The sequence below is a fragment of the Croceicoccus estronivorus genome (assembly GCF_001625325.1).
In the GTDB taxonomy this organism is placed as follows: domain Bacteria; phylum Pseudomonadota; class Alphaproteobacteria; order Sphingomonadales; family Sphingomonadaceae; genus Caenibius; species Caenibius estronivorus.
The window spans coordinates 1-56549 of record NZ_JRQQ01000013.1; the positions used below are offsets into that span (position 1 = coordinate 1).

The following is a 56549-nucleotide window of genomic DNA, read 5'->3' on the forward strand; positions in this document are numbered from 1 at the left end:
TCTGCCGCGCGAATATCTCCTCACGCAGCTTGTCCCAACCCTGATTGAACTTACCCTTGTAACGGTCGATATACTCTTGGGGCACCTGGATCGGCGCGTGGATTGCGCCGGTTGCAAGGTAGAGGAAAAACGGCTTGTCGGGCGTTACCGACTTCTGGGCCCTGATCCACTGGATCGAGTGATCGACCAGATCGTCGGTCAGGTGATAGTCCTTGCCTTCAGGGCGTAAGATCGGGGTAGTGCCATCATAGAGAGTGGGATCGAACTGGTCGGTCTCACCGCCCTGGAAACCGTAGAATTTCTCAAACCCTTCGCCGGTCGGCCAGCGGTCGAACGGCCCGCTTTGTGAGACTTCCCAATCGGGGGTCTGGTGCCATTTGCCGAATGCAGCCGTGCTGTAACCGTTCTCCCGCAGGATCTCGGCGATCGTGGCCGTGTCCTTCGCATGGAAACCCGAATAGCCAGGGCGTGAATCCGCTACGTTCATGACGGCGCCGATGCCCGTTGCATGCGGATTGCGCCCGGTCAGCAACGAAGCCCGGGTAGGTGAACAGATCGCGGTGGTGTGGAAACGATTGTAGCGCAGCCCCTCATTGGCCAGTTCGTCCAGAGCACGTGTTACTGCGGGCCCGCCGAAAGTGGATGCTGCACCGAAGCCCACATCGTCGAGCAGAACCAGAACGACATTGGGGGCACCCGCCGGTGCATGCCGTTGATAAGCGGCAGAAGGCGAGGGAGCGGGATCTTGCGCCAGGGCGCTGGATGTCATGCCGAACGACATCGCTCCAGCCGAAGCTGCCATGGCGAGCCATCCGGCCGTTTTGCGAAACCCGTTCCTTGTCATCCCTGATCCCTTCATTTTCTCATGGAGCAACACGCTCCTGTAATATACAGTATCGTACCATGCAGGTGTGATTTCGCAACCCGTGGCTTGGTTGGCCATGCAGATTTCCGTCGACCGCAGGCGGGCAGAATTGCAATGGTTCTGAGGCCTTGCTGAGCACGGCCGCACCAATTTTCGTGGGGTCTCGCCGTCGAAGAAACTGCCGGATGGCGCGAGGCTTTCCCTTGTGTACGGCATTGGTCTATGGCGTCCCGGAGCGGGATGCCTTGTTGAAAGGATGGATATTGCAAACCGAAACCGATCTTGCAGGCATGACGAAGATCGCAGGCGGAACCTTCACCATGGGATCGGAGCGATTCTATCCGGAGGAAGCCCCGCTGCGGAAAGTGCGCGTCGATACGTTCTGGATTGACGAAACCCCTGTCACCAATCGTGAATTTGCACGCTTCGTCGAAGCGACCGGTTACAAGACATTCGCTGAAACGGCACCGGACCCGGCAGACTATCCCGGGATGGACCCATCGCTGGCCAAGGCCGGATCACTGGTGTTCTTCAGGACCCCGACTCCGGTCGATACGAACGATTTTTCCCAATGGTGGAGATTCATGCCCGGTGCCGACTGGCGTCATCCGATTGGCCCGGACAGTTCGCTCGAAGGGCTGGAGGACCATCCGGTTGTCCATGTGGTTCATGAAGATGCGATGGCCTATGCCAAGTGGGCGGGCAAGTCGCTGCCAACGGAGGCTGAATTCGAATTCGCGGCGCGCGGCGGGTTGGAAGGCGCCGAATATGCCTGGGGCGATGAACTGGCCCCTGATGGTGCGATGCTGGCCAATTACTGGCAGGGGCTGTTCCCGTTTGCGAACCAAATGCTGGACGGATGGGAACGGACATCGCCGGTGCGCACCTATCCGGCCAATGGCTATGGCCTGTATGACATGATCGGCAATGTCTGGGAATGGACCGACGACTGGTATGGCCAGCCAGTGGTTGAGAAGAAAGCCAAGGGTGCCTGCTGCGTGGCCGAAAATCCGCGGGGCGGCCGGCCGCGTGACAGTTTTGATCCCTGCACCCCGGCGGTTCCGATCCCGCGCAAGGTGTTGAAGGGTGGTTCGCACTTGTGTGCGCCCAACTATTGCCAGCGTTATCGACCGGCGGCGCGACACCCGCAGCCGTTGGATACTTCGACCAGCCATGTCGGCTTTCGTTGCGTGGTACGCGATGCGGGCTAGAAAGGGCGGGGTGCGCAGTATCCCCAAGCTGGTTGCGCAGGATGACCAGTTGCACAGCATGGCGGCCCATGAGCCGGAGGCAATCCGGCGTCCATCGCTAGGATGGGCGTTGCTGGAGCCTGCACGCTTCGCCGCCGAACTGGGGCTGTTGGCGCTGACCGGGCCACTTCTTGCGACGTCGCCACGTGGTGACGGGCACCCGGTGATGGTCTTGCCCGGTTTTGCCGCGACGGATCATGGAACCATGCTGTTGCGCGAGTTTCTTTCGCTGATCGGGTATGAAGTGTTTCCCTGGAATCTGGGCTGGAACCTCGATCAGCACAGTGCGGGCGAAAATGGCGAATATGTCGCGCAGCGGATCGATGCGATTGCGGATCAGACCGGGCGCAAGGTCAGCCTTGTCGGATGGAGCCTGGGGGGAGTCATCGCACGCGAAGCGGCCCGGCGCGATTCGTCGCCGCTGCGGCAGGTCATTACTCTGGCGGGGCCGTTCGCGGGTAACCCGAGTGCGACCAGTTTGGCGATTCTCTATGAGATGATCACCGGGAACCGGCTTTCCAGTCCGGAACATCGGGAGCGTTATCGTTGCGGCCACCGGCCTCTGGCCGTGCCGTCCAGCGCGATTTTCAGCAAGAGCGACGGAGTCGTCGCATGGCAGAATTGCGTCAGCGAAACGGACGCGATCACTGAGAATATCGAGGTTTATTCAAGCCATAGCGGATTTTCGGTCAATCCTGCGGTGTTCTATGCTGTGGCGGACAGGCTGGCCCAGCCGGAGCAGGGATGGAGCAAGTTCGTTCCTTCGGGCCCCTACAGACATTTCTTTCCCGAAATGGGCTCCGCCCAGGGAAATTGATTCGTCTCAATGTCGGGTGGGGGCTGCTTTGCTCTAACCCCACCTATGTGGCCTTATTACCCCGATCTGCTGGACATGCCGGTGCCTCGTTACACCAGCTACCCGACCGCAGCCGAGTTCCGGGACGATGTCGGGCCGAGAGATTATGCCGAGGCGCTCAATGGCGCTTCCGGCGATATCTCACTGTACGTCCACATTCCATTCTGTGAATCGATCTGCTGGTATTGCGCCTGCAACACGGGGGCGGCCAATCGCCGGCAGCGGCTGGCCACTTATCTCGATTCATTGCATCACGAAATCGCATTGGTCGCGGCGCATTTGCCACGCGATGCGCGGGTCAGGCGGGTCGCTTTCGGCGGGGGGAGCCCCAACGCTATTTCTCCGGTCGATTTTGTCCGCTTGTTCAGCGAACTGGTCCTGCATTTTTCCCTGGAAAGCCCGGAGGTGTCGATTGAACTCGACCCACGGACTCTGTCCCCGGAATGGGGGAGCGTGATCGCGGGAATCGGCGCGACTCATGCCAGCATGGGCGTGCAGACTTTTGCCCCGCACCTGCAAAAAGCGATTGGCAGAATCCAGCCATTGGAGGCGATCCAGCGCAGTGTGGCGTTGTTGCGGGATGCGGGTATTACCTCACTCAATTTCGATCTCATGTATGGCCTGCCGGGGCAGTCGGACGCTGATCTGGAAGAGACCTTGCGGATTGCGAGCGCGATGGGGGCAAACCGTATCGCATTGTTCGGCTACGCCCATGTACCGCATCTAATCGCGCGGCAACGCCGGATCGACGGCAGTGCTCTTCCGAGCAAGGAAGAGCGCTTTATGATGGCGCAGAGTGGCTATCGCCAATTGACCGATGAAGGATACGATCCGATCGGGTTCGATCATTTTGCCTTGCCCGGCGATCCCTTGGCGCAAGCAGCGGTGAGCGGCAGGCTGCATCGCAATTTCCAGGGATTTACCGACGATGCGGCACCGGTGCTGATCGGTCTGGGTGCATCCGCCATCGGAAACTTTCCCGACCTTCTGGTTCAGAATGAGAAGAACAGTGGCCGTTACCGGATGATGTTGTCGCAGGATATTCTCCCGGCGGCCTTGGGCGTCTACCGTTCGGAGGAGGATCAGCGGCGCGGGCAAGTGATCGAGGCGCTGCTATGTCATGGCCGGGCAAGCATGGAACCGGACCTTGCCAGGCAGAGTGTTCCTGCGCTCGAACCCTATTTGCGTAAGGAGTTGTGCGCTTTTGCGGGCAACGAATTGACGATCCTGCCGGAAGGATTGCCTTATGCGCGCAGTATTGCCTCGCAGTTCGATCCCTATCGCCAACATTCCCCCCGTCGTTTCAGTTCGGCGATCTGACGAATTCGCGAGCATCGCCGGCACCTCGACAATCGGCGGAAGGGTGATTGCGATGTAGCCCGATTTACGACATGGCATGACCATGGTTTGGCGGTTCTGGGTCGATAGGGGCGGCACTTTCACCGATGTGGTGGCCCAAGAAGAAGGTGGCGCGCTCCACCGGATGAAATTGTTGTCGGAGGATCCGGGCCGATACGATGACGCCGCATTGGAAGCGATGCGGCGGATCACCGGGGCGGGCGAGGGACCGCTACCACCGGCGGAACTGCGGCTCGGAACCACGGTGGCCACGAATGCACTGCTGGAGCGCAAGGGCGAACCCGTACTGCTTGCGATAACTGCTGGGCTTGGCGATGCATTGCGGATCGCAACGCAGGATCGCCCTGACCTGTTTGCTCGCCAGATTATCCTGCCCGAACCGCTTTACGCCGATGTGGCTGAAATAGCGGAGCGGATCGGGGCCGATGGTAACGTGGTTCGTCCGCTGGATCGGGAACAGGCGGCATCGGCATTGCAGGCCGCCTACGACCGGGGCCTGCGGGCTGTTGCGATCGTTTTGATGCATGGCTACCGCCACACGGAACACGAGCAACGGCTGGCCGAAATGGCGCGCCGGATCGGCTTCACCCAGATCTCTACCAGTCATGAAGTGGCTTCGTTGATCAAATTGGTCGCACGGGGGCAGACTTGCGTGGCGGACGCCTACCTTTCGCCCGTTCTGCAACGCTATGTCCGGGGTCTGGAAGCCGGGTTGGGTGATGCTGTCGATGCGCTCTACATGCAATCGAACGGCGGCCTGACGGCAGGCGAGGCATTCCATGGCAAGGACGCCATTCTATCCGGACCGGCAGGCGGTATCGTAGGGATGGCGGCAACCGCGCGTGAGGCCGGTTTCGATCACGTGATCGGCTTCGACATGGGCGGGACTTCCACGGACGTGTCCCACTATGCGGGCATGTTTGAGCGTGACAACGAAGTCCAGGTCGCGGGAACTCGCATCAGGGCTCCGATGATGCGGATCAATACAGTGGCGGCGGGTGGTGGCTCGATCTGCCGTTTCGATGGGGTACGCTTCCTTGTCGGCCCGGAATCTGCCGGGGCTCAGCCGGGGCCGGCCTGCTACCGCAAGGGCGGCCCGCTGACAGTGACCGACTGCAACCTTCTTCTGGGCAAACTCCAGCCTGACCATTTCCCGCATGTGTTCGGCCAGAACGGGGACGAGCCTCTCGACCTCCGTGCGGCTGAGAGCCGAATGGATGCCATTCTGCGCGAAGTGGAGGCGGCAACCGGTCAGTGCTTCACCCGAGAGGCGGCGGCGGAGGGCTTTCTGCAAATTGCCGTCGCCAACATGGCCAATGCGATCAAGGCGATTTCCCTCAGGCGCGGGCATGACGTTACACGAGCCGCTCTGGTCTCTTTCGGAGGAGCAGGGGGGCAGCATGCCTGCCGGGTGGCGGATGCTCTGAGCATCGAAACAGTCGTCTGCCATCCCCTGGCAAGCCTGCTTTCGGCATATGGAATGGGGCTGGCTCAGCGCAGCCTCGTGCGGGAAACGACACTGCGCCTGCCACTGGATGAAGGGCATTGGGACGAAATCAGCGAAGAAGTCGAATGGCTGGGCAGGGAAGTGCAGGATGATCTGTCCGTACAATGTGGGGAAGGTGCCCGGCTGAGCCGCAATGCGGCGCTGCTCCTGCGACCGGAGGGAAGTGAGAGCGGGATCGAGGTGCCGTTCACTTCAATGCACGAGATGCAGTCCAAATTCGCGGCGCTGTGGCAGGCCCGGTTCGGCTTTACCGCAGAAGGACGGATCATTGCCGAAATGCTGCGGATGGAAGCGGTTGCCGATGAGAACCGTGCCGCAACGTCCCGCGTGAATTTGCCGGCGAAGTCAGCTGCGCCGGAGAGGGCGGTCACTCTATTTTCGGGTGGTGAGTTTCGAGAAGCTCCACTCCTTGGGCGCGAAACATTGGCGGAAGGCTTTTCGACGCTTGGGCCGGCCCTGATTGTCGATGATGTTTCAACCATCGTCGTCGAACCGGATTGGCAGGTCCGCGTGGATGCCATCGGCAACCTGATCCTCAGCCGTATCGCGAACGAAAAGTCGGGAAAAGCAGCCAGCACGGAAATGGACCCGGTACGGCTCGAAATCATGGGGGCCCTGTTCATGGCCGTGGCGGAGGAGATGGGCGCTACGCTTCAGCACAGTGCAAGTTCGGTGAACATCCGCGAACGGCTCGATTTCTCCTGCGCCATATTCGATCAGAGCGGCAATCTGGTCGCCAACGCGCCGCACATGCCTGTTCACCTCGGTTCCATGGGGGAGAGTGTGCGGACCATTCTTGCCCGCCGGGGTGATGGGCGGGACAGGCGCGGTATTCGCCATGGCGATGTCTATGCGTTGAATGCGCCTTATGATGGCGGAACGCACTTGCCCGATATTACGGTGATCATGCCGGTATTTGCGGATGAGACAGAGCGGGAGCCGGCATGGTTTGTGGCGGCACGTGGGCATCATGCGGATATCGGTGGGATCGCGCCGGGATCCATGCCCGCGAACAGCCGCACCGTGGGCGAAGAAGGCGTGCTGATCGAGAATTTCCTGCTGGTCGAACAGGGGCGCCTGCGCGAGCCTGAATTGCGGGATCTGCTGGCGTCAGGCGCTTGGCCAGCGAGGAATCCCGACCGCAATCTGGACGATTTGAGGGCCCAGATCGCGGCTTGCGCCAAGGGTGCCGCAGAACTGCGCCGTATCGCTGCGGAACAGGGGCGCCCGGTGGTCGATGCCTATATGGGGCATGTGCAGGACGCGGCGGAAGAGGCGGTTCGCGCATTGCTCGGGCGGCTCACGGATGGAACATTCAGTTGTCCGATGGACAATGGCGCAGAGGTCGTCGCAGCGATCCGGATCGACCATGCGGCGAGAGAGGCGGTGATCGACTTTACCGGTACCAGCGCCCAGCTCGCGGACAATTTCAACGCACCCCTGCCGGTGGTGCGGGCGGCTGTCCTCTATGTCGTGAGGACTCTGGTCGACGATGCGGTGCCCATGAACGAGGGATGCCTTCGCCCCCTGCGCATCGTGGTGCCGGACGGCTCCATGCTTCATCCCCACGCTCCTGCCGCTGTGGTGGCGGGCAATGTCGAAACCAGCCAGATCGTAACCGATGCATTGTTCGGTGCTTTGGGGGCATTGGCCGCTTCGCAGGGGACGATGAACAACTTCACTTTCGGTAACGAACGCCATCAATATTACGAGACGATCGCGGGCGGTTCCGGTGCGGGACCGGGCTTCGCGGGGGCCGATGCAGTGCAGACGCATATGACCAACAGCCGGCTGACCGATCCCGAAGTGCTGGAAAGCGCCTTTCCCGTGCGGTTGGAGCGTTTTGCCATCCGGCGCGGTTCGGGCGGGCCAGGGCGATGGCGCGGAGGCGATGGCGTTATTCGCGCGATCCGCTTCCTTGAGCCGATGACAGCCGATATTCTTTCAGGCCGACGCGTGGTCACGCCTTTCGGCCTTGACGGAGGAGGCGATGGTGCGCCGGGTATCAATCGTCTGGAACGTGAAAATGGCAAGGTCGAGATCCTTGCGTCGTCCGCGACGGTTGAGGCTCAGCCGGGCGACCTGATGATGATCGAAACACCAGGCGGCGGCGGGTACGGCACGAAGCGTTGATATTCCCGGCTTGTGGATCGAGCGAAGGGCGCCCACCTTGCAGGGCCCGAGGCAAGCCATTTGCTGGGTAAAGGAGTTGCCATGTATATTGCGATGAACCGATTTCAGGTCATGCGGGGTCACGAGGACGCATTCGAAAAGGTCTGGACCTCGCGCGATACCTTTCTTGCCGGTGTACCGGGTTTTGTGGAGTTCCACCTCCTGCGCGGTCCGGAGGCAGAAGACCACACCCTGTTTGCCTCTCACACCGTCTGGCGCTCGCGCGAGGATTTCGAGGCGTGGACCAGGTCCGAGGCGTTTCGCATGGCACATCGCGGTGCGGGTGAGAACAAACCGCTCTATCTCGGCCATCCGCGGTTCGAAGGGTTCGAAGTGGTGCAGACAGTGGCTCCGGCACAGGCTGCAACCTGATAGCGGGAAGAGTCGGCCGGACTATCCGGTGAAGCCGGGGCCAAGCAGCATGAGCAACCGGACATCGATGGCTTTTCCATCCTTGCGTTGATCGGCCACGAAGCGGGAAAGCTCTGACAATGGCACGCGGTGGGGTACGATATTTTCGTCGTCCACCCCTCCTCCGTCTCCGACTTTTTCCAGGCCACTGGCCCGGATCAAATGGAAGCTCTCGCTGACCATGCCGGGCGAGGAGTAGAACTCACCGCAGTCCTCCAGCTTGGCCGCGCGGTAGCCAGTCTCTTCTTCAAGTTCGCGTCCGGCAGCGGCAAGTGCATCTTCGCCATCGAAGGCATCATGGTCGCCGATCAGACCTGCCGGCAATTCAATGCAGAAGCGGCCGAGCGGCACACGGTATTGTTCGACGAGAATGACGTGATCGTCTTCCACCGCCAGGATCACAGCTGCCCGGATTCCGCGTGAACGCGACACGTATTCCCAACGGCCCTTGGTCTTTGCGGTAATGAAGCGGCCTTCCCAGACGACATTCTCGGGGGCGTCGGCATCGCGATGGTTCATATTTCGATCAATCTGTCCGGCAATTCGTTTACATCTTCGGCGTCGGAGGGAAAATGCGCGGCCAGAACGGCCCCGACGCGTTCCACGGCAGCCGACATCCCTTCTGCAACCCTGTCTTGCTTCAGTTCGGTGAGCATCGCCGCCATGGCATCGCCCCATACGGCAGGGTCGACCCTGCTGGCGATTGCCTCGTCCGCAATAATTTCAGCGCGATGTTCGCGCATGGAAAGGTAAATCAGGATACCGGTGCGGCCATGGGTCCGCCGTTCCGCTCCGATGCGGAAGGCCGCCAAGGCCCGATCATGTACCCGTGCATCTTTGATCTGCCCTGGGACGAGAGCAAACTTCAGCGGTTGCCACAGTTGCAGCAACCAGACAGCGGCGAATTTCACGATCCCAAGCGCCGCCGCGAGAGCGAATGCGTGAGCCGCTGTCCATTCGCTGTTCCAGCGGCCACTTATCAGTTCAAGCTTGGACAGGAAAAAGCTAGGCCACAGGGAAACGACCGTTAGTGCCGTGAAAGCCGCGAATGCGGCCCAGGCCAAGGCAATATCGCCATAACCGTCGGAACGATCGGTAAGGATCGTCACGATTTCGCCTGAAGTGTTCTCTTCCGCCTTGGAGACCGCTTCGCTGATGCGCTGGCGACCGGCATCGTTGAGCGGAGATGATGTGTTGTGCATCGTCATCCCTTACCAGCGTCCGCTCGCGCCGCCGCCGCCGAAGCTGCCGCCACCACCGGAAAATCCACCGCCAAAGCCGCCTGAGCTGCGACCGCCGGAAAACCCGCCGGGAAACAGGATTACCGGCCCGGCACCGCGCCTGCGGCGACCGCCGCCGCGAATGATCGGCAGGACGAAGAAGAAGAAAATGAACCCAAGCCAGATCAGCAGGCCGAAGGGAAAGGGGCCCTCCTGACGGCGCTCATCGGCCTTGGCCGCAATCTGCCGGGCCTCTTCTTCCGGCAGGGTCAGCTGCTTGATGATCGCATCGGTCCCGGCGACAATCCCGCCCGGCATGTCACCGGCTTTGAAGCGAGGCAGGATGTCGTTGTTGATGATGAGGAACGACATACCGTCCGTGAGCACCGGTTCCAGACCATACCCGACCTCGATCCGCACCTGGCGGTCGGAAGGTGCGACGATCAGCAGGGCACCGTCATTGCGCTCCTTGCTGCCGATGCCCCAGTGCCTGCCGAGGCGATAGCCGTAGTCCGAAATTTCGTAGCCTTGCAGACTGGGGATCGTTGCGACAACCAGTTGGCGTTGGGACTGCTGTCCCAGCGCTTCCAGCTTGGCAGTCAGTTGCGCCTCCACATCGGGAGGGATGACGTTCGCCGCATCGACCACACGTCCGGTGAGCGGGGGAAATTCCTGCGCGACAGCCAGCCCGGGCCAGGCCAGAGCCACTAGCAGCACGAGCATGGTACGCCGGAACACGGCGATTACAGGAGGGGCGTTGCTCAAATCTTCCCTTCAAGGCTGGGTGCGACTTCGGCGCCTGGTGTTGCCGCCTGATAGGGGACCATCGGCTTTGCGCCGTAGATCAGCTTGGCGGCTATGATCGCGGGAAAGGTGCGGACTGTGGTATTATAGTTCTGCACGGCCTGATTGTAATCACGAATGGCGATGCGGACCCGGTTTTCCTGCCCTTCCAGCTGACTTTGCAGCATCTGGTAATTGGTGATGCTCTTGAGCTCGGGATAGCGCTCCACATTGACGAGCAGGCGCCCAAACCCGGCCAGCGACTGGGAGAATTGCTCCTGCGCCGCCTGGAACTGGGCCATCTTGGCCGGATCGGTGAGATCGTCAGCCGATATCTGGATGCTGGTGGCCTTGGCACGTGCTTCGATCACACCGGTCAGGATGCCCTTTTCCTGCTCGGCAGCGCCCTTGGCCACGGCGGCGAGATTGGGAACAAGATTGGCACGTTCCTGAAATGCGGCCTGTACGTCCGCCCAGCGGGCCTTGGCGTTTTCTTCCGCCGTGGGCACGGAATTGATGCCGCAGGCAGCCAGGGCGAAAGCCGTGAAGGCAACGAGGATGTTTCGGAGAAGCGACACAGGGCGTGACATGGACGGGATTCCTCTCGTTAGGCGCGCGGCTTCCCGCGTGGTGTTGCGAAGATAGCGAGCCGTGTGCCCGGCGCAAGGTGAGGATGGGCCGATAGCCCCGATAGCTTGAGATGTCCCGACGTTGGTGGCAGGGTCTTTGCCTGGATCGTTGGAGGAACAGGAGAAAGCATGCTCAAGGAATTCAGGGAGTTCATCGCCAAAGGCAATGTCCTCGACCTGGCTGTGGCCGTGATCATCGGTGGGGCGTTCAGTTCGATCGTCAAGTCGCTGACGGATAACGTGATCATGCCGATCGTCGGTGCGATCTTCGGTGGAGCCGATTTCTCCAACTATTTCATTCTGCTCAGCACGCCGGACGGTTACGAGGGATCGCTGACCGATTTCGCCGCCCTGCAGGAAGCGGGTGCGGTCATGATCGGATACGGCGCCTTTGTTACCGCCGTGATCAATTTCGTGATTCTTGCCTTCATCATTTTCCTGATGGTCCGGACTGCCAACAGAATGATGAAAAAGCAGGAAGAAGCAGCTCCGCCGCCGCCTGCCGGGCCAAGCGAGATCGATTTGCTGATCGAGATCCGCGACGCGTTGAAGAAGTAATCCGCAGTCACTTCACATTAAGCCGGCATTCCCTATATAGGGCGTGCCGGTTTCGATCGGCTATGACGATAAATTGCGGCGTGCAATAGGCACAGCGGACCCGGGGGCAGTACCCGGCGGCTCCACCACCTCTCCTGATTGTCACGGGGGAAATGTTGGGGCCGAACCAGGATCGACGTGTGTTGAAAGACGTTGTTTTCGTCCGGGCTGAGTAACCCGTTAAAGGCTCAAAACTCACAAGTGCCAATGACAATGAAGCACTCGCTCTCGCTGCGTAATTTTAAGGCCTAACGGCCTGACCTTACAAAGCTAAAGCGCGGTTGGACCCACCGGGCAACAGAAGCGGATTCCGGGGGCCCGGGGGTGCCTAGCAACAGAAACCCCCACCCTCCCTTCATATGGATGCAAAGGGCAGGTGCCCGGTAATGGCCGTTCGTAACGGGGCAGGGCCTGCGTGGGTGTGAACGAGCGGCGCGTGTGACCGGGTCAGGCCTCGCTTTCGGCCTCGCGCAATCGCTTCTCATGTTTGAGGCAGTCGAGGATCTTACCCCCGGCCATGAAAACCGCTCCGGTGCAGGCGAGAAACAGCGCTTTGCCGCCCCAGCCCGGATATTGGCCAAGATAGACGATTCCTCGTTCGCATGCGCCCAAGGCAAGCGCGTAGATGATCAGGAAGGCTTCCAATCGCGTCTTGATGATGAACAGCCTGCCGATCTTCCGAACCATGGTTACCTCTCGTTAGGCATGTTGCCCAGCAACGATCATGCCAGTCGCCAATCGCCGCGCAAAGTCTTGGTTAACACGAAATCAACTGTAAGTTATCCCGACGCTTCGGCATGTCTCCGCATATCGTGGAGCTACAGTTTCACCCTTGCCCTGCGGGGCGCGATGGGCCATAGGCGCGACGCTTCTTCCCCGGGGCATGTCTTGACTTCGTACCGGTCTTTCCATGACTGGTCTCAATGCTATGTCGAAGGGGTATTTCCATGAACGAACGGATCGAACACGCGGGACTGAAGGTCGATGCGGGGCTTGCTGCATTCGTTGAACAGGCCGTGCTGCCACCGCTGGGTCTCGATGCGGAGAGTTTCTGGCAAGGGCTGGCCTCGATCTGCGAACATTTCGTTCCGCGCAATTGTGATCTGCTGGCAAAGCGGGATGCGCTGCAGGCCCAACTCGATGCCTGGCATATGGAGCGGGCCGGGCAACCGCATGATGCCGCAGGTTACAAGGCGTTCCTTGCCGAGATTGGTTATCTTGTTCCGGAACCGGAAGACTTCGTCATCGGTACGCAGAATGTCGATCCGGAAATCGCTACCATGGCGGGACCGCAGCTGGTGGTGCCGGTTCTAAACGAACGATTTGCACTCAACGCGGCCAATGCCCGTTGGGGCAGCCTCTACGATGCCTTCTACGGTACGGATGCGCTCGATGCCCCGGCGGCGAAGCCGGGTGGCTATGATCCGGAACGCGGTGCTGCGGTCATCAAGCGGGTCCGCCGTTTCCTGAATGAAACCATTCCCGGCTGGGAAGCGGCTTTGACAGGAGGTGAATGCCCGCACGCGTTCGCCACGCGTGACGGTAATCCAGCCAATGGCGTCATGTTCACCAATAACGGTCTGCATATCGAATTGGTGATTGATCGCGAAAACCCGATCGGTGCGACGGACCCCTTGGGCATTGCCGACGTGATCATGGAATCCGCGCTGACCACCATTATCGACATGGAGGATTCGGTCGCGGCGGTCGATGGTGAAGACAAGCGCCATGCCTATGCGAACTGGCTGGGGCTGATGCGGGGCGATTTGTCGGCCAGTTTCGACAAGGGCGGCCGGACCATCACGCGCGAACTGGAAGCTGACCGCGAATGGATCGCGGCCTCAGGTTCCAAGTTCACCTTGCCCGGTCGCAGCCTGTTGTTCGTGCGTAATGTCGGGCACCTGATGACCAGCCCCGCGATCCTGTTGCCCGACGGTTCGGAAATTCCGGAAGGGATCATGGATGCGGTCATGACCAGCACGATCGCGAAGCACGATCTCGACGGTCTGGGTCGTTATAGTAACAGCCGTGAGGGCAGCATCTACATTGTGAAGCCCAAGATGCATGGCCCGGAAGAGGCCGCATTCACGAACGACCTGTTCGATGCGGTCGAGGATATGCTGGGCCTTGCCCGCCACACGATCAAGGTTGGCGTGATGGACGAGGAACGGCGCACCAGTGCCAATCTCGCGGCATGTATCCGGGCAGTTAAGGACCGGATCGTATTCATCAACACCGGTTTCCTCGATCGGACCGGTGATGAAATCCACACGTCGATGCGGGCCGGCCCGATGATCCGCAAGGGCGCGATCAAGAATTCAGTGTGGATCGACGCCTATGAAAAACGCAATGTCGCCATCGGTTTGAAGCATGGCTTGTCCGGCAAGGCGCAGATCGGCAAGGGTATGTGGTCCGCACCCGACCGGATGGCCGATATGCTGGACCAGAAAATCGGCCATCCGATGACGGGCGCCAACACCGCATGGGTACCGTCCCCTACGGCAGCGACCCTGCATGCGCTTCATTACCACAAGGTCGATGTCTTTGACCGGCAAGGCGAAGTTGCAAAGGGCGGTATTCCACCGATCGAGGCGTTGCTGACCATCCCGTTGGCCGAAGGCACCAATTGGTCGGAAGAGGAAGTGCGCGAAGAGCTCGACAACAACGCGCAGGGATTGCTCGGTTACGTCGTGCGCTGGATCGATCAGGGCGTGGGTTGCTCCAAAGTGCCTGACATCAACGATGTCGGGCTGATGGAAGACCGCGCGACTTTGCGCATCTCCAGTCAGCACATGGCAAACTGGCTGCTGCACGGCGTCTGCACGAAAGAGCAGGTCATGGACTCGCTGCACCGTATGGCGGCCAAGGTCGATGCGCAGAATGCCGGTGATCCGCTCTATGAGCCGATGGCAGGCAATTGGGATGGCAGCATGGCGTTCCAGGCCGCATGTGATCTGGTGTTTAAGGGTGTCGAGCAGCCCAGCGGTTACACGGAACCGTTGCTGCACGCCTGGCGGCGCAAGAAGAAAGCTGCGGCAGCCTAGCTCAGAGCTTTTGCCACTGCCACGAATTCCGCAACGCTCAGCGTCTCGGCACGGCGTTGCGGATCGATCCCCAGGCGTTCGAGCGCGTCGACTGCATTGGGTAACCCCTTGAGGCTTTGTCGCAGCATCTTGCGGCGTTGCCCGAAAGCGGCTTCCGTCACGCGTTCCAGAATACGGGCAGAGACCCCTTCCGGCATGGGCGCGGGGGTAACGTGAATGATCGCGCTCATGACTTTGGGTGGCGGCGTGAAGGCGCTGCGATGGACTTTCATGGCCAGCTTTGCAGTCGATCGCCACTGGGCCAGCACGGACAATCGCCCATAGGCGGAACTGCCAGGCTGGGCAGCGATGCGCTGAGCAACTTCCTGCTGGAACATCAGGGTCAGGGATGACCACTGTGGCGGCCAGCTTTCGCCGGATAGCCAACCGGTGAACAGCGCCGTGCCGACATTATAGGGCAGGTTCGCCACAATGGCATAAGGCTCGTCGAACAGGCTTGCCGGGTCGATTGCCATTGCATCGCCTTCGATCACCTTCAACTGGCCGGGAAATGCCTCTCCCAATTCGGCAAGTGCGGGCAGGCAACGTCGATCCATTTCGATGGCTGACACGCGGGCGCCAGCCCGCAGCAGCGCGCGCGTAAGCCCCCCTGGTCCCGGCCCGATTTCCAGCACTGGCTTGCCCTTCAGAGAGCCGGGTATGGCCGCGATACGATCAAGCAATTGTTCGTCGAGGAGGAAGTTCTGGCCGAGCGCTTTTGACGCCGACAGACCGTGCCGGGCGATCACTTCGCGGATGGGGGGCAATGCAGACACTATTCGCTGTGCCCCTGCCGACGGAAGGCGGCTTCACCAGCCAAACGAATTGCGGCAATCAATGCGCCCGGATCGGCCTGTTTGCGGCCGGCGATGGCGAAAGCGGTGCCGTGGTCGGGCGAGGTACGTACGATCGGCAATCCCAGTGTCATGTTGACGCCGTTGTCGAAGTCGAGCGCCTTGAGCGGGATCAGGGCCTGATCGTGATACATGCAGATGGCCACATCGAATGTCTCGCGGGCATGGGGAGCAAACAACGAGTCCGCCGGGTGGGGCCCGGTCGCGTCAATGCCCTCATCGCGCAAGGCAGCGATAGCAGGGGCGACAATCAGCCCTTCCTCGTCACCGAAGCGGCCTTCTTCCCCGGCATGAGGATTAAGCGCACAGATCGCCAGCCGCGGCTGTGCGATGCCGAGATCCCTGCGCAATCCCTCTGCTGTAATCCGCGCGCGATTGCGGATCAGATCGACGGAAAGGAGGCCGGGGACATCGGCAAGTGCGCAATGAACGGTTAGCGGAACAGTCCTGAGCCTTGGTCCGGCAAGCAGCATCACGGCATCCTGTGCGGCGATGTTGCAGGCTGCGGCTACGAATTCGGTCTGACCGGGATAATGGAAACCCACTTCCGCCAACCGGGCCTTGGCGATGGGCCCGGTCATTATGCCCGATGCGAAACCGTTGATGGCAAGTTCGGTCGCACGCGTCAGAGAAAACAGGGCGAGGCGGGCACCATCTGTGCTGGGCTGGCCAGGGCGATATTCGGTGTCTTCCTCACCCAGGACGGGCAGGGCGTGAGGGAATACCGCAATGGCTTCGGCTGGATCGGTAATCTGCTGTATGGGCACTGCAAGCCCGCGGGTTTTGGCCGCGGCTGCGAGCAGGCCTGCGCCGCCGACGGCAAAATAGCCAGGCAAGGCTTCTTTATCCCGCCGGACCCATGCCTCACACACCAATTCCGGCCCGACGCCGGCGGGATCGCCTAGCGAAACCGCAAGCGCGGGGCCGTTCATACGCCTAGTTGTATTCGATTACCGCGTCGCGGCGCAGATCGCGCAGATAACGCTGCGCACGCTTGTTGACGCGTTCATCTTCGATCTGGGTCATCAGATCATCGAAACTGGGCCCATCGTTGGTAGCCGCTTCGTCGCGGCCGCACAGCATGAGTACGCTCACGCCCTCCTTGGCCGAACCGAACGGCGGGGTCGTCTCGCCCACCTGCAGCGACAGCATCAGTTGCTGCAACGGTGCGGGCAGGTCACGGATGCGTACGTTATCGTTGGTCACGATCGAAGCACCCAGAGCATCGGCTGCACTGTCAGCATCGCCACACCCCTTGATCCGCTTCACACCTTCGGCGAACGAAGCAGCCTTCTTCTGTGCGTCCTGCTCGCTCGTACTTGCGGGGAAGGCGAGCGAGATCTGCTTGAGGCTGAGAAGGGCATCGCGCGGGTCGGCCATGAGGACCTGCCGCTTGTCGATCAGATAGATGATGGAAAAGCCGCCAGGGACTTCTACCGGCCCGACGAGCTGGCCGCGGTCCATGTCACGTGCAACGGTAGCCAGTTCTGTGGGAAGCTGTGCAAGCCGGACCCATCCCAGATCGCCACCGACAGCGGCGGTCGATGCTTCCGAAAACTGACGGGCATAGGCAACGAAGCTGCCTCCCTGGCTCAGTTGTTCCACGATTCGCTTGGCGTTTTCGAAAACGGAGGCCCTGTTTGCCGAATTGGCGGACAGGTAGATTTCGCCAATGCGATATTCGCTTGTCCCGCGTGAAGCCTTGAGCCGCGCGAGCAGCTCGTTCACTTCCTCTTCCGAGACGTTCACGTAAGGTTGAACATTGCGGCGCAGCAGGCGCTGCCAAGCCAGTTCGCCTTCGATCTGGCGCTTGAGCGATGTTGGCGAAGAACCGATCCGCCCGAGGTATTCGTCCATCGCCTGCGTGTTCTGGCCAAAATTCTGAGCGGCGACGCGAGCATAGGTCTGCTCGATCTCTGCCGGATCGACCTGAATTTCCTGAGCCTTGGCTTCCTGGATTTCGAGCGTTTCGTCGATCAGGTTCCGGAGAACCTGCAGGCGCAGCCGCTCCGTTTCCTCGGGGCTCATCGGTTGGGTGTTCGCTGCAAGCACGAGCGCAAGCCGTTGATCGATATCCGTCCCGGTGATGATGTCGCCATTCACGCGCACTGCGGCGCGGCGCACGTTCGGGTCGTTCTCGCCGAAAATCTTGAGATCCTGCGGAATGCTGAGCGCGCTTGTCGTCTCTTCATCGGAATCCTGCGCGTGTGCTATGCCGACGCTGGAAAGCAATACGGCGAAAGCAGCGCAAAAGGCCACACGCCGGGAGGGGGTCTTACGCTGGGTTTTCATTACCACTCGTGCATTCCTGTTATCGGCGCCATTCCGGCGTCATCCCAATCATTCGGGGCCAATCGTCCGGAGGCCTTGCCGCCAGCAGGCTTAACCGAAGCTGAGTTGCGCCGATAGCGTGTTTGCAACGCCCTGCCAACGCCTGCGCGAAATCGCGGGGCTCCAACCTATTGAACACCGATATTGCGCAGGGCGAAATAGACCTGGAAACGATTGCCGGCCCGAGCGTCGCCGGTATCGACATAGTCATGCCGCCAGGTCAGGCCGAATTCCATACACTCGTCCTGGTAGGCAATGCCGACGCGGGTGCGCAGGGGTTCGAAGCCGTCGGACTGGGCTGTCGGATCTTCCTTGCGGTCCGTCAGATTGATCACGCCCGAGCCGAATATCGACCAGTAGTCGGCAATGGCGATGCGACCCGCAACCCGCAGTTCCTCGCGGTCCTGCAAATCTTCGAGATCCTGGATATTGCGGTTGAGCCTGAGATAGCTGACTTCAGCGTAAGTCTTGCGTGTGCCGACGGCGGCGGCAACTTCATTGCGCCGTATGCCGAAGTTGTCCTTGTCGAGCCGGAACCTGTGCGTGAGCGTCAGGAATTCGCGGAAACGGATCTCTGTGCGTCCGACATAGTCGGAGAAGCGCCCGCTCAACCCGGTGCCTTCCGGCAGGATTTCCGCTTCGTTGGTCAGGCGATAGGATTGGCCGATTGTCGTCTTGATCCGCCAGCCCGGCCGGTCGAGTTGCCAGTCGAACCCGTAGGTGAAGCGAACCCCGTCCTCCACCCGGTCATAACCTGGGAAGCGGTTGAGCGCGAAAAGGTTGCTGTCCTCCAGATCGATCGCGCGCGCATCCTCGTTAGGCACGTCGAGATTGCGAACCTTGGGAGAGGCGACAAGCTGAATGCGCGGCGTGAAAACCTGCGTGCCGCCGAACGCCGGGCCCAGGAAAGGCCATTTCACGTCGATCGCGCCAATTGCGATGCCGCGGGTTTGCCAGCCCGGAAGGCCTCTGTAGATGGAAGTGTCGGTAAGGTCGTTGTCGCTCGAATGATAGGCATCGCCGCGTGCAAGCGCGGTCAGACTGATCACTTGCCCCATGCCGGTGATCCGTCGGAGATCCCACCGCGCGAGAGCGAAAGCACGCTGGGTATCCTGTCCGGAAGTGCGGCTGATCGCGAGGCTGTTGACCTGCAGTTCGACCTTTCCGCCGAGCAAGGGCGGGGTCAGGCGATGACGATATTCGAGAATGGGCAGGGCGATAGGCACCTGCCCTTGGTCGTCACCGGTGCGCAGCGTTTGCGTGGCCCAGCCGGAAAGCGAAAAGTAAGTGTTTTCGCCGATCCGTTCCAGGTCGACTGTCGAGCGCAAGCGGTCGTCGCGACTTATGTCGTAACGGCGCAGAAATGTGCGGTCGCTTGCGACGCGGGCGGAATAAGTCAGGCTCCAGTTGGGATCGAACTGGAACCGGCCATTGCCTTCGAGATAACCGCGCCAATCCTTCTCCGGCACAGTGTTGGACAACGGAATACGTTCGCTGCGGGTCGCGTATCCGGTGAACTGGTAGGCACCGTTATCCCACAGGGCCCGATAGCGGACTTTCCCCATCGGCGGTGCTTCGGAAAAAGCATACGCGGTCAGTTCGAGATCACGATTGTCGGACAACCGCGCGTAATAGCTCGCCGAGAGTTCGAGCCCATTATTGCGCGATACGGAAATGCCCGGAATCATGAGGCCGGATCGCGCCCTGCCATCGGTATTGACCGCCAGACCGGGCAAAGGCACCAGCGGCATCCCGAATACTTCCAGTCGTGCGCCGTAAAAGCGAACGCGCTTCTCGTCCGGGTCATAGACCACACGATTGGCAATCACGCGCCAGCTTGGCTTGCGGTCGCAGCCATTCGGCCCGGTAACCGGGCATCCGCTGTAGGCGGTATCGCGAAGCACGATGGCACCATCCTCACCGCGCGTTCCCTCCCGCGCGGCGAGTCGCCCGCCTTCGGCAAAGGCGAGCAGCATGTTCTGCATCGCGCCTGCCTTCAGTTCATCCGTCAGCTCAAGGCTGTCCGAAAACAGCTGGTTACCGTCCTCGTCGCTCAGGCGGATATTGCCGCTGGCAGTGATCTGGCCGGTCTTGCGATTCCAGATGACGTTCTGCGCTTCCAGCGTCTGCCCATCCGTGCGGAGGATGACGTCGCCACTGGCAGTGAGAATGTCCGCGTCCGAATCGTAGTCCAACTGGTTCGCTTCGAACGCGATTTCACGCTGCTCCTGCGTTCCCTGGGCCTGTTCCGCATCTTGCGCGTGTGCTTGCCCCGGCAGTGCAAAGGGCACCAGCAGGGCTAGGGAAAGGGCCGAACGTGTATGGTGCAAGCGGCGGATCGGGGCTTGCAGCAATGGCGCAGCATCGGGGAGCATGGCTTGCCTATCGCACCGCCCGCCCTTAACTGCAACGGCAGTATTGCGGATCGAACGCTCGCACTGTTCGTATCGCCTCAAGCCATTTGTCGGAGAGCCCATGAAATTTCTGTTCCAAGACCAGCCCGTCACCTCTCCTATCCGCCTGCAGGCGCAGATTGTCGACAAGGGCACGTTGCCTGATGGAATCGAACAATTGGTTCGCGAAGGTGCGGCCGCTGCCCGCTTCGAAGGCAAGGCGGGTCAGGTGTTTGAAACTTTCGTCGAACGCAACGGGCAGGTGGTGCGTCTGGTGCTCGCGGGTGCAGGCGAACCCGGCGATTCCGGTCGGTTGAGCGCGCTGGAACGGGCCGGTGCCGCACTGGCGGCAAAATACCGGACTTCGGGCGAAAAGGACCTGCTGCTGGAGCTTCCCGGCAGCGTCTCCACCCCTGAGCAGGCGGTAGCGGTGCTGTTGGGGCTGCGCCTGCGTGGTTGGCGCCACGATGCCTACCGCACGACATTGCGTCCGGATCAGAAAGTCACGCTGGTGCAGACGACTGTTGTCGGCGCACCTGCGGGCACGGAAGCGGCATGGGAAGTCGAATCCTGCATTGCGGAAGGCGTTGAGTTCACCAAGCAGCTGGTGACCGAGCCTGCCAATATCATTTACCCGGAAAGCTTCGTCGAAACCTGCCGTAGCAGGTTCGAGGGAACGGGAGCGGAACTGACGGTTCTCGACGAGGCGGAAATGCGCGAATTGGGCATGGGGGCCTTGCTGGGCGTGGCTCAGGGTTCAGCCCGCCCCCCACGTATCCTCGCGATCCGGTGGAATGGTGGCAAGCCGGGCGAGAAGCCGGTTGCGTTCGTCGGCAAGGGCGTAACCTTCGATACCGGTGGCATTTCGATCAAGCCGGCTGCCGGCATGGAAGACATGAAGTGGGACATGGGCGGCGCGGGCGCGGTTGCCGGCGCAATGCTTGCTCTGGTCCTGAGGCGGGCAAACGCGAATGTCGTGGGCGTGTGCGGGCTGGTGGAAAACATGCCTGACGGTAAAGCGCAACGACCGGGCGATGTCGTTACCACGATGTCGGGCAAGACGGTCGAGGTTATCAATACGGATGCCGAGGGGCGGCTTGTCCTGTGCGACACGTTGACCTGGACGCAGAAGAATTTCTCCCCTGCCGCGATTGTGGACCTTGCCACTCTCACCGGTGCGATCCTCATCTCGCTGGGCCACGAACATGCCGGCATGTTCACCAACAACGATGATCTCGCGGCGAAGCTCGACGCCGCAGGCAAGGCGACCGGCGATTCCCTTTGGCGGTTCCCGCTTGGCCCGGCTTACGACAAGATGATCGAAAGCCCGATTGCGGACATGAAGAACGTTGGCCCGCGTTACGGGGGATCGATAACCGCGGCGCAGTTCCTTCAGCGTTATATCGAGAAAGACACGCCATGGGCGCATCTCGACATCGCCGGTACCGTCTGGACCGACAAGCCGGGCGCGACGTGGGAGAAAGGCGCTTCGGGCTTTGGCGTGCGTTTGCTCGACCGGCTGGTGCGCGACAACTACGAGGGGTAAGGCGCGCTAACGATGCGTGTCGATTTCTATCAGCTGAGCCGCGATCCCGTAGAGCGGACGATTCCGTTGCTCGCCTCCAAGGTGAAGGCAGCGGGAGAGCGGTTGCTGATAGTATCCGATGACGAAGCCCAGTTGCGTACCGTTTCGGATGCGCTGTGGGCCGATAGGCCCAGCGAGTTTCTCGCCAATGGCTTGGCCGGGGAAGGGCACGAGGCACGCCAGCCGATCCTGCTTTCGCATCTGTGCGAGGCGCTGAACGGCGCGCGTATGGTAATGCTGGCCGACGGCTTGTGGAGGGCTGAGGTTCTTCCGGAAAACGGCGGTGCTTTCGATCGCGTCATGCTGATGTTCGATGATGCGCGGATTGAAGGCGCGCGTGCCTGCTGGCGGGAGTTGGGAGCGCATCCCGAACTGGAGCGTCATTTCTGGCGGCAGGAAGACGGCAGATGGAACAAGGCGGGATGATGCCGCTGCTCTAGTTGTCCGGCGCATTACGCGACCTCTTGCCCGCAGAGGCGGGGAGCGCTAGTGGCCCGCGCGAAATCAATCGACATCACATTTCGCAAGGAACGCACAATGGCGGTTACCCGCACTTTTTCGATCATCAAGCCCGACGCCACGCGTCGCAACCTGACCGGCGCGGTCACCAAGATGCTGGAAGAAGCGGGCCTGCGTGTCGTCGCTTCAAAGCGTATCCAGATGACCAAGGAACAAGCGGAAGGCTTTTACGCCGTTCACAAGGAACGCCCCTTTTTCGGTGAACTGGTCAGCTTCATGACCAGCGGCCCGGTCGTGGTGCAGGTTCTCGAAGGTGAAGACGCTGTGAAGCGTAACCGCGATGTCATGGGTGCTACCAACCCCGCGGATGCCGCGGAAGGCACGATTCGCAAGACTTTTGCGGAATCGATCGAAGCGAATTCCGTCCATGGTTCGGACAGCGAAGAGAATGCCGCGATCGAAATCGCATTCTTCTTCAAGCCGGAAGAAATCGTCGGCTGATAGCAGGCATCATAGCTGAAAATTGCGGAAGGCCGTCCTGAAAGGGATGGCCTTTCTGCTTTTCATACATGCTCAATTCATGCCGAATCCGGTTGCTTGGAGGCAAGGAGGATGCATGATGCGCAAGATCTTTTTGGGCGCCGCCGTGCTGGCGCTTGCCGCCTGTAGCCAAGATGGTGGCAACTCCGGGCAAGCGGATGACGTGGGCCAAAGTGGCGATGAGGTCGCAGCGACCGCCCAGGAAACTGTAAAACCCAGCTTCGATTGTGCGAAGGCCGACGGTGAAGTGCAGCAACTTGTCTGCAAGATGCCGGACCTTGCCCGCATGGATAATGAAATGACCCGGCTCTATGCTCTTGCCGAAGCGAGCGAGCATATGAGCGCGGACAAGCTGGCTGAGCTCAAGGCTACCCAGCGGGGCTGGATCAAGGGCCGTGACGACTGCTGGAAAGCAGATGAGAAAGATCATTGCGTGATGGAGGCCTATGCCATGCGCATCCATGACCTGCGTCAGGGCTATGCCGATGCGCGCGCGGATGATGCCAAGGGTGCCTCGACCGGCCCATTTGCAATGACGTGCAAGGGGCTGGATTACGGTATCGGCGTCACTTTCATCCAGACCGAGCCGGGAGCGGCCTATCTGCAATGGAAGGGCAATGGCATGGCCATGGCGCACGTGCCCAGCGCTTCCGGTGCCAGATATCAGACCATGACTGATGGCAAGATCGCGAGCCTGTTCACCAAGGGTGATGAGGCGACACTGGCTCTGCCGGGTGAACCCGAACGGACATGCAAGATCGAGGATGTCGGCTAGACGCGTCGCCTTTGTTGCCCTCATTCGGCAATCGCCTTATCCTCACGCCTGAAGGAGACGATGAATGTTAGGCATGGGCAATGAAGGCGAAGCCTGCCCTTTCGAATTCAACTTCGATCCGGCAACCTTCAAGGTTGGCGACACGATCAGTTATCGCGTGACGGGCAGTCTCGAAGGATTCCCCTTCGTTGGGACATTGGCGGAAGTGCACGAGGAATTCGTGGTGATATCGCCGGGCGATCCCACCACGCCTGACGCGCGCTATCGCGGAACGCGCGAAAGCCGGCCACTGGTACAGGAATCCGAAATCTAGCCCTGATCCGTGACGAGCGCGGCCAGACAGCGTGAATAGAGCTGGTGTTCGGCAATCAGGACACGCCCCGCGAGGCTATCTGCCGTATCGTCCGGGAGGATGGCGACTTTCGACTGGCCAAGAATCGGGCCATCATCAAGATCGGCAGTGACAAGGTGAACGGTGCATCCGCCATGGCTGTCGCCGGCCTCCAGCGCACGCTCATGCGTGTGCAGGCCGCGATACTTGGGCAGCAGGGAAGGGTGAATGTTGAGCATCCGGCCGCTCCAACCCGCCACGAACTCCGGGGTCAGGATGCGCATATAGCCAGCAAGTGCGACATATTCCGCGCCGCTGGACCTGATCGCCTCGTCCATGGCGGCATCATGTGCCGCGCGCGCCATTCCCTTGTGTGACAGCGCGAAAGTCGTGACACCCTCGGCCTCGGCCAGCTTCAGACCGCCTGCAGTCGGGTCGTTGCTGGCGACCAGCACGATCTCATATGGGGAACCGGGCTGTCGGCTGGCATAGAGCAGGGCGGCCATGTTGGTCCCGCTGCCCGAAATCAAGACCGCGACCTTCGCCTTGCGTCCTGCCGTGTCAGGCATTGTGGCAGGCTTCCCAATCGCTTTTCGCGCTCCAGGTGCCGGCCGCACCGCGCACGGTGCAGCCGCGTGAACCGGCGGTGACTTCACCGATGCGGTGAACGCTCTCGCCAGCTTCGGTCAAATCGGCAGTTACTTGTACGACGGCCTCCGGCTGAACTGCCAGAACCATTCCGATACCGCAGTTGAAAGTGCGTGCCATCTCGCCGGGTTCGATATTGCCCTGCGCCTGGAGGAAGGCCATCAGCCGGGGCTGTTCCCAGCTACCGGCGTCGATTACCGCATGGGTGCCTTCGGGAAGGACGCGGGGGATATTTTCCAGCAAGCCGCCGCCCGTGATGTGGGCCAGTGCGTCGATCCTGCCCTGACGGATAATGGGCAAGAGGCTTTTCACGTAAATCCGGGTCGGTTCGATCAAGGCGTCGATAAGCAAAACATCCTGATCGAACAGCGCGGGCCGATCCAGTTTCCAGCCCTTGTCGGCGGCCAGCCGGCGGACCAGCGAATACCCGTTGGAATGGACGCCGGAACTGGCAAGACCGAGCAGGACGTGGCCCGGCGCAACCGTTTCGCCCGTCAACTGCTCTCCACGTTCGACCGCGCCGACGCAGAACCCGGCGAGATCGTAGTCGCCCGCGGCGTACATGCCCGGCATTTCGGCGGTTTCGCCCCCGATCAGCGCACATCCCGAGATGCGGCAGCCTTCGGCGATGCTGGCAATGACTCGTTCCGCTACGCCGTTATCGAGTTTGCCGGTGGCGAAATAGTCGAGGAAGAAAAGCGGTTCCGCCCCCTGGACGATCAGGTCGTTGACGCACATGGCGACCAGATCGATTCCGATCCTGTCGTGCCGGTCATGATCGATCGCCAATTTTACCTTTGTGCCGACGCCATCGTTGGCGGCGACCAGCAGCGGATCAGAATAGCCCGCTGCCCTGGGATCGAAAAAGCCGCCGAAACCGCCCAATTCCGCGTCTGCGCCAGGGCGCGCCGTGGCCTTTACCAGTGGTCCGATGGCCTTTACCAGCGCATTGCCCGCAGCAATCGAGACACCGGCTTTCTCGTAACTATAGGAACTGTCGTCGCTCATCAGGCGCGCCTAACGCTTTCCAGCTTGGAAATCCAAGCTTGTTTGGGCAAAAGGCCTCCAGTTTTCCCCATGGCCTATTCACCCTTCCCCCTTTTCGCCGCGCACGGCCGTCGCCCGCTCCTCTGGATTGCCTTGGCAATGCTTGCGATTCCGCTGGCTTTCGCAGCGCGTGAAGCCCTCCTGGCGCAAGTGGAAGGGGATCGAGGCATTGCGCCGGTCGTCAGCACGGGGGACATCTCCGTAGGCGGAATCAAAGTCGACATTCGCGACAAGACGGCAGAGAAAGCCCGCGAAGAAGGCTGGAAACAGGCAATGGTGCTCGGCTGGAAGAAGCTCGGCGGACCCACCATGAGCGATTCGCAGATCGAATCGATGGTTTCCTCGGTCGTGGTCGAAAAGGAACAGATCGGACCGCACCGCTATATCGCGACTTTGGGCGTGGTGTTCGATCGCACGCGCGCCGGGCAATATCTCGGGACTGGCGGACCAGCCAATCACTCCGCGCCGATGTTGTTGATTCCGGTGTTGTACACCGGCGGAACACAGACGGTCTACGAAGTGCGAAACCCCTGGCAAAAGGCGTGGGCGGAATACCAGACAGGGGCCAGCGCGATCGATTATGTCCGTCCCTCCGGTGCGGGGGGCGATTCGCTGCTGCTGACCTATGGTCAGACCACCCGGCGGAGCCGCCTGTGGTGGAGCAACATTCTGGACCAGTTTTCCGCCGCCGACGTGCTGATCGCGATCGCGCGGGTTGAACGCCAGTGGCCGGGCGGCCCGGTTACAGGGCATTTCACGGCGCGATACGGGCCGGATAACCGCTATCTCGACAGTTTCACCCTGAAGGCAGATGGCGATGCTGGCATTCCGGCCATGTTCGACAAGGCGCTCGGGCAGTTTGATGCAATATACACGCGGGCCTTGCAGACAGGCTTGCTGCGTCCCGATCCGACGTTGAAAGCGCAACGGATAGAGGTGGACCCGGTGCTGGCCGCTCTGCTGGAGGCGGGGCGCAGAGCCCAGGCTGCCGATGCCGCTGCGGCCGAGGCTGGTGTGCCGGTCACTGTGGTGACAGATGGAACCCAGCCCAGCCCCCGCGCGGTTGCGAGCTACACGGTGCAGTTCGCATCGCCGGATGCGGCTTCGGTCGACGCCGCATTGGGTTCGCTGCGGGGGACTTCCGGGGTTCAGGGTGCGGCGACGACCAGCATTGCGATCGGCGGGGTTTCGGTAATGCGGGTCAGCTATGGCGGCAGTCTGGCGGAATTGGCATCGGCCTTGCGCTCACGCGGATGGCAGGTCGTCGAAGGCCAGAATGCACTGAGCATCAGGCGCTAAGCTGGCGGGTGTGCCGCGAAACATGAGCGAGCCATGAGCCAGATTGCATTACCATTGCGGGCAGGACCGGGGGAAGGCGCGGCCCGCATCGTGGTAGGTTCTGCAAACAGAGGCATCGTCGAAGCGCTTTCCGCGCCGCAGGACTGGCCGTTTCGCACGGCGGTACTCACCGGGCCACCGCGATCCGGAAAGTCACTGCTTGCGCGCTGGTTTGCGGGGCAAGGTAACGGCGATGCGATCGACGAGGCAGACCGGCTTGACGAGACGGAACTGTTCCATCGCTGGAATCGCGCGCAGGAGAATGGCGTGCCACTGCTGCTGGTGGCAGGGGAAAGGGGATGGCAAATCCACCTTCCTGATCTGCGTTCCCGGATCGGTGCGGCATTGCACCTCGTCATGGGAACTCCTGATGACGACATGGTGACGGCGCTGATCGGTGCCCATGCGGAACAGCGTGGTCTTGTACTGGGGGAAGGTGCGCTTACCTATCTGACGCCGCGTGTGGAACGGAGCTTTGCCGGGATCGAACGTCTGGTTGCAGCCATCGACCGGATCAGTCTGGAGCGAAAGCAACCCGCTACGCAGGCGATCTGGCGCGATGCGCTGGAGGCGGTGCAGGGCGCTGCTCAACGGCGGCTCCTTTGACGGTAACGCTACGGCAGTTGCTAACTGTCTAGCTTGCTTTGGTAATATTTTGGTGCGAGAATCATTGGCCTGATGTTCAAGAGCCTTGCAGAATATCTGGATTCGATCCGTGCGCGCGATCCTGCGCCCCGTTCACGCTGGGAAGTCCTGCTTTATCCAGGGGTGCTGGCGTTGGGGCTGCACCGGGTTTCGCATTGGCTCTATGGCGGCGGCCTGTTTTTCCTTGCCCGCGTGGTAAACCACTTCGCGCGTTCTCTAACTGCTATCGATATCCATCCCGGGGCAACGATCGGACGGCACCTGTTTATCGATCACGGTTTTGTCACGATTGGTGAAACGGCCGAGATTGGCGATAACGTCACTATTTATCCCTGTGTTACGTTGGGTGGTACCAATCCGGCCAATGGCATCGCAGGCAAACGTCACCCGACTTTGCGTAATGATGTGATTGTTGGATCAGGCGCGCAAATTCTGGGGCCGATCGTCATTAGCGAACGGGCGCGGATCGGCGCCAATGCCGTGGTGACCGACGATGTGCCCGAAGGGGCGACCATGGTCGGGTTCAAGGCGCGTTCCACGCTTGTCCCTGTGGAAGAGTGGTTGCGCGAATTCGTGCCATACGGCACGCCTTGCAAGGAACCTTGCGAGCCGGGCGGCAACCGCATCGATGAATTGGAAGAACAACTCGTCCAGCTGAAGGCGGAACTTGATGCCTTGCGTGAAGATCGGCTGGCCGAGGAAACAAGGCGTAGCGAGGCCGGCGGTTGATGGGGCCCAATCGGGGGGCGGCATCCGTTGTAGCCTTTCCTGGCCGGCAGCCGTTGCAGGTCGGTTTTGCCCGGCTTGAGCTGACCCGTATCCTTGATCTCTACGGTCGAATGGTCGCCGCTGGCCAATGGCGTGATTATGCCATGGACTTCGATCGGGACGTGGCCGTTTTCGCGGCTTTTCGTCGCTCGTCGGAGCGACCGGAAGTACGGATCGAAAAACGCCCTGCCTTGCATACCAAACAGGGGATGTGGACACTGTTCGGAGAAGCGGGACAGGTCCTGAAACGTGGGCATGAACTTGCAGGGGTTCTGGCTCCGGTTGAACGGCGCCTGCTCAAGATCGTTGACGACTAGAGCGCGTCATTGGCGTGCATCGCCGGGGGACCACTCTCTGCCTGACCCAGCTTTATTGCGTACACGAAAAGAGAGGGCCGCCACACCTGCATCCTGAAGAATGCGGCGTGACGGCCCAGTGGGGAATATGGCGGCCCGCAGGTTGGGCCGCCAGCCTTCGTCAGAAGCGGAACTGGCCGTAAAGACCGAACTCGTCGCGCGTTTCCTGGCCCGAACCCAGGTTGCCGATCTTGATGCCGCCATCGCCATTGTCGTGCTTGTACACGAGAGCGAAGTCGACGATCTTGGCCGGGCTGTACTGAATACCCGCTTGGTAGAACTGTTCTTTCTTCAAGGGGGCGGTGTCCTTGTTGGGCTTCACCCAGTCATAGCGTCCGAACAGGCTCCATTTCTTGGCCGGAGAGACCGACGCGAAGATCGAATAGCCTTCAGCACTATCCTTGGGATCGGTGGTCTTGACGCCCCAGTTCTTGGCATGGAAATATTCGCCGCCGATGGTCAGAGGCATACCGCCGACCTTGTCCTTGTAGGCGAGCATGGCGTTGAAGCGTTTCGCAGTCCGGTAATCGTCCGTCGCGCCTTCGACATCCTTGCCCAGTTTGCCGACATAACCGCCGACAGCGGCGTTGAAGCCCTGATACTTGAAGCCAAGGCGACCTTCGATGTCGATCGTCTTGGTGAATTTGGGATCGCGATAGCCGCCGCCATCGACAGCGGAGATCTGATAGTTGACCATGCCGTCGGCGAATTCGCCCATGGCGTGGACACCCCAGTCGGCCGAAGTGCCGAACTTGTCGAGGTCGGTAAGTGTCTTTTCGACGTGGCGGTAACCGTAGATGCCTTCAACATAGGGAATCCAGGGCATGTCGGTGGAGCCGACGCGAACCTTCAACGCCTTGTCGATCTTGGCTTCAAGGAAAGCCTTCTTGACGTAGAAAGCGCGCCCCACGCCGGAGATGTTTTCGATATCCATCGTTACATTGCCGGAGAACGTGTCATCGAACTTGTGATCGACGCCAATATAGAAGCGCTTGATCTGGAAGCCGCCGTCCTTCTCGACATTGCCGCCGCCAGGCGCATCGGCGTCGACGGTGCTGATGTTATAGTACATCCGGCCGCTGATCTTGGTGTTCTCGGCCCACTCAAGTCCCTTGGGCAGAGCGCTTGGCTTTTCGGAGGCGGCGAGGGCCTTGTCAGCCTTGGCGGCAGTGGCCTGCGAGTTGGCGGCCTGCTGGTTCACTTGCGTTTGCAGCGCGCTGATCTGGGCCTGAAGTTGCTGCAACTGCTGGAGGGCGGCTTGCAGCTGCTCCTGCGTCGCGGCTTCGTCGCCAGTGGCGGCCATGGCTGCCTGCGGGGCAGTCAGGGCAATCGCCAGCGCGGCGAAGGAAACGGTTGTCTTCGAAAGGTGGCGGTACATCGTACTAGTCCCTCATGGTTTTCGATCGGCAGGAGGGGCTCGGTGATGTGCCGTCAGGCCCCTCATGACGGGACTGCCGCTACGGACCGCGCGTTACATGCTAAGGAAGAATTCCGGACAGGAAGCTGACACGATCATGACGTGGGCCAGCAAAAAATGTCGCATTATTGTAATTGAAACGTCATGAAACCCGTATATCCTCCCGCGAGGAAAGTTCTTAACGGCGCTTTGCGTGATAGAGATCGAAACCGTTCTTCTGACGTCCCTGGAACCGGATTTGCTGGCGACCCTGGCGCAATTGCTGCCGGGGTTCCATGTGCTTGCAAAACTTACGGAGCCGTTTGAACGGCGTTCAAACGGTCGAATCTGGTGCTTTGTCGACTGGTTGCTGCCTGATTGTTCGGGCCTTGAAATGTGCCGCCGGTTGCGTGCGGTCGTACCGCCGTCGCAAGGCCATATCACGATGGTTCTGGAAGACGACGACCGGGATGCCCGCCGCCGCGCCTTACGAGCAGGGGCGGATGATTATCTTGTCGGCCCTCTGACGCCACAGGCACTTGTCGCACGCCTTCAGCAATATCGCGGCCAGTCCATTGTCAGGGAAGGCGATAATGGCGTCGTGATAACGGATGCTGCCTCAGGCAAGGATAGCGGTTCGCAAATTGGCAGGTCTGAGGTGATCGATGCGGGCGATCAGCGCCGGTTTTTTGCAGATTATGCCGGGATTGCGGCATCGCAGGAGCATGTCCGGCAGGTCATGGCGCATGGTGAACTCACTCTCGATCTGGCGGCCTGTCAGGCCTATTGGCGAGGTATGCCGATTGCGCTTCGGCCGAATGAATTCCGTCTTCTGGCCCATTTCGTAGAGAATACCGGAAAGGTCCTTTCCCGGACCAGTCTCATCGCCCGGATCGGGAAAGAAGGGGCGGAAACGGACGAGCGTACTGTCGATGTGTGGGTTGGGCGCCTGCGTCGCGCGCTCAAGGCCCATGGGGTGCCGGACATACTCCGAACCGTGCGTTCCTTTGGCTATGTGCTCGACAAGATCGAACAGGAAACTGCGCCTGGGGAAGGATGACTCGGCGCCTGCATCTGGCGTACGATGCTTCCCGTTTTGAGAGTTTCCAGCAGTTCGCTGGACGCTGGACTGCGTTTCTTCAACTGACTTTCATCACACTTCGTAGTGCGATCTGCAGGTAGCGCAGATTGCCAATGTAAGCTGCGGCTTTGCTTTGGACAGCTCAACGAGTCGCGCGCATTCCACATGACACTGTGACATTGGGAACGCGCTGTTCGTGACATTTGTCACAATAATGTCACTCAGCGAGCCTAGTGGCCCCCTCGTCAGATCAACAAGACTCGAATGAGGGAAGCCAATTTCATGACCAACAAAAAACGCGTTTGCTCGCTGACGCTGGCGCCCGTTGCGCTTGCCGTTTCGCTGGGGTGGGCGATGCCCGCCCATGCGCAATCATCCGCTGAAGCAGAGGCCCTGCGGCAGGAAATGGCGCAGATGCGGGCGCAGATGCAGGCGATGGCGAACAAGATCAATTCGCTGGAAGGCGATCTTGCCAGTGCCAATGCTAACGCAGAAGCGGCAAAGGTCGCCGCGACCGAGGCCAAGGACGCGTCGAAAGATGCCGTCAAGGTCAGCTGGAAGGGCGCGCCGCAGTTCGAAGGCGACAACGGTTGGAAGTTCAAGGTGCGCGGGCGCGTGCAGGTTGATAGCGGTTCGATCAACGCGCCGAGCGGAACGGGGCAGGACCTTGGCTGGGGCACTGAAGTGCGCCGTGCGCGTCTCGGCGTCGAAGGTGGAATGCCCGGCGGCATCGGGTACAAGTTCGAAGTCGACTTTGCCGAAAACGGTGTCGACATCACTGATGCGTTGGTCAACTACAAAGCGGGCGACGTCAAGCTGACGATCGGTCAGCACAACAACTTCCAGTCGCTGGAAGAACTGACCTCCAGCCGCCACATCAGCTTCATGGAACGTGCAGCGTTCACCGATGCGTTCAATTTCGAGCGTCGCGTGGGTGTCTCTGCCGAATATCACAAGGGCGCGGTACTGGTTCAGACCGGGCTTTTCAGCGACAACATCGCGGATATCAGCAACACCACCAACAACAGCTATGGGGGCGACCTGCGCGTTGTCTTCATGCCGAAGATGGGCAACACGCAGCTTCACCTCGGTGGTTCGCTCCACTATCGCGATCTGCAGGACGCAGCGAGCACCGTTCGCTATCGTCAGCGGCCTTTTGTCCACTTCACCGGGACACGTTTCATCAACACGGGTAATATCCCGGCGAAGAGCGAGACCAGCTACGGTCTTGAAGCCGCAGCGATCGCGGGTCCTCTCCACTTTGCAAGTGAAGCATATTGGCAGAAGGTATCGAGCCCCGGCTTCGCCGATCCGACCTTCTTCGGCGGCTATGCCGAAATCGGCTACTTCCTGACCAAGGGCGATCACCGCGGTTACAAGAACGGGACGTTTGACCGAGTGAAGCCGAAGAACGGTTTCGACAAGGGCGGCGCCGGCGCGGTGCAGGTCAACTTGCGCTATGACTATCTGGACCTGAACGACGCGGGCATCGTTGGCGGGAAACAGGACGGTTATGCCGTTTCCGTAATCTGGACGCCGACCGCTTATACCCGCCTGATGGCGAACTATGGTCGGATGGAATATACCGACGCTGCGATCACGGCCGGAGCTGACACGAAATATGGCGTCGATGTATTCGGCGTGCGGGCACAGTTCGACTTCTGACATCCTGCGGTTGGAAGTAAACTGGGCATGGCCCACTTGGCCCCGCTTCGGCGGGGCCAATTTTTGTAATGATTACTCCGTGTTGTTGCGGCGGGCGTGAAGTCAGACGCCTTGATCAAAGAGAGCGCAGAGCCGGAATCAATTCATCGAAATGGCTGATAACGCAATCCGCGCCAAGTTCCTGGACAGGAACATTATTGAAGCCGAAATCGACTGCTACGGACGGAACGCCGGCTGCCTTGGCGGCTTCCATGTCGATAGTCGTATCTCCGATAAATGCCGTTCTTCCGCCGCCACAGCGGGCGATCATTTCCAGGACCGGATCGGGCGAGGGTTTGCTCCGCCCCGGGCCGAGCGTATCGCCGCCGATCACGGTGACAAATCGATCGAGCATTCCGATCTGCTGCAACAGGGAACGGGCAAAGCCTTCGAATTTGTTCGTGACTACGGCCACCTTGCAACCCTGCGCATCGAGTTCGTCAAGCATCGCGATACACCCGGGGAACGGGCGGGTGTGAACGGCCAGGTTGGCTTCGTAGAAGCGTAGCAATTCCCGATAGATTGGCTTGAAACTCTCATCATCCATGCCGCCATCATGGATAAGCGCACGCTCCAGCATGCGTCGCGCCCCACGCCCGATCAATGGCGCAATTCCCTCCAGCGGAACCGGATCACGCCCTGCGAGGACGAGAGCATGGTTCAGTGCATTGCAAAGATCATGGGATGAATCGACGAGCGTACCGTCGAGATCGAAGCCCACTATAGCGAATGGAAAATCAGGGTTCGGACTCATGGGTGGGCAAGTGCCCGCCCGATGTGGAAACTGCAAGCGTTTGGTGGCATGGCCCTGATCACATGATAGGATTCAGCCATGAGTGATATTGCCGCAATCGTCCTTGCCGCTGGCAAGGGGACCCGCATGAAGAGCGACACGCACAAAGTGCTCCACCCCATCGCAGGCCGTCCGATGTTGCTGCATCTGATGGAAGCAGTCGATGCTCTGAAGCCGGTCTCCAAGGTCGTGGTTGTCGGCGACAAGGCGGAGCAACTGGAATCAGCTCTGGGCGGCAGCGCGGCATTGGTGAAGCAGGAGCCGCAACTCGGGACCGGGCATGCGGTGCAGCAGGCGCAAGATGCACTGGCAGGCTTCACCGGTGACGTGCTCATCCTTTATGGTGACGTCCCATTTGTTCCCACGTCGACCATGCAGGCGATGGTTGATCGGCTTAATGCCCCGGATGCACCAGCGGTGGTCGTCCTGACATTCCAGCCTGACGATACGCAGGCATATGGCCGCGTTATCTGCAGCGAGGAGGGCGTGGGGGATCGTATCCTGAAGATGGTGGAGCACAAGGATGCCTCGCCGGAAGAACGCGCCTGCCGTCGCTGCAATTCAGGACTGATGGCAGTCAAGGCGAAGGATCTGTTTGGGTTGCTCTCGCGCGTGACCAACGACAATGCGGCCGGGGAATATTACCTGCCGGACATCGTGAATCTGGCCACTGCCGATGGGCGCCATTCGGCAGTGGTCGATACCGATCCTTTCGAAGTGTCCGGTATCAACAGCCGGGCCGAACTCGCTTCGATGGAACAGGCATGGCAACAGCGTCGCCGGGCTCGGGCGATGTCTGATGGTGTGAGCCTGGTCGCTCCGGAAACCGTCTGGTTCTCATGGGATACGGAACTGGGCCGGGATGTGACGGTGGAACCCAACGTGGTGTTCGGCCCAGGCGTAAGGGCTGCCGACAAGGTTCGCATTCGCGCCTTTTCGCACCTGGAAGGCGCGGAACTGGCGACAGGGACCGAAATCGGCCCTTACGCCCGGCTACGCCCCGGTGCGGTGCTGGAAGAAGGGGCGAAGGTCGGCAACTTTGTAGAGATGAAGAAAGCGACTCTGGGCAAGGGTGCCAAGGCCAATCACCTGACGTATCTGGGCGATGCGGAAGTCGGGGCAGGGGCCAATATCGGCGCCGGTACGATAACCTGCAATTACGATGGCTATTTCAAGTACAAGACGGTGATTGGCGAACGGGCTTTCATCGGTTCGAACAGTGCATTGATTGCGCCGGTCAGAATCGGAGCGGATGCGATCGTCGCGGCGGGTAGCGCCGTGACGCGAGACGTTGCCGACGGGGAACTGCGGATGGTTCGGGCAGAGCAACTGGTCAAGCCGGGCTGGGCGGATCGCTTCCACGACGCGATGAAAAAGAAGAAGTCCGCCGGAAAGAAGGGCTGAGCGTGCGGCGATTGCGGCAGGTCGTCCTGATTTATACGGAATCCCAAGGATTTCAGCGTATCACGCCATCGAACGGCTATTAAGGATATCGTCCATTCATGTGCGGAATTATCGGCATTGTCGGCAAGGCAGAGGTCGCGGAACGGCTGGTCGATGGACTCAGGCGGATGGAATATCGGGGATACGATTCCGCTGGTGTCTGTACTCTTCATGATGGGCAACTTGTCCGTCGCCGGGCGGAAGGGAAACTGGCCAATCTGGTCAAGGAACTGGAGGGCAATCCCGCGCCCGGCCAGGTCGGCATTGCCCACACCCGGTGGGCCACCCATGGTGCGCCGACGACCAACAATGCCCACCCCCACGCGACGGAAGAAGTGGCGCTGGTCCATAATGGCATTATCGAGAATTTCCGACCTCTGAGGGAAGAACTCATTGCTCGCGGGCGGGTATTCGAGAGCGAGACCGACACGGAAGTCGTCGCCCATCTGGTATCCGAACAGGTCGAAGCGGGCAAAAGCCCCGAAGAAGCCGTGCAAGTGGTGTTACCGCGTCTGCGGGGGGCATTCGCGTTGGCGATCGCCTTTCGCCGCTTTCCCAACCTGCTGATTGGCGCGCGGCTGGGATCGCCACTGGTAGTTGGATATGGCGATGGCGAAACTTACCTTGGATCGGATGCTCTCGCGCTCGCGCCGCTGACGCAGCGGATATCCTATCTGGAGGAAGGCGATTGGGTCGTCCTGACGCGTAACGGGGCGCAAGTCCATGATGCCGCCAACAGGCCGGTGGAACGGGCGATCACGACATCAGGCGCGTCCGCTGCTGCAATCGAGAAGGGCAATTATCGCCACTTCATGCAGAAAGAGATATTCGAGCAGCCGGTGGTCGTGGCGCAAACGCTTCGCTCTTATATCCGCCAGCTCGAACGTCAGGTTACCTTGCCGCAGATCGATTTCGATCTGTCCAAGATAAACCGGGTCACTATCGTGGCCTGCGGCACGTCCTATTACGCCGGCATGGTGGCGAAGTATTGGTTTGAGCGGTTCGCTCGCGTGCCCGTCGACATCGATGTGGCGAGCGAGTTCCGTTATCGTGAGCCGGTGCTGGAAAAGGGTGGGCTGGCCCTGTTCATCTCGCAGTCCGGCGAAACGGCGGACACATTGGCGGCCCTGCGTCATTGCAAGGCGGAAGGGCAGACAATTGCCGTCGTCGTCAACGTTCCGACCAGTTCCATGGCGCGGGAGGCGGATTTGCTATTGCCGACCCACGCAGGTCCGGAAATCGGCGTCGCATCGACCAAGGCTTTTACCTGTCAGCTGGCAGTTCTGGCCGCCTTGGCTGCCCATCTGGCGGTCCGGCGTGGCCGGATGGACCGGGATGAGGAAGAGCGTGTCGTCGGGCATTTGCTGGAGGCTCCGGCCGCGCTCAATGCTGCGCTTGCGCATGATGAGGAAATCGCCGCCATGGCCCCTCTGATCGCCCCGGCGCGGGACGTACTTTATCTTGGGCGGGGACCGGATTATCCGCTGGCTCTCGAAGGTGCGCTCAAGCTCAAGGAAATCAGCTATATTCACGCTGAAGGCTACGCTTCTGGTGAAATGAAGCATGGCCCGATCGCACTGATCGATGAAGCGGTTCCCGTGATAGTGCTGGCCCCGTCGGGCCCGCTGTTCGAAAAGACTGTTTCCAACATGCAGGAGGTGCGGGCACGGGGCGGCAAGATCGTGTTGATTTCCGATGCCGAGGGAATTGCCGAGGCAGGTGAAGGCTGTATGGCTACGATCGAAATGCCCAAAGTGCATCCCCTGATCGCGCCTCTTGTCTATGCAGTTCCCGTTCAACTGCTGGCGTATCATACGGCATGCGCCAAGGGGACGGATGTCGATCAACCGCGCAATCTCGCCAAGTCGGTGACTGTGGAATAGACGTCCAGACGCTGTTGTTTACGAGCTGGAAACCATTGTGTCCTAACGACGACGCGTGGTTGAAGAGCGAACCGAACCGAATGCCGTACCTGCGGATCTGCCGAGCGAATTGCCGGTGGGGGCGCTGCTGGGCATAAGCAATCCCCCCTCTGGGGACTGGGTGCGTTTGCGGCGCCTGCAATATGCGCATCTCGCGAAGGTCACGCTCGGTCGTTTGCTATCGCACGCAATTGCCGGGCTCGTGGTTCTGACGCTTTTTCTCGGTAAGGTGCCGGCATGGCTTCTGGCCGGATGGGCCGTCGTTCTCGCGATCTCGTTGCACTACAGTTACCGGATGGACCGCCAATTGGCGGATGCCGGCCACCGCGCGATCGGCAAGTCCGAGTTTCGCCTCCATATGGCGCTGACCACAGGTTTGGCGATCGTGTGGAGCTTTCCGATTCTCGTATTCACCCGCTTCGGAAGTTCCGCCGATGAAATGGCTCTGTGGGGCGTACAGGCAATGCTGATTGCCGGCGCGGCGCTGTGGCTGTCGTCCGTGCCATTGGGGGCCATTCTGTTTACAGTCATTACCGGTATCAGCGCGATGGTCGCGCTGGCCGTCGACGGCCATCTGGCGATGGTGGCGGTCATTGCGGCATTTATCGGTGTGGCGGTCGCCGGGACCATTCAGGGCGCACGCACGCATCTCACGGCTCGCATTGCCGAAGCCGGCGTCGCCGAAAAGAGCGAGGTGGTGTCACTCTTGCTGCGGGAATTCCAGGAAAGTGAGGCGGACTGGCTGTGGCAGATCGATACTTCACGCCGTGTGCGATCGGTCAGCCCCCGTTTCGCATACGCTTTGGGGCAGGACCCGGACACAGCGGAAGGCATGCCCTTTCTGCAGCTCATTGCCGGAGATGGATGGGATCATGGCAATTTCCCGCCGAGCCTGCACGAACTGGCGGAACGGCTCAAACGACGGGAAAGTTTTTCCAATCTCATGGTCCGCGTGACCATCGGCAAGCAGAAGAAATGGTGGGAGCTTTCCGGCACTCCCAAGATCAACGATGCGGGCAAGTTTATCGGGTTCCGGGGCGTGGGTTCGGATGTGACCGAGCAGCGGGAATCGTCGGACAAGATCGCCTATCTTGCCCGGTACGACACGCTGACCGGCCTTCCCAATCGCATGATGTTGATGGAAGCGTTGGGCGACGCGATGAAATATGCCGATCAATGGAAAAGCCGTTGTGCATTTCTGATGATCGATCTCGACCGTTTCAAACAGATCAACGATTCCCTCGGCCATCAGATCGGCGACAGATTGCTCGCGCAGGTCGCTGAACGGCTCAAAAGCCTGGTAAGCAACAATGAACTGTGCGGTCGACTGGGTGGCGACGAATTCGCGATTGTGATGCGTGATGCATCCGACATGCGACGGATCGACCAGGTGGCCCAGTCGGTCATCAATCTGTTGTCTCAGCCTTATGATGTCGACAATCACACCCTTTATGTCGGTTCCAGTGTCGGTTCGGCCATCGGTCCGCGGGATGGTGCGACTGTCGAAACCTTGATGCGCAATGCCGACCTTGCGCTCTATCGCGCCAAGGATGGCGGTCGGGGTATTCACATCCAGTTTGAACCGTCGCTCCATCAGGATGCGGAGGAACGGCGCAAACTGGAAATGTCCTTGCGTCACGCACTGGAACGCAACGAGTTTCTGCTCAATTATCAGCCGGTCGTAGATGCCCGGAGAGAGACGGTCGTCAGCTTCGAGGCCCTGCTGCGCTGGCAAAGCCCTGAACATGGTCTGGTCAGCCCGGTGAAGTTCATTCCGCTGGCCGAAGATACCAGAATGATCGTATCCATTGGCGAATGGGTACTCAATGAGGCTTGCCGCGAGGCGACGACCTGGCCGGCCCACGTGAAGATCGCGGTCAATGTGTCGGGTGAGCAGCTATTGGCTCCGAACTTCGCGGAAACCGTGGTCAAAGCGTTGGCGGCGACAGGGCTTGATCCCCAACGCCTCGAAATCGAAGTCACCGAAAGTATCTTCCTGCGTGACGATGTGACAGCGCGAAACACGCTGGAAGAGATCATTGCCTTGGGATGCAGTGTCGCGCTTGACGATTTCGGCACTGGCTATTCTTCTCTCGGCTACCTGCGCAAGCTGCGTTTCTCGACCATCAAAGTCGATCGCAGCTTTGTTCAGGGTGCTGCCAAGGGGAACGCGGAAAGCTTGGCGATCATTCGCGCGGTCGTTGCGATGGCGGACAGTCTGGGCATGTCCACCACAGCCGAAGGCGTGGAAAATGCGGTTGAAGCGCGCCTGATCCGTGAACTGGGTTGCAAGAAGATCCAGGGCTATCACTTTGGACGGCCGATGATTGCCGCGGATGTGCAGCGAATTTTCCGCCAGACGGATACCGAACGCCACAGCGCCTGAAAGAGGGGATGCGGCAATGTCGCTTACGCTTCGACGAGGCCTTTCAGAGCGCTTTCGAACAGGGCGCGGCCATCCGATCCACCATGGGCAGGCTCGATCGCACGTTCGGGGTGGGGCATCATGCCCAGCACATTGCCAGCCTCGTTCAGGACACCGGCAATGTCGCGGACTGAGCCATTTACAGGTTCGGCATAGCGAAAAGCCACCCGACCTTCACCTTCCAGACGATCCAGCGTGGCCTCATCGGCGAAATAATTGCCATCGTGATGGGCGACCGGAATATGGACAGTCTGGCCGGCCTTGTATCCGGACGTGAACAGCGAGCGGTTGTTCTCCACCTTCAGTGGCACGGTGCGGCAAACGAAGTTCTGGCTGGCATTGCGCATCAATGCGCCGGGCAGCAGACCTGCCTCGGTCAGTACCTGAAAGCCGTTGCAAACGCCCAGAACCGGTACGCCGCGTCCGGCGGCTTCGATCACAGCCTGCATGATCGGGCTGCGTGCGGCCATCGCGCCGGAGCGTAGATAGTCTCCGTAGGAGAAGCCGCCCGGCAGAGCGATGAAGTCGAGTCCGTCAGGCAGGTCGGCGTCGCCGTGCCATACGCGGATTGCCGGTGTGCCGGACACCTGTTCCAGCGCAACCGCCATGTCCCGGTCGCAGTTGGAGCCGGGGAAAGTGATGACGGCGGAACGGAACGCCATTATGCGGCCACCTTCTCGATCCGGTAGTTTTCGATCACCATGTTGGCGAGCAGCTTGCGGCACATTTCGTCCAGTGCCTCGTCTGTCACGCCATCATCGACGTCCAGTTCGATCAGGCGCCCGGCGCGCACGTCGTTGACCCCGGAAAAACCGAGCCCCTCGAGCGCGTGGTGAATGGCTCGGCCCTGGGGGTCGAGTACACCATTCTTCAGGCTGACATGGACGCGGACTTTCATGGGCAGCGGGCCTTCAATCGCAGGATGGGAATCGCAGCGAGCCTATGCCTTCAGCAACGCCTTAGGGCAAGGCCAGGAGGTATGATGGCGGTTCGCAATATGGCTGCGTCGGGAGAGAAGCCTATTTTTTGCTGCGGAGCTTGCGATGGACACTGAGGTCGAACACTTCGCTGGGGCCATCGTTTTCCAACAGGCCGAGGCGTCGTGCAACTTCCTGATAGGCCTCTTCCTCGCCGCCAAGATCGCGGCGGAAGCGGTCCTTGTCCAGCTTTTCGCCAGTGACCATGTCCCACAGTCGGCAGCCGTCGGGGCTGATTTCGTCGGCCAGAATGACGCGGGAATAATCACCGTCCCAGATGCGGCCGAATTCCAGCTTGAAATCGACGAGGCGGATGTTGATCGCCGCAAACATGCCGCAAAGGAAATCGTTGATCCGGATCGCCATGGAGGAAATGTCCTGCATTTCTTCATTGCTGGCATAACCGAAGCAGGCAATGTGTTCTTCCGCGATCAGCGGATCGCCCAGCGCGTCATCCTTGTAATAGTATTCAAGCAGGGTGTGGGGCAGCATTTCCCCTTCTTCCAGGCCCAGCCGCTTGCAGATCGAGCCGGCCGCGACATTGCGCACGACCACTTCGATCGGCACGATTTCCACCTGCCGGACGAGTTGTTCGCGCATGTTCAGGCGGCGGATGAAATGGGTCGGAATTCCGATATGCGACAGGCGGGTGAACACATATTCGCTGATGCGGTTGTTGATCACACCCTTGCCGTTGATCGTGCCCTTTTTCTGGGCGTTGAACGCGGTCGCATCATCCTTGAAATACTGGATCAGCGTACCTGGTTCGGGACCTTCGTAGAGAATCTTGGCCTTGCCTTCGTAAATCTGGCGGCGACGCGACATGGGCCTTGCCTTTTCAAGTGAAAAACAGAGCGCCCCGGCTGACGAAGCATTTTGCTTCATCCGGTGCCAGGGCGCTTTTCGCCCCATAGTATGAAACAGGCGTGAACGCAATTGCACGCCGGGCCGGGCGCTTCTATCCGACGGCAATGGCTATCGACGTACGAACATTGCAGGGCGAGGAGTGTATCCGGTATCTGGCGGATCTTGCTGCCTTGCGGATCAGCGTCTTTGCCGCCTTCCCTTATCTTTACGACGGGGACGAGGGCTATGAGGCGGAATATGTGAAGGAATTTGCTTCGGAACGGGGCAGCGTGCTGGTGGCGGCCTTCGATCATGAACGTGTGGTCGGGGTGGCGACGGCCAGTCCCATGTGGGCGCAGAAGGCGGAATTTCGCCAGCCATTCGAGAAAGCCGGACTCGATACGGGGCGGCTATTCTATTTCGGGGAAAGTGTGCTCCTGCCCGACTACCGTGGAAGGGGAATCGGGCATGCGTTCTTCGATCGGCGTGAAGCTGCCGCGCGTGCGGGAGGAGCGGACTTGGCCTGTTTCGCGGCAGTGATCCGTGAACCGGATCATCCGGCAAGACCCGCGGATTACACACCGCTCGACGCGTTCTGGAGCAAGCGTGGTTATGAGCCGGTACCGGGACTGGTCACTGAACTGGCCTGGAAGGAACACGGCGAAACGCACGAAAGTGCCAAGCCTATGCAATATTGGCTGCGGCGATTCTGAAGCCGGTGGTTGTATGATCGGCGTGCTTGCGGCAAAGCGCGCGGCATGTCCGGTCCCTTTGCAGACCATGCGGCGGATCTGGCCGCTCTGGCGCAGAAAGCGCGACTACGCACCTTGCGTCCCCGTGACGGTGTTGATTTTGCCTCCAACGATTACCTTGGCCTTGCCGGGGATGCCCGGCTGAAACAGGCAATCGTCGAGGCAATGGAGCGCGGGGTGCCGACCGGTTCCGGCGGATCCCGCCTGTTACGTGGTAACCACGAGGAACATGAAGCGTTGGAAGCCGCCGCCGCGCATTTCTTCGGTAGCGAGAGCGCGCTGTTCTTTGCCAATGGCTATGGTGGGAATTCCGCGCTGGTCGCGACCCTGCCGCACAAGGGCGACGTGGTTATTTACGACCGGTTGATCCATGCCAGCCTGCACGAAGGGCTTCGTCTGACCAGAGCTGACCGGGCGGTGGCGGAGCATAACGATGTGCAGAGCTATGCAGACGCGATAACCCGGTGGCGGAAGAATGGTGGTACCGGTCGCGTTTGGATTGCCGTCGAGACCCTCTATTCGATGGATGGGGACCAGGCACCACTCGACGATCTCATGATGTTGACCGATGAGCATGACGGAGTGCTGCTGGTCGATGAAGCGCATGCAACGGGTGTGTTCGGGGATCGGGGGCGCGGGCTCGCGGCCCATTTGCAGGGCCGGGAAAACCTGATTTCGCTGCACACATGCGGCAAGGCTCTGGGAGGCGAAGGGGCTCTTGTTTGCGCATCACAGACAGTGAAGGAATTTCTCGTCAATCGCGCGCGCGGTTTCATTTTCTCAACCGCGCCGAGCCCGCTCATGGCCGTGGTGGTTGGGGAAGCATTACGCATTTGCGTTGACGACCCGGAACTGCGCCATCAGCTGCAGACTTTGATTTCTCATGCTGAAAAGGCCCTGGCTCCCTTGGGCTTTGCGCCCACGGGATCACAGATCGTGCCCATTATCCTCGGAGAGGATGGGCGGACAATGGCTGCGGCGGACGCATTGCAAAAAGCCGGGTTCGACATAAGGGGCATCCGCCCACCGACAGTGCCAGTGGGAACTGCCCGGTTGCGGTTGTCGTTGACCCTGAATGCCACTTGCGACGATGTCGATGCGCTGGCGGAAAACCTCGGGAGAGTGCTGTCATGATGGGATTTGCCGTCACTGGGACCGACACGGATGTGGGCAAGACTGTATTTTCCGCCGCGTTGGCCGGGTATCTGAATGGCTGGTACTGGAAACCCGTGCAGGCGGGACTAACCGACGGCACCGATGCATTACGTGTGGCGGAGCTATCCGGTTTGCCGGCGGAGCGTATCCTGCCGGAAGCCTATCGCCTGACTACGCCCTGCTCGCCACATCGCGCTGCGCAGATCGACGGCGTGACAATTGAAGACGACGCTCTGACCTTGCCGGAGCAGAGGCCGTTGGTGGTCGAGGGGGCAGGGGGAGCCCTGGTGCCGCTGCGGCATGACCTGCTCGTGGCAGACCAGATCGCGCGTTGGCAATTGCCTGCGATTGTCGTGGCGAGGACCACTCTCGGCACTATCAATCATACGTTGATGACAATTGAGGTCCTCCGCGCACGTGGGATAACCGTGCACGGCGTGGCCTTCATTGGCGACGGTAATGAAGATAGCGAGGCTACGATATGCCGCCTCGGGCAAGTCAGGCGGCTGGGGCGCTTGCCATTGCTGGACCCTCTGGATGCGGCTGGTCTGGCCGAGGCATTCTCGGCAGGAGTCTCTCTTTGAGCGGTTCGTCCATCTGGCACCCCTTCACCCAGCACGGGTTGGAGGAGCCTGCCCCGCTTGTGACGCATGCGGAGGGTGCCGCGCTATACACCAAGGACGGGCAACGTGTAATCGACGCGATATCGAGCTGGTGGGTGACGACACATGGTCATTGTCACCCGCGCATCATGGCTGCCATCCGTCGGCAGGCAGAGCATTTGGACCAGGTTATTTTCGCCGGTTGGACACACGAAGCTGCGGAAGAGGTTGCGCGAGGGTTGAGAGCGATCCTGCCTTCGGAACTGACGCGGGTATTCTTCTCCGATTCCGGGTCCACCAGTGTCGAAGTCGCACTGAAAATGGCGCTGGGATATTGGGCTAATCGCGGTGAAGAACGGCACCGCATCGTCGTAATGGATCATTCCTATCACGGGGACACGATCGGGACGATGTCCGTGGGCGCGCGGGGCGTTTTCAATGCGGCATATGCCCCCCTGCTGTTCGATGTCGGACGCGTACCGTTCCCTTCCGCTCCTCAGGTCACGCTCGATGCGCTGGAGGTGGAATGCAAGGCCGGCGCGGCGGCATTCATCGTTGAACCGCTCGTGCTGGGGGCTGGAGGAATGATGATGTACGGCCCGCTGGTATTGGCGGAGATGCGGGCAATTTGCGAAACCTACGGGACGCTTTTCATTGCAGATGAAGTGATGACCGGTTGGGGGCGGACCGGTACATTGCTCGCCTGTGAGCAGGCCGGGGTGGTTCCCGATCTGCTGTGCTTGTCAAAGGGGCTGACAGGCGGCGCAGTGCCGTTGGCCGTGACAATGGCCAGTGAACCGATCTGGGATGCGCACTATTCGACCGACCGGGCCCGGATGTTTTTCCATTCATCCAGCTATACAGCGAACTCCATCGCATGTGCTGCTGCGGCTGAAAACCTGGCGATCTGGCGGGAAGAGCCGGTTATGGAGCGGATCGGAGCCCTTGCCGCGCGGCAGGAGCAGCATCTGACCGAACTCGCCGACCATCCGGCCGTTGCCGATACGCGCCGTTGCGGCACGATTGCGGCGATGGAACTGGGCGGTGAGGGCGCAGCGTATCTCTCGAACCTCGGTCCGCGATTGCTGGCGCATTTTCGTGAGGCCGGGGTGCTTCTGCGCCCGCTAGGCAATACCGTTTATGTCATGCCGCCATACTGCATCGGGGAAGACGATCTTGCCATCGTCCATGCCGCGATCGGTTCCGCCGCTGACGCTATAGCGGCGGGTGAATTCAACTAAGGCGACCGTCGGCGCCGATAACCCGCATGGCGGGATCGAGACCGACGACTTGCGCCAGCGCCTTGAGATCCTTTTCAGCGGGATTGGTGAACAAGACACTGATCGGTTTACGCATGGCGAGTACGAGCTGATTGCCTTCCACTGACAACGCGCTTTGCGCGAGCGCATCTGGGCTTCCAGCGCTGAAGCGGCGGGCAAGGCGAATGGCAAGGCCCCATGCGCGCCCCTCGTGCAAGCTGGCCGGGGAGGCAATTCGTTCCAGTTCGGGCAATTGCGCATTGCGGCCCGTATTGGCGCAAACGGCGGCGGCAATCATCGCACGGCCTTCGCCGTCGACGCCGACCCATCTTTTGCGCAAGGCCCATTCCACGGCTTCTTCCGCCCGCAGGTTGGGCTCAGTACGATAGGCGGCGAGGGCGAGCATGGTTGCGGCGAGCCGCAGACGCTTGCGGCCATCCCCGGCTGCCGGTGCGGCAATGGCGGTCCAGCGGGCGATCAATTCGGCAAATTTTGCGGGGCAGCCGAGTGTTTCCGTAAACTCCTTCACTCCGGCCAGAAGGGGGTCTTCTGCCTGTTCGTGACGGGTCAACTGACGGTAAAGCAGTCCCTCTCTCAAACCCCACGACGAAAAGACCACTTTTGATGGACGCAATTGGGTGAGGAGTGCAGCGAGCAGGGCTGCCGTATCCGGCAGCATGGTGAGACGGGATGACGACACCATGGGAACATCGGTGGCCAGCTGGCCCTGTTCCATTTCCCTGCAGAGATCGAGTGCATCCACAGAGGACATTGTGAAGCCGTGAGGATCGTCAAACGGCCAATGCAACTTGTGCATGGCATAATGGGCCAGGGCCCGGTGGGAGCCTCCGACGAGGTAAAGCGGAAGGTTTTCCCCTCCGCACCAGTCGGCCATGTCGAGCAGCTTTTCCACCCGCCGGACAAACTTGGCGGGGCCGCCCTCACGCATCTGCGGCAGGCGCAGGGTTCCTAGCGGCAGGCTGGTGCCATGCTCGCAGATCTCACCGTCAATATCGACCAGTTCCAGGCTGCCTCCGCCGATATCCGCGACAATGCCCTTGGCGCCGGGGAAGGCGGCGATCACCCCGGTAGCACTCGTCAGGGCCTCTTCCTCGCCTGACAACAGGCGCACGTCGAGGCCGAGCAGGCGCACGGCATCAAGAAATTCGGCTCCGTTTTCTGCATCGCGAGACGCTGCGGTTGCCACTGTTTCCACACGTTCGACACCGCGCAGGCGCAGGATCGCGGCATAACGGGCCAGCGCGGCCAGAGCGGCCTGCATCGATTTGTTGGTCAGTCGGCCATTGTCCGCCACGCCTTTGCCGAGCCGGGCGGTGACCTTTTCGTTCAGTAATACGGAGGGCGCTCGGGCCGGGCCGCCAAAAATGACCAGGCGGACGGTATTGGAGCCGATGTCGATGACCGCACGTTCGGCGTTCATCGTGCCGCCTGCATAGTATGAAGTGGTATACAGGTGCGGGTGGCGTGGCGCTGCCCGCTCAGGCCGCGCCGCGCCGCAGCGACAACTTTGGCACCTTGCGCCCGCTGGCGAGCGCAGCACCGCGCCCCGACAAGGAGGGATTGGTCATGAAATAGCGGTGCAGGTTGAATGGTTCTTCGCCCTTTTCCATGCGCTGATAAGTACCATCGGGCTCCAGCAGCCAGCTTTGCTCCGTGTCAAGAAGGTTTGCCAGCATCACCTGATCCAGCACCTGGTCATGCACAGTACTGTTGCGGATGGGCACCAACAGTTCCACGCGGCGATCGAGGTTGCGGCTCATCCCATCGGCGGAGGATATGAACACCGCGGCATTGGGGTTGGGGAGGTCTGCGCCCGCTGCAAAGGCCCAGATGCGGCTATGTTCAAGGAATCGGCCGATCACGGACTTGACTGCGATGTGTTCGGACAGGCCGGGGATGCCGGGTCGGAGACAGCAAATGCCGCGGATGACCAGACTGATTTCGACGCCTGCGTTGCTGGCAGCGTAAAGCCGGTCGATCAGTCCATCATCGGTCAACTGGTTCATTTTCGCCCAGATGGCAGCGGGCTTGCCTGCTTTGGCGTTTTCAATTTCCCGGTCGATGCATTCGTAGAGTTTGTCACGCAGACCAATGGGTGAAATGGTCAGCAATTCCATCTCGCGCGGTTCGACATAGCCCGTGATGAAGTTGAACAGCCGGCCTGCGTCGCGTGCAGCCTTGGGGTCCGCCGTGAAGAAGCTCAGGTCGGTATAGATCCGCGCTGTGAACGGATGGTAATTGCCGGTGCCGAAGTGGCAGTACGTGCGATAGCCCTCTTCCTCGCGGCGCACGACCATCGATACCTTGGCGTGGGTCTTCCAGTCGACGAAGCCGTAGATCACTTGCACGCCTGCGCGTTCAAGCTGGCTGGCCCACAGCAGGTTCTGCTCTTCGTCGAAGCGGGCCTTCAATTCGACCACCGCAGTCACCGATTTTCCGGCTTCAGCTGCGGCGATCAAGGCGGCGATGACGGCAGATTGCTTGCCTGCGCGGTACAATGTCTGCTTGATTGCAATGACATCCGGATCGGCCGCGGCCTGGCGCAAGAAGTCGATCACCACCTCGAAGCTTTCATAGGGGTGATGGATCACGATATCCTTTTCGCGGATTGCGGCGAAACAATCGCCGTCATGTTCCAGAATGCGTTCGGGATAGCGCGGGTTATAGGGTTCGAATTTCAGTTCCGGGCGATCTTCGTCAACAATCGTGGACAGCCCGGCCATACCGATCAGTCCGCCAGTCTTGATTACGATTGCCTGATCAAGCCGCAGTTGTTCGCGCAGCAGGTGTTCCGCAGCCTGATCGAATTCGCCCTGCAGCTGCAACACGATGACTTTGCCGCGCCGCCGCCGCTGAATCGCGGTGCGGAAATAGCGGACGAGATCTTCCGCATCTTCCTCGATTTCGATGTCGCTGTCGCGCAAGACGCGGAAAACGCCGTTGCCTTCCACCCGGAAGCCGGGAAAGAGCACATCCGCGTTGCGAGCGATCAAATTCTCGATACTGATGTAGATCGCCTTGTCGCCGGGAATGCGGAGGAAACGTGGAAGAGCTGATGGAATCAGCACCATTTCCATCACCGGCGCCCCATCTGCGATGCGGGTGAGAGAAAAGAGAATGCCCATTCCCTGATTTGCGATGAACGGGAACGGGTGGGCGGGGTCGATTGCCTGAGGGGTGACTACTGGCAGGACAGCGTTGAGAAAATGATTGCGGAGCCATTCCAGTTGATCCGCATCGAGCGGCTGGTCGTCGGCGACAAGGATGTTTTCTCGCGCCAGCTGGTCCTGCAATTCCTGCCAGATAGCCTGTTGCGCGGTTTGCAGCCCGATCACAGCCTCGCGTACTGCCGCGAGCTGTTGCGAAGGCGTCAGGCCGTCGATCGAGATTTCCTCGATATGGCGCTCGACCTGGCCGGCCAGGCCGGCCACGCGGACCATGATGAATTCATCGAGGTTGTTGCCCGAAATGGAAAGAAACCGCAGCCTTTCCAACAGCGGGTAATCCGTGTTGCAGGCTTCATCCAGAACTCGCTGGTTGAAAGTAAGCCAGCTCAACTCGCGGTTGAAAAACCGTGCCCCGCCTTCGGGAATGGGCAGAGATGTGGGCTCTCCCGCATCGTAGCCGCTCGAATCATGATCTTGCCGTTCCATAGCAGGCCGCATCGGTGGTTGCTGTTACATTTCGATGACATGGGAGTGTGTGGTGTGTTTGCATAGGTATTTTCGGCACCGCCCTGCGGTTTTTTGCATCGAAAAACGATAGAAAGAGAGGTGATTGGCGAATAGAAGCCAATATGGATGTGCTTGGCTATCCGAGTTTAACCGGAAATTAGCTAACTTGGCCCACAGTTCTGCGATGTGGAAGAAACCGGCAACCGAGCGGCGCGCGAAAGTCAATATATCACGCGCGTCGAAGCTGTTCTTCCCTCTCAACATGGCTCGCCCCCGAGCCTGGATTGTCGTCGCTTTGACTCTCTGTATCGTCGGACTGGCAGATGCCATTTCAGGCTATGCGATATGGTTCGGGCCTCTCTATCTCATGATCATCGGATTTGCCGCGTGGTCCCTCGGATGGCGGGAAGCCGTGGGCGTAGGTCTGAGCTGCCTGGGCATCACTTTGGTGGTGAACGGCTTCAGCATTTACCCCTATGGGACAGCCCATGCTTACTGGAACCTCGCAATACGCATTCTGGCGGTTCTGGTTATCATTGGCATTCTGGATAGCGCCCGCAAGCTGTGCGAGAATGAATGGCTATTGGCCCGCACGGACCCCTTGACCGGGGTGCTCAATCGTCAGGCCTTCTTCGAACTGGCGGAAAGTATCGATCATTCGGAGACTTGGTACGTTCTCGTCTATGCGGATCTGGACGGACTGAAGCGGCTCAACGATCGTGAAGGTCATGCCAGAGGGGACGCCTGCTTGCAGGCTTACACGGCGCATGTACAGCAATTGATCCGGAAGGATGATATCTTTGCACGCGTCGGTGGGGATGAATTTTTCATATATCTGGCTGTTCGGGATGAAGAGGCGGGCAAAGCTGTCGCCTTGCGGCTCCATAAGGGGATGAACGAAGCAGCATCCGAATTTTCCGCCAGTCTGCGGTGCAGCACAGGGGCTCTGATCCTCGCGCCAGGCAGCCGGTCGCTGAGCCGGGAAGTGAAGATCGCTGACGAACTGATGTATCAGGCAAAGAACGCCGGAGCATCCTTGAGAGTGGCCTCGGTACACGAGCGGCGGGGGAGCTTGTACGTATCGCCCGACTGGAAACTTTCCGCTGCATTCGGAGAAGAGGCCGGGCCGACGACTTGCGCTTCGATCGAGATGCGAGAGCAGAGTGTCGGGGCCGCGATCGAGCCAATCGAGGCATACCGGCCATCAACCGGTATCGCTGCGGCATAAAGCCATACCTGTATAAAAGCGCCGGTCATTTTTGAGAAACTTCGGCGTCGAAAAATGTTGTTGCGTGGGTGGGCGGCCAATCATTTTAGTGATGATTAGGTATTTTGGCCGGAGCATGTTACATACTCCATGCTGACGTCGAAACTTGCGACGGACCTCGGCGAATGACGACCGCTCCAGCTATTGATTAGCTATAGCGTAGCCTGACGACGACTTCCTTTCAATTGACGGCCAAACGCACGACTCTGTCGCATATTGCGGCAGGGTAACTCTTGTTATTTGATAGGAATGAATCATGCCCATCGGCAAAGTCAAATTTTTCAACAATGACCGCGGTTACGGTTTCATTGAACCCGAAGATGGCGGCAAGGATAGCTTCGTCCACATCTCCGCCGTGCAGGCTGCGGGCCTGGCCACGCTCTCACAGGATCAGCGTCTCTCGTACGAGGTGGAACGCGGAAAGAATGGCAAGGAGTCGGCGATCAACCTGGCTGCTGCCTGACGCCTGCCAGAAGTAGTTGCGAAGGCGGGGGCGTTGTTCCCCGCCTTCCAAAAAGAGATTGATTGATATGGCCCAGACTGTCGCATTTTATATTGAACGCGCCGAAGAGTCGGCGGAGGAGGCCAGAAATGCCACTCTTGAAAATGTGAAGGCGCGGGCGCTGCGGTCCGAGGCCTCATGGCGGCAAATGGCCAGTCGGGCTCGTTCGGTCGAAGAAAACAGGGCAAGAAGAGATCGGGAAAAGGTGGCTTCCGCTGCCACCGATATATCCCCCTGTAACGAGCAAAAATAGCACCCGGAAATTCAAACGAAAACCGGGCAATTGCGCTTGCTACGATGCTGTGCCCGTGCGTTCCGCTGCTACGCGGCCAGGCAGGTGATTACCGTCTGAAACCAGACCGTCTTGCCATACCGGGCCCTTGCCCAGCGACTCTTTCCCGAAACACAATCCTGCCTTTGGAGAGGTCGTAAGGGGTCATTTCAACATGCACCCTGTCTCCAACCACGGACCTGATCCTGAACTTGCGCATCTTGCCCGCTGTATAGGCTATGATGCGATGTTCGTTGTCGAGCATGACGCCAAAACGTCCATCGGGTAGAATCTCGTCGATCTGCCCTTCCATAGTGATCAGTTCTTCTTTTGCCATAAGACAGCCTTTTTTCTGATTGACGCCTGTGACCTGCTTTTCAGCGCCTCTAACGAGTGAGGAAATTGCAAGATTTTCCAGCATTCAGGAAAGCTCGAGCATAGGGTCACGGCATATTTTAATGATGTAGATGTGGTTATTGTGTAGCGCTACTTTCTCGCGTACTCGCTAGGCTTTGCATTGTAATTTACTTGCGCAAATTCTTTGGCGGCAGCGATTGTCTTGAATATTTCATCCCTTAAAGTGGATGTGACAATCGGATATCCTTGAGAGTTATAGCGAGTGTCGCGAACCGTCAGGCGATATCCTCCTTCTTCTTCATCTTTGGTAATGAGAAAAGGACGGAGGGCGCCTTGGGTCATGGTCAGTTCCTAACGTGAAAAATAAGAGAAATGCCGGGAAGGATGTTATTCCTTGCCCGGCGTATGTATTTCAGCCGATCATTTCAGCGATAATCTGTTTTACCTCGCTCCGGGAAAGGACGCCACTTGTGGGGCATCTGACTGTCCTGGAATTGCGAGGGTTTCCGGTTGACAGCTTGTGCATTTTGTCATGCCGGATATGAGAAACTCTTTGCATTGTAGTCCTTATTTTCGTGCCTAAGCGTCTGAACGCTTTAGTTTGTAATCAATGATCTTTGCTCTCCCTTGCCAACGTCAGGGCAATACGGCGCATTGTCCGTGCGACCTCGATAAAGCCTTCGGGGCTGGCCATTGCGATGGCCAATGGAGCCCCTCCCAGAGTCGGCTGAGGCGTGTTCAGCATCGTTGCCCCGCCAAGGCGTCCTCCAAACAGAAGGAATGCAAGCTGGGTAATCTCATACTGTCGCCGGGCGGCCTTTGGGCGAAGCCTAAGGTCACCTGACTGCTTGCGAAACGGCCGCATCCGGGGCCTATCATGTCGACCGCTTGCATAAGTACGCAAGCACGTCATGCGTTGCTCTCACCTGCCGCAGGCGTTTCAACCAACGGTCGATATTGAGAGACGCCTAATTCGCCACGCCGCTGACGTATCCTTTCGGCATAATAGCGGACAGAAGCAAAATGGCATTCCTTAAAGGCAACCTGATGCGATTCATTCGCGTTGATCAGTGCTACCTGATGTTGGAATAACAGCTCATTCAGATCCACGTTGTCTCTCCTCATGCGGGAGCGCAACGGTCTCTCAGTCGCCGCCATGCCAAAGTCCGGGCTGCGATAGCGTGAATATGGTGATTGTCACGCGAATTGCAATCTCGCCCCTGATTTAATGAAGCGGATGCTGATCGAATTGCGATCGCGCAGGAGCGTAATTCTGAAGGAACGCGCAGGTTCAATCGAGTTATCTCGCGGCACGGATCGGACGCAATGATGGGGACTTGAACCAGAACGTCCAACAGGCCAGCGTGCCGAGCAATGTCAGCGCCAATCCGGCAAAGGTCAGTGCAATACGCCAGACTATTCCGCCGACCTTGGCTGCGTGCACAGGATAGTATTTCTCTTCGATAAGAGAGGCTGCATCGCCCTGAAAAGGGTCCTGAACGCCAAGGATGGTTGCAGTCGCCGGGTCGAAATAGACATAGGTTCGCCCGTTCGGGGTCCATTCCTCTGCCTGTTTCAGTCGTAATGTAAGAGGAGCGCCAGCCTCTCGCGGAAACTGAAAGCGGCGTGCTGTCGCACCGGGAAAGAGGGCTTCTGCGTCCTTCACGATGAGTGCCCAGTTCGTGTCCGGCCCAGGGGCGGAGTGAGCATGCGGCAGATCCGGGCGTGGCTTTTGCGGTTCTGACAGAGGGAAGAGCAGGGCTGTCGAAAGCGGCTTGAACACCATCAAGGTACCGGTCAGGGCAAGCACAATCAGCAGCGGGGAGGCGACGATCCCGATATCGCGATGTTGCCAGACGATGGCAGGGCGCGACATACGCGCCGGCCACAGGCGGAACTTGAACGTCTTGCGCGTGCGCCACCACAATATTGTGCCACTGATGGTAAAGGCCAGCAGCAGCAGGCCCAGAATGCCAGTGATGAGCTTGCCCGTGTCTCCGAGAAACAGGTGATGGTGCAGATCGAACAACCACAGTTCGGGCCGTTCCCATAGACTGCGCCACTGATCCACGATCAGCCCATCCTGCGTCAGATAGGCTCCTGATCCGTCGTTGTAGATTGCCTGGTGCAATCCGAACCCGTCGCCGGCAAGAGTGAGGCGAGACAGGGGAGAAGTACTGGCGGACATCGCCCCGGCAACAGCCATGCCGATTTGCGTGGCATCGTTACGGACGGGTTCGTCTGCCCCAGGTAGCATGATCCAGGCATCTTCCCACATGAGCAGCACACCGGACAGGCCGATCATCGCCAGCAGCAAACCGGCAATGCCGCCCGCCCAGCGATGAAGCAGGGCGAGCAGTTGCATCAGAATTCACCGCGCCAACTCAGCGTGAAAGTGCGACCCCGCCCGGAATAGAACCGGGTATTGTCAGTCGTCCGCACGGTGTCGCTGTCATAGGAGATATAGAACTTGTCCGTCAGGTTCTGAACCGACAGTGCAAATTCACCGACGTTGGTGCGGTAGGCCACATAGGCATCCAGCAATTCGTAGCCTTCGAAATCGGCGGATGCGGGCTGTCCCTTGAAGCTCCTGGAAAGGTAGAAGCGGCTTTGGAGGCGGAGACTGAGAGGGCCTTTGGTGAAGTCCGCAGCGAGATTCAGTCGATCCGGTGAGATGTTCGCACCATCCAGATCTTCATCGACTTTGCCGTCGCCATCGCTGTCGGTCTTCCCCTTGATATGAGCATAACCGCCGCTGAGAGTGAGGCCGGGCAAAGGAGTGCGCCATGCGAAACTGGCTTCCAGCCCCTCGATATGGATCGGCTGGCGAGAGACGTTGTAGATGCCATCCAGACCGATTACGAGCAGCGAGCCCAGATCGCTGGATGACCAGAAGTAGCTCGCCGAGGCCTTGAGCGGCCCCCGTTCGTATTCCAGACCGAGTTCGCGGTTGTTGGAAATGACTGGTTCGAGCGCGAGGAAATTGTCGATGTCGACACCCTCATCGCTAATACCGCGCAGGATGCGCCCCACATCGGCGATCGTATACCCTTCGGCATAGGAACCGTAGGCGCGCAGCCCGGTCAACGGTTCCACGATCACGCCGCCATTCCACAACAGCTTGTGGAACGAGGGTTTGCCGCCGGAAACGGCGACGGGCTTGTACGTTGAAATATCGCTGGAATCAGTGGCTCCATAGACCGACAGTGTTTCGTAATCGCCGACCTTGAGTTGCACATCTTCGTAACGCATCCCCCCTGCGAGGCGGACTACGCCACCCATCAATGCAAGATTGGCCTGCGCGAAGGGGGCGAGGCTGCGGAAATCGGTCTCCGGAACCCAGTCACGATCGGTTTGCACCAGGAATTGCTTCGTGCGGTCGAACAGCATGTCGAAGCCGGTTGTCACCACCAGGTCTTCGAAACCGGGGATAGCGCGTTCGTAACTGACCTTGGCACCCAGCTTGCGTGACTGGTTGGCCGACTGATCGAAAAGATTGCCTGTCGGGTCGAGATTCGGATCCTGGAAAGTGGCATAGGTGCCCCCACCGAAAATGTCCCGTGTGCGGCTGAAGAACGCCTGCAGCAAGAATGTGCCGCCAGCCAGATCCGTGTCGCTGAATGCTGCCGAGAGCAATTCGGCCCGGTTCGTAGCAGGGGTGCCGGGAGTAGTGCCGCGCACACTGGTCGTGGGGACGCCGGTTGCCCGGTTCCCCGACACTGCCACATAGTGATTGTTGCCTTCCAGCTCGAAACGATTGGCAATCACGTCGATCCGGGCGCTGGAGGAAAGCTGAAAGCCGAAACGACCGAAAACGGACCAGCTGTCGCTGTCCTGGATTTCCCCCTGGGCGCCATCCACTCCGATGCGATTGCCATGGCCGTCCGAAAAGGCACCGCGCCGTTCGAACGAACCGCCGACATTCATGTCGAAGTCACCTGCACGATAACCGACCAGCCCGGCCAGCTTTCCGCCCATTTCGGAGCCACGCAGACCGTCTGCAGCCGAGCCCTGAACCAGTGTGCGAAAGGTGATGCCGTCGGTCTGGGGAGCACCGACTGTGACCTGGTTGACCACCCCGCCGGTCCCACCGATGCCCTGCAAGGCGTTGGAGCCGTATATTACTTCCACCCGGTCGATGAAGAACGGATCAATTGTGTACCCGTCGCGGGAACCGTCGCGGACAGGGGTCGATTGCGATATTCCGTTGATTGCGTAAAGCGGCGACCTGCCGCGCAGACTTTCGCCCGATCCGCTCAGTTTCTCCCGTGTTGGAGAGAACGACGGCAGCAGCGCCGAAACGGCATCGACCGTGGAACCGGAAATCTGCACCTGCCGATCCAGCGCAGTTGAATCGATAACGTCGATTGTCAGCGGCAGTGCACTGGCGGGCAGTTGCGTGCGGGTTGCAGTGACGATGATTGCCGGGTCAGCATTGCCCCCATCCGGACCTTGAGTTGCAGTCGCAGACTGGGCGAATGCCGGTGTTGCCAGAATAAACGCGAGCGCGGTTGCAGGGTAACGAATAGACATGGAGGCTCCCAAAAACATGCGGGCGCCCTAAATTAGTTGATAATAGATCGCAATAGCGAACTTGGGTGCGTGCATGCAGGCCTTGCGCTGCGTCGCATTTTTCACACAGGCTTTGGTATCACGCTTCCATTATAAGCGACGTAGCCAAGCCGGTTCCATGCTGAACACAAAGGCACAGCAAGGGCCATCCCGCATGTGGGGGATGGTTGTGACAGATGGTGGCTCTAATCTGCTGGCGGATCGACCGGATAGGGGGCTCACGCTTTCCTCTGACGGCAGCAGGGTGTCCGGTCGACCATCACGATTTTCACCGCTTGCGGGGCACGCAGCCAGCCCCTGTGAACACGACCCGGCCATTCCCTTTCCGGAAAGCCACTGACTACCATTTAATCGAGACCGCGGACCATGATCGCAATAGCACGTGTTATTTCCGTCTTCACGAGCAGTGCGATTGCGCTCGCCATCATGGCGTCGGCCCCGGCAGCCGCACAAAGCCAGCAGGAAAAGCTTCAGTCCATGGCGCAATTCTATGCGGTATCGACTTACGCCCTTGGAGCGAACGAAAATTGTGACCTGCTGACGAACGGGGAGTACCGGGCACTGATAGTGATGCGCGATTTTCTTGGCCGAGAAATCAAACTGCATGCGAGTGAACAAGCTCTCGCTTCAGTCGACAACTTCGCCAAGGGGCAGGATGGCTGGAAAAGATGCTTGTCACGGACGAAGTCGTCGGGGGAATGGGCCAATATCGACCAGGCGTTGCTGAT

The 56549-nt window shown here is 59.8% G+C and carries 53 protein-coding genes, 1 other RNA gene and 1 pseudogene (1 of these 55 running past the window's edge); 30 read left to right on the plus strand and 25 right to left on the minus strand.

All coding sequences use genetic code 11. The features are described from left to right. On the minus strand, positions 1 to 844 hold an 844-nt coding region (locus MB02_RS16025), incomplete at its 3' end, for a sulfatase-like hydrolase/transferase (protein WP_235829551.1). Between the two features lie 311 nt (positions 845 to 1155). On the opposite strand from MB02_RS16025, the gene MB02_RS16030 reads away from it, so the two are divergent. From MB02_RS16030 to MB02_RS16050, 5 genes are all read left to right on the plus strand, one after another. Then, entirely contained in the window at positions 1156 to 2076 is a 921-nt protein-coding gene (locus MB02_RS16030; RefSeq protein ID WP_067540302.1) for a formylglycine-generating enzyme family protein, read from the plus strand. Between the two features lie 10 nt (positions 2077 to 2086). Further along, positions 2087 to 2932 carry an esterase/lipase family protein gene (locus MB02_RS16035; protein WP_235829552.1) on the plus strand — a complete coding sequence of 282 codons (846 nt, stop codon included), beginning with the start codon at positions 2087 to 2089 and terminating at the stop codon, positions 2930 to 2932. Positions 2933 to 2977: 45 nt separating this feature from the next. Beyond that, on the plus strand, positions 2978 to 4291 hold the full coding sequence (gene hemN / locus MB02_RS16040) for an oxygen-independent coproporphyrinogen III oxidase (protein ID WP_067540162.1): 1314 nt from the start codon (positions 2978 to 2980) through the stop codon (positions 4289 to 4291). A gap of 82 nt (positions 4292 to 4373) precedes the next feature. Next, the gene (locus MB02_RS16045) at positions 4374 to 7970 is read left to right on the plus strand and encodes a hydantoinase B/oxoprolinase family protein (RefSeq protein WP_067540309.1); all 3597 of its coding nucleotides are present in this window, start codon (positions 4374 to 4376) and stop codon (positions 7968 to 7970) included. Between the two features lie 81 nt (positions 7971 to 8051). Beyond that, entirely contained in the window at positions 8052 to 8381 is a 330-nt protein-coding gene (locus MB02_RS16050; protein WP_067540165.1) for an antibiotic biosynthesis monooxygenase family protein, read from the plus strand. A gap of 21 nt (positions 8382 to 8402) precedes the next feature. On the opposite strand, the gene MB02_RS16055 is transcribed toward MB02_RS16050, so the two are convergent. Genes MB02_RS16055 through MB02_RS16070 form a run of 4 tightly spaced genes read right to left on the minus strand, consistent with a single transcriptional unit; the run spans position 8403 to position 11013 of the window. After that, complete coding sequence (locus MB02_RS16055; protein WP_067540168.1) at positions 8403 to 8939, minus strand: NUDIX hydrolase; 537 nt, start codon at positions 8937 to 8939, stop codon at positions 8403 to 8405. Beyond that, positions 8936 to 9622 carry a TPM domain-containing protein gene (locus MB02_RS16060; RefSeq protein ID WP_067540312.1) on the minus strand — a complete coding sequence of 229 codons (687 nt, stop codon included), beginning with the start codon at positions 9620 to 9622 and terminating at the stop codon, positions 8936 to 8938. The genes MB02_RS16055 and MB02_RS16060 overlap by 4 nt, the downstream gene beginning before the upstream one ends. Positions 9623 to 9631: 9 nt before the next feature. Then, entirely contained in the window at positions 9632 to 10363 is a 732-nt protein-coding gene (locus MB02_RS16065) for a TPM domain-containing protein (RefSeq protein WP_067540315.1), read from the minus strand. A 38-nt stretch (positions 10364 to 10401) separates the two neighbouring features. Beyond that, a complete protein-coding gene (locus tag MB02_RS16070; protein WP_067540172.1) occupies positions 10402 to 11013 on the minus strand; it encodes a LemA family protein in 612 nt (203 codons plus the stop codon). A gap of 168 nt (positions 11014 to 11181) precedes the next feature. On the opposite strand from MB02_RS16070, the gene mscL reads away from it, so the two are divergent. Both mscL and ssrA read left to right on the plus strand, forming a co-directional pair. Further along, entirely contained in the window at positions 11182 to 11610 is a 429-nt protein-coding gene (gene mscL / locus MB02_RS16075; protein ID WP_067540175.1) for a large conductance mechanosensitive channel protein MscL, read from the plus strand. A gap of 7 nt (positions 11611 to 11617) precedes the next feature. Further along, positions 11618 to 11961, plus strand: a transfer-messenger RNA (tmRNA) gene (ssrA, locus tag MB02_RS16080). Positions 11962 to 12096: 135 nt separating this feature from the next. Here ssrA and MB02_RS16085 read toward each other — a convergent pair. After that, positions 12097 to 12336, minus strand: coding sequence for a hypothetical protein (locus MB02_RS16085; protein WP_067540178.1), 240 nt, complete (start codon positions 12334 to 12336; stop codon positions 12097 to 12099). Between the two features lie 260 nt (positions 12337 to 12596). On the opposite strand from MB02_RS16085, the gene MB02_RS16090 reads away from it, so the two are divergent. After that, complete coding sequence (locus tag MB02_RS16090; RefSeq protein WP_067540181.1) at positions 12597 to 14693, plus strand: malate synthase G; 2097 nt, start codon at positions 12597 to 12599, stop codon at positions 14691 to 14693. On the opposite strand, the gene rsmA is transcribed toward MB02_RS16090, so the two are convergent. From rsmA to MB02_RS16110, 4 genes are all read right to left on the minus strand, one after another. Next, positions 14690 to 15508: a 16S rRNA (adenine(1518)-N(6)/adenine(1519)-N(6))-dimethyltransferase RsmA gene (rsmA, locus tag MB02_RS16095; RefSeq protein ID WP_067540185.1), complete on the minus strand. Its 819-nt coding sequence runs from the start codon at positions 15506 to 15508 to the stop codon at positions 14690 to 14692. The two genes, MB02_RS16090 and rsmA, sit on opposite strands and share 4 nt — an antisense overlap. Next, complete coding sequence (gene pdxA / locus MB02_RS16100) at positions 15508 to 16518, minus strand: 4-hydroxythreonine-4-phosphate dehydrogenase PdxA (RefSeq protein WP_067540188.1); 1011 nt, start codon at positions 16516 to 16518, stop codon at positions 15508 to 15510. Before pdxA ends, rsmA begins: the two co-directional genes overlap by 1 nt. Positions 16519 to 16522: 4 nt before the next feature. Next, positions 16523 to 17878 (minus strand): peptidylprolyl isomerase, encoded by a 1356-nt coding sequence (locus MB02_RS16105; RefSeq protein ID WP_067540191.1) that lies wholly within the window; start codon positions 17876 to 17878, stop codon positions 16523 to 16525. A 167-nt stretch (positions 17879 to 18045) separates the two neighbouring features. Next, on the minus strand, positions 18046 to 20292 hold the full coding sequence (locus MB02_RS16110) for an LPS-assembly protein LptD (protein ID WP_067540196.1): 2247 nt from the start codon (positions 20290 to 20292) through the stop codon (positions 18046 to 18048). 100 nt (positions 20293 to 20392) lie between these two features. Here MB02_RS16110 and MB02_RS16115 point away from each other — a divergent pair, with 100 nt between their 5' ends. The 5 genes from MB02_RS16115 (at position 20393) to MB02_RS16135 (ending at position 23982) form a co-directional block, all read left to right on the plus strand. Next, a complete protein-coding gene (locus MB02_RS16115) occupies positions 20393 to 21856 on the plus strand; it encodes a leucyl aminopeptidase (protein WP_067540200.1) in 1464 nt (487 codons plus the stop codon). A gap of 12 nt (positions 21857 to 21868) precedes the next feature. Continuing rightward, positions 21869 to 22321 (plus strand): DNA polymerase III subunit chi, encoded by a 453-nt coding sequence (locus tag MB02_RS16120; protein ID WP_067540203.1) that lies wholly within the window; start codon positions 21869 to 21871, stop codon positions 22319 to 22321. A 111-nt stretch (positions 22322 to 22432) separates the two neighbouring features. Next, a complete protein-coding gene (ndk, locus tag MB02_RS16125) occupies positions 22433 to 22855 on the plus strand; it encodes a nucleoside-diphosphate kinase (protein ID WP_067540318.1) in 423 nt (140 codons plus the stop codon). A 115-nt stretch (positions 22856 to 22970) separates the two neighbouring features. Beyond that, positions 22971 to 23669 (plus strand): MliC family protein, encoded by a 699-nt coding sequence (locus MB02_RS16130; RefSeq protein WP_170304771.1) that lies wholly within the window; start codon positions 22971 to 22973, stop codon positions 23667 to 23669. Between the two features lie 64 nt (positions 23670 to 23733). After that, entirely contained in the window at positions 23734 to 23982 is a 249-nt protein-coding gene (locus tag MB02_RS16135) for a hypothetical protein (RefSeq protein WP_082826264.1), read from the plus strand. An 8-nt stretch (positions 23983 to 23990) separates the two neighbouring features. Here MB02_RS16135 and purN read toward each other — a convergent pair. Together purN and purM are read right to left on the minus strand one after the other, a co-directional pair. After that, positions 23991 to 24569, minus strand: a pseudogene (gene purN, locus MB02_RS16140) (phosphoribosylglycinamide formyltransferase); the annotation flags it as partial. Further along, entirely contained in the window at positions 24562 to 25656 is a 1095-nt protein-coding gene (gene purM / locus MB02_RS16145) for a phosphoribosylformylglycinamidine cyclo-ligase (protein ID WP_067540212.1), read from the minus strand. The pseudogene purN and the gene purM, both read right to left, overlap by 8 nt. A gap of 138 nt (positions 25657 to 25794) precedes the next feature. Between purM and MB02_RS16150 the strand changes: the two genes are divergently transcribed. From MB02_RS16150 to MB02_RS16165, 4 genes are all read left to right on the plus strand, one after another. After that, positions 25795 to 26994: a heavy-metal-associated domain-containing protein gene (locus MB02_RS16150; RefSeq protein ID WP_235829554.1), complete on the plus strand. Its 1200-nt coding sequence runs from the start codon at positions 25795 to 25797 to the stop codon at positions 26992 to 26994. Between the two features lie 33 nt (positions 26995 to 27027). Then, entirely contained in the window at positions 27028 to 27639 is a 612-nt protein-coding gene (locus MB02_RS16155) for a P-loop NTPase family protein (protein ID WP_067540218.1), read from the plus strand. A 72-nt stretch (positions 27640 to 27711) separates the two neighbouring features. Continuing rightward, complete coding sequence (gene epsC / locus MB02_RS16160; protein WP_067540221.1) at positions 27712 to 28407, plus strand: serine O-acetyltransferase EpsC; 696 nt, start codon at positions 27712 to 27714, stop codon at positions 28405 to 28407. After that, on the plus strand, positions 28407 to 28763 hold the full coding sequence (locus MB02_RS16165; protein WP_067540224.1) for a DUF2794 domain-containing protein: 357 nt from the start codon (positions 28407 to 28409) through the stop codon (positions 28761 to 28763). The genes epsC and MB02_RS16165 overlap by 1 nt, the downstream gene beginning before the upstream one ends. Before the next feature lie 160 nt (positions 28764 to 28923). Here MB02_RS16165 and MB02_RS16170 read toward each other — a convergent pair whose 3' ends face one another. Beyond that, positions 28924 to 30180, minus strand: coding sequence for a porin (locus MB02_RS16170; protein WP_067540228.1), 1257 nt, complete (start codon positions 30178 to 30180; stop codon positions 28924 to 28926). A 232-nt stretch (positions 30181 to 30412) separates the two neighbouring features. Here MB02_RS16170 and MB02_RS16175 point away from each other — a divergent pair, with 232 nt between their 5' ends. Both MB02_RS16175 and MB02_RS16180 read left to right on the plus strand, forming a co-directional pair. Then, entirely contained in the window at positions 30413 to 31258 is an 846-nt protein-coding gene (locus MB02_RS16175) for a winged helix-turn-helix transcriptional regulator (RefSeq protein WP_067540232.1), read from the plus strand. Between the two features lie 303 nt (positions 31259 to 31561). Next, on the plus strand, positions 31562 to 32944 hold the full coding sequence (locus MB02_RS16180; protein ID WP_067540324.1) for a porin: 1383 nt from the start codon (positions 31562 to 31564) through the stop codon (positions 32942 to 32944). 115 nt (positions 32945 to 33059) lie between these two features. Here MB02_RS16180 and MB02_RS16185 read toward each other — a convergent pair whose 3' ends face one another. Next, positions 33060 to 33737, minus strand: a complete 678-nt coding sequence (locus MB02_RS16185) for an HAD-IA family hydrolase (protein WP_067540235.1) — start codon at positions 33735 to 33737, stop codon at positions 33060 to 33062. A gap of 78 nt (positions 33738 to 33815) precedes the next feature. Here MB02_RS16185 and glmU point away from each other — a divergent pair, with 78 nt between their 5' ends. The 3 genes from glmU to MB02_RS16200 all read left to right on the plus strand — a co-directional run bounded on the left by glmU (position 33816) and on the right by MB02_RS16200 (position 39527). After that, positions 33816 to 35180, plus strand: coding sequence for a bifunctional UDP-N-acetylglucosamine diphosphorylase/glucosamine-1-phosphate N-acetyltransferase GlmU (glmU, locus tag MB02_RS16190; RefSeq protein ID WP_067540238.1), 1365 nt, complete (start codon positions 33816 to 33818; stop codon positions 35178 to 35180). Positions 35181 to 35278: 98 nt separating this feature from the next. Continuing rightward, complete coding sequence (gene glmS, locus MB02_RS16195) at positions 35279 to 37102, plus strand: glutamine--fructose-6-phosphate transaminase (isomerizing) (protein WP_067540241.1); 1824 nt, start codon at positions 35279 to 35281, stop codon at positions 37100 to 37102. Between the two features lie 55 nt (positions 37103 to 37157). Continuing rightward, positions 37158 to 39527: a putative bifunctional diguanylate cyclase/phosphodiesterase gene (locus MB02_RS16200; RefSeq protein ID WP_235829555.1), complete on the plus strand. Its 2370-nt coding sequence runs from the start codon at positions 37158 to 37160 to the stop codon at positions 39525 to 39527. 23 nt (positions 39528 to 39550) lie between these two features. On the opposite strand, the gene purQ is transcribed toward MB02_RS16200, so the two are convergent. The 3 genes from purQ to purC all read right to left on the minus strand — a co-directional run bounded on the left by purQ (position 39551) and on the right by purC (position 41368). Then, positions 39551 to 40228 carry a phosphoribosylformylglycinamidine synthase subunit PurQ gene (gene purQ, locus MB02_RS16205; RefSeq protein WP_067540244.1) on the minus strand — a complete coding sequence of 226 codons (678 nt, stop codon included), beginning with the start codon at positions 40226 to 40228 and terminating at the stop codon, positions 39551 to 39553. Beyond that, positions 40228 to 40464 (minus strand): phosphoribosylformylglycinamidine synthase subunit PurS, encoded by a 237-nt coding sequence (gene purS / locus MB02_RS16210; RefSeq protein WP_067540247.1) that lies wholly within the window; start codon positions 40462 to 40464, stop codon positions 40228 to 40230. Before purS ends, purQ begins: the two co-directional genes overlap by 1 nt. Positions 40465 to 40585: 121 nt before the next feature. Next, entirely contained in the window at positions 40586 to 41368 is a 783-nt protein-coding gene (gene purC, locus MB02_RS16215; RefSeq protein WP_067540329.1) for a phosphoribosylaminoimidazolesuccinocarboxamide synthase, read from the minus strand. Positions 41369 to 41514: 146 nt separating this feature from the next. On the opposite strand from purC, the gene MB02_RS16220 reads away from it, so the two are divergent. The 4 genes from MB02_RS16220 to MB02_RS16235 are packed head-to-tail and all read left to right on the plus strand — an operon-like array spanning position 41515 to position 45139. Then, the gene (locus MB02_RS16220) at positions 41515 to 42102 is read left to right on the plus strand and encodes a GNAT family N-acetyltransferase (RefSeq protein ID WP_067540332.1); all 588 of its coding nucleotides are present in this window, start codon (positions 41515 to 41517) and stop codon (positions 42100 to 42102) included. A gap of 45 nt (positions 42103 to 42147) precedes the next feature. Continuing rightward, positions 42148 to 43275 carry an 8-amino-7-oxononanoate synthase gene (locus MB02_RS16225; RefSeq protein ID WP_067540250.1) on the plus strand — a complete coding sequence of 376 codons (1128 nt, stop codon included), beginning with the start codon at positions 42148 to 42150 and terminating at the stop codon, positions 43273 to 43275. Continuing rightward, positions 43272 to 43880, plus strand: coding sequence for a dethiobiotin synthase (gene bioD, locus MB02_RS16230; protein ID WP_067540253.1), 609 nt, complete (start codon positions 43272 to 43274; stop codon positions 43878 to 43880). Before MB02_RS16225 ends, bioD begins: the two co-directional genes overlap by 4 nt. Beyond that, complete coding sequence (locus MB02_RS16235) at positions 43877 to 45139, plus strand: adenosylmethionine--8-amino-7-oxononanoate transaminase (protein ID WP_067540256.1); 1263 nt, start codon at positions 43877 to 43879, stop codon at positions 45137 to 45139. The genes bioD and MB02_RS16235 overlap by 4 nt, the downstream gene beginning before the upstream one ends. Here MB02_RS16235 and MB02_RS16240 read toward each other — a convergent pair. Together MB02_RS16240 and MB02_RS16245 are read right to left on the minus strand one after the other, a co-directional pair. Further along, the gene (locus MB02_RS16240; protein ID WP_067540263.1) at positions 45132 to 46598 is read right to left on the minus strand and encodes a Ppx/GppA phosphatase family protein; all 1467 of its coding nucleotides are present in this window, start codon (positions 46596 to 46598) and stop codon (positions 45132 to 45134) included. The two genes, MB02_RS16235 and MB02_RS16240, sit on opposite strands and share 8 nt — an antisense overlap. Positions 46599 to 46656: 58 nt before the next feature. Beyond that, positions 46657 to 48831, minus strand: a complete 2175-nt coding sequence (locus MB02_RS16245) for an RNA degradosome polyphosphate kinase (protein WP_067540266.1) — start codon at positions 48829 to 48831, stop codon at positions 46657 to 46659. 187 nt (positions 48832 to 49018) lie between these two features. Here MB02_RS16245 and MB02_RS16250 point away from each other — a divergent pair, with 187 nt between their 5' ends. The 3 genes from MB02_RS16250 to MB02_RS16260 all read left to right on the plus strand — a co-directional run bounded on the left by MB02_RS16250 (position 49019) and on the right by MB02_RS16260 (position 50874). Next, entirely contained in the window at positions 49019 to 50080 is a 1062-nt protein-coding gene (locus MB02_RS16250; RefSeq protein WP_170304773.1) for a GGDEF domain-containing protein, read from the plus strand. Between the two features lie 295 nt (positions 50081 to 50375). Next, positions 50376 to 50582, plus strand: a complete 207-nt coding sequence (locus MB02_RS16255) for a cold-shock protein (protein WP_067540272.1) — start codon at positions 50376 to 50378, stop codon at positions 50580 to 50582. A 67-nt stretch (positions 50583 to 50649) separates the two neighbouring features. Next, positions 50650 to 50874, plus strand: a complete 225-nt coding sequence (locus MB02_RS16260) for a hypothetical protein (protein ID WP_067540275.1) — start codon at positions 50650 to 50652, stop codon at positions 50872 to 50874. A gap of 88 nt (positions 50875 to 50962) precedes the next feature. Here the strand turns inward: MB02_RS16260 and infA are convergent, their stop codons facing one another. The 6 genes from infA to MB02_RS16290 all read right to left on the minus strand — a co-directional run bounded on the left by infA (position 50963) and on the right by MB02_RS16290 (position 55782). Continuing rightward, entirely contained in the window at positions 50963 to 51229 is a 267-nt protein-coding gene (infA, locus tag MB02_RS16265) for a translation initiation factor IF-1 (RefSeq protein WP_067540335.1), read from the minus strand. Between the two features lie 149 nt (positions 51230 to 51378). Further along, complete coding sequence (locus MB02_RS16270) at positions 51379 to 51591, minus strand: hypothetical protein (RefSeq protein WP_067540278.1); 213 nt, start codon at positions 51589 to 51591, stop codon at positions 51379 to 51381. A gap of 265 nt (positions 51592 to 51856) precedes the next feature. Continuing rightward, positions 51857 to 51994 (minus strand): hypothetical protein, encoded by a 138-nt coding sequence (locus MB02_RS17750; RefSeq protein ID WP_156495558.1) that lies wholly within the window; start codon positions 51992 to 51994, stop codon positions 51857 to 51859. A 164-nt stretch (positions 51995 to 52158) separates the two neighbouring features. Continuing rightward, complete coding sequence (locus tag MB02_RS16280) at positions 52159 to 52359, minus strand: hypothetical protein (protein ID WP_156495559.1); 201 nt, start codon at positions 52357 to 52359, stop codon at positions 52159 to 52161. Between the two features lie 190 nt (positions 52360 to 52549). Then, a complete protein-coding gene (locus tag MB02_RS16285; protein WP_067540285.1) occupies positions 52550 to 53614 on the minus strand; it encodes a PepSY-associated TM helix domain-containing protein in 1065 nt (354 codons plus the stop codon). Beyond that, positions 53614 to 55782 (minus strand): TonB-dependent receptor, encoded by a 2169-nt coding sequence (locus MB02_RS16290; protein ID WP_067540287.1) that lies wholly within the window; start codon positions 55780 to 55782, stop codon positions 53614 to 53616. The genes MB02_RS16285 and MB02_RS16290 overlap by 1 nt, the downstream gene beginning before the upstream one ends. 405 nt (positions 55783 to 56187) lie before the next feature. Here MB02_RS16290 and MB02_RS16295 point away from each other — a divergent pair, with 405 nt between their 5' ends. Continuing rightward, positions 56188 to 56549, plus strand: the start of a protein-coding gene (locus MB02_RS16295) for a hypothetical protein (RefSeq protein WP_156495560.1). Its footprint extends 838 nt past the window's final position; 362 of the gene's 1200 nt are visible here — the first part of the coding sequence; its start codon is at positions 56188 to 56190; the stop codon falls past the right edge of the window.

Coding starts and splice junctions, on each gene's coding strand:
- MB02_RS16030 (WP_067540302.1), top strand. CDS start 1,156: ATGACGAAGATCGCAGGCGGAACCTTCACCATGGGATCGGAGCGATTC.
- hemN (WP_067540162.1), top strand. CDS start 2,978: ATGTGGCCTTATTACCCCGATCTGCTGGACATGCCGGTGCCTCGTTAC.
- MB02_RS16045 (WP_067540309.1), top strand. CDS start 4,374: ATGGTTTGGCGGTTCTGGGTCGATAGGGGCGGCACTTTCACCGATGTG.
- MB02_RS16050 (WP_067540165.1), top strand. CDS start 8,052: ATGTATATTGCGATGAACCGATTTCAGGTCATGCGGGGTCACGAGGAC.
- MB02_RS16055 (WP_067540168.1), bottom strand. CDS start 8,939: ATGAACCATCGCGATGCCGACGCCCCCGAGAATGTCGTCTGGGAAGGC.
- MB02_RS16060 (WP_067540312.1), bottom strand. CDS start 9,622: ATGCACAACACATCATCTCCGCTCAACGATGCCGGTCGCCAGCGCATC.
- MB02_RS16065 (WP_067540315.1), bottom strand. CDS start 10,363: ATGCTCGTGCTGCTAGTGGCTCTGGCCTGGCCCGGGCTGGCTGTCGCG.
- MB02_RS16070 (WP_067540172.1), bottom strand. CDS start 11,013: ATGTCACGCCCTGTGTCGCTTCTCCGAAACATCCTCGTTGCCTTCACG.
- mscL (WP_067540175.1), top strand. CDS start 11,182: ATGCTCAAGGAATTCAGGGAGTTCATCGCCAAAGGCAATGTCCTCGAC.
- MB02_RS16085 (WP_067540178.1), bottom strand. CDS start 12,336: ATGGTTCGGAAGATCGGCAGGCTGTTCATCATCAAGACGCGATTGGAA.
- MB02_RS16090 (WP_067540181.1), top strand. CDS start 12,597: ATGAACGAACGGATCGAACACGCGGGACTGAAGGTCGATGCGGGGCTT.
- pdxA (WP_067540188.1), bottom strand. CDS start 16,518: ATGAACGGCCCCGCGCTTGCGGTTTCGCTAGGCGATCCCGCCGGCGTC.
- MB02_RS16105 (WP_067540191.1), bottom strand. CDS start 17,878: ATGAAAACCCAGCGTAAGACCCCCTCCCGGCGTGTGGCCTTTTGCGCT.
- MB02_RS16110 (WP_067540196.1), bottom strand. CDS start 20,292: ATGCTCCCCGATGCTGCGCCATTGCTGCAAGCCCCGATCCGCCGCTTG.
- MB02_RS16115 (WP_067540200.1), top strand. CDS start 20,393: ATGAAATTTCTGTTCCAAGACCAGCCCGTCACCTCTCCTATCCGCCTG.
- MB02_RS16120 (WP_067540203.1), top strand. CDS start 21,869: ATGCGTGTCGATTTCTATCAGCTGAGCCGCGATCCCGTAGAGCGGACG.
- ndk (WP_067540318.1), top strand. CDS start 22,433: ATGGCGGTTACCCGCACTTTTTCGATCATCAAGCCCGACGCCACGCGT.
- MB02_RS16130 (WP_170304771.1), top strand. CDS start 22,971: ATGATGCGCAAGATCTTTTTGGGCGCCGCCGTGCTGGCGCTTGCCGCC.
- MB02_RS16135 (WP_082826264.1), top strand. CDS start 23,734: ATGTTAGGCATGGGCAATGAAGGCGAAGCCTGCCCTTTCGAATTCAAC.
- purM (WP_067540212.1), bottom strand. CDS start 25,656: ATGAGCGACGACAGTTCCTATAGTTACGAGAAAGCCGGTGTCTCGATT.
- MB02_RS16150 (WP_235829554.1), top strand. CDS start 25,795: ATGCTTGCGATTCCGCTGGCTTTCGCAGCGCGTGAAGCCCTCCTGGCG.
- MB02_RS16155 (WP_067540218.1), top strand. CDS start 27,028: ATGAGCCAGATTGCATTACCATTGCGGGCAGGACCGGGGGAAGGCGCG.
- epsC (WP_067540221.1), top strand. CDS start 27,712: ATGTTCAAGAGCCTTGCAGAATATCTGGATTCGATCCGTGCGCGCGAT.
- MB02_RS16165 (WP_067540224.1), top strand. CDS start 28,407: ATGGGGCCCAATCGGGGGGCGGCATCCGTTGTAGCCTTTCCTGGCCGG.
- MB02_RS16170 (WP_067540228.1), bottom strand. CDS start 30,180: ATGTACCGCCACCTTTCGAAGACAACCGTTTCCTTCGCCGCGCTGGCG.
- MB02_RS16180 (WP_067540324.1), top strand. CDS start 31,562: ATGACCAACAAAAAACGCGTTTGCTCGCTGACGCTGGCGCCCGTTGCG.
- MB02_RS16185 (WP_067540235.1), bottom strand. CDS start 33,737: ATGAGTCCGAACCCTGATTTTCCATTCGCTATAGTGGGCTTCGATCTC.
- glmU (WP_067540238.1), top strand. CDS start 33,816: ATGAGTGATATTGCCGCAATCGTCCTTGCCGCTGGCAAGGGGACCCGC.
- glmS (WP_067540241.1), top strand. CDS start 35,279: ATGTGCGGAATTATCGGCATTGTCGGCAAGGCAGAGGTCGCGGAACGG.
- purQ (WP_067540244.1), bottom strand. CDS start 40,228: ATGGCGTTCCGTTCCGCCGTCATCACTTTCCCCGGCTCCAACTGCGAC.
- purS (WP_067540247.1), bottom strand. CDS start 40,464: ATGAAAGTCCGCGTCCATGTCAGCCTGAAGAATGGTGTACTCGACCCC.
- purC (WP_067540329.1), bottom strand. CDS start 41,368: ATGTCGCGTCGCCGCCAGATTTACGAAGGCAAGGCCAAGATTCTCTAC.
- MB02_RS16220 (WP_067540332.1), top strand. CDS start 41,515: ATGGCTATCGACGTACGAACATTGCAGGGCGAGGAGTGTATCCGGTAT.
- MB02_RS16225 (WP_067540250.1), top strand. CDS start 42,148: ATGTCCGGTCCCTTTGCAGACCATGCGGCGGATCTGGCCGCTCTGGCG.
- bioD (WP_067540253.1), top strand. CDS start 43,272: ATGATGGGATTTGCCGTCACTGGGACCGACACGGATGTGGGCAAGACT.
- MB02_RS16240 (WP_067540263.1), bottom strand. CDS start 46,598: ATGAACGCCGAACGTGCGGTCATCGACATCGGCTCCAATACCGTCCGC.
- MB02_RS16245 (WP_067540266.1), bottom strand. CDS start 48,831: ATGGAACGGCAAGATCATGATTCGAGCGGCTACGATGCGGGAGAGCCC.
- MB02_RS16255 (WP_067540272.1), top strand. CDS start 50,376: ATGCCCATCGGCAAAGTCAAATTTTTCAACAATGACCGCGGTTACGGT.
- MB02_RS16260 (WP_067540275.1), top strand. CDS start 50,650: ATGGCCCAGACTGTCGCATTTTATATTGAACGCGCCGAAGAGTCGGCG.
- infA (WP_067540335.1), bottom strand. CDS start 51,229: ATGGCAAAAGAAGAACTGATCACTATGGAAGGGCAGATCGACGAGATT.
- MB02_RS16270 (WP_067540278.1), bottom strand. CDS start 51,591: ATGACCCAAGGCGCCCTCCGTCCTTTTCTCATTACCAAAGATGAAGAA.
- MB02_RS17750 (WP_156495558.1), bottom strand. CDS start 51,994: ATGCTGAACACGCCTCAGCCGACTCTGGGAGGGGCTCCATTGGCCATC.
- MB02_RS16285 (WP_067540285.1), bottom strand. CDS start 53,614: ATGCAACTGCTCGCCCTGCTTCATCGCTGGGCGGGCGGCATTGCCGGT.
- MB02_RS16290 (WP_067540287.1), bottom strand. CDS start 55,782: ATGTCTATTCGTTACCCTGCAACCGCGCTCGCGTTTATTCTGGCAACA.